Annotated in this window: 57 protein-coding genes (2 of these 57 cut by a window edge); 30 read left to right on the top strand and 27 right to left on the bottom strand. The window is 69.4% G+C overall.

Translation table 11 applies throughout. From position 1 onward, the window contains the following. On the top strand, nucleotides 1-1,427 hold the 3' portion of the coding sequence (gene katG / locus ACSQ14_RS22755; RefSeq protein WP_436016804.1) for a catalase/peroxidase HPI. The gene continues 763 nt to the left of window position 1, outside the view; the window shows 1,427 of its 2,190 coding nt (coding positions 764-2,190); its start codon lies beyond the left edge, outside the window; the stop codon is at nucleotides 1,425-1,427. 73 nt (nucleotides 1,428-1,500) lie between these two features. Here katG and ACSQ14_RS22750 read toward each other — a convergent pair whose 3' ends face one another. Beyond that, complete coding sequence (locus ACSQ14_RS22750; protein WP_436016802.1) at nucleotides 1,501-1,980, bottom strand: nuclear transport factor 2 family protein; 480 nt, start codon at nucleotides 1,978-1,980, stop codon at nucleotides 1,501-1,503. Nucleotides 1,981-2,003: 23 nt separating this feature from the next. Next, nucleotides 2,004-3,059, bottom strand: a complete 1,056-nt coding sequence (locus ACSQ14_RS22745) for a TIGR03619 family F420-dependent LLM class oxidoreductase (RefSeq protein WP_436016800.1) — start codon at nucleotides 3,057-3,059, stop codon at nucleotides 2,004-2,006. 117 nt (nucleotides 3,060-3,176) lie between these two features. On the opposite strand from ACSQ14_RS22745, the gene ACSQ14_RS22740 reads away from it, so the two are divergent. The 9 genes from ACSQ14_RS22740 (at nucleotide 3,177) to ACSQ14_RS22700 (ending at nucleotide 11,055) form a co-directional block, all read left to right on the top strand. Continuing rightward, nucleotides 3,177-3,791 (top strand): TetR/AcrR family transcriptional regulator, encoded by a 615-nt coding sequence (locus ACSQ14_RS22740; RefSeq protein WP_436016798.1) that lies wholly within the window; start codon nucleotides 3,177-3,179, stop codon nucleotides 3,789-3,791. Nucleotides 3,792-4,030: 239 nt separating this feature from the next. Further along, entirely contained in the window at nucleotides 4,031-4,420 is a 390-nt protein-coding gene (locus ACSQ14_RS22735) for a nuclear transport factor 2 family protein (protein WP_436016796.1), read from the top strand. Between the two features lie 173 nt (nucleotides 4,421-4,593). After that, nucleotides 4,594-5,982 carry an aromatic ring-hydroxylating oxygenase subunit alpha gene (locus ACSQ14_RS22730; RefSeq protein WP_436016794.1) on the top strand — a complete coding sequence of 463 codons (1,389 nt, stop codon included), beginning with the start codon at nucleotides 4,594-4,596 and terminating at the stop codon, nucleotides 5,980-5,982. Between the two features lie 98 nt (nucleotides 5,983-6,080). Beyond that, nucleotides 6,081-7,745 (top strand): FAD-binding protein, encoded by a 1,665-nt coding sequence (locus ACSQ14_RS22725; RefSeq protein WP_436017602.1) that lies wholly within the window; start codon nucleotides 6,081-6,083, stop codon nucleotides 7,743-7,745. A 112-nt stretch (nucleotides 7,746-7,857) separates the two neighbouring features. Next, entirely contained in the window at nucleotides 7,858-8,361 is a 504-nt protein-coding gene (locus ACSQ14_RS22720) for a sigma-70 family RNA polymerase sigma factor (protein ID WP_436016792.1), read from the top strand. A gap of 42 nt (nucleotides 8,362-8,403) precedes the next feature. After that, on the top strand, nucleotides 8,404-9,093 hold the full coding sequence (locus tag ACSQ14_RS22715) for a FecR family protein (RefSeq protein ID WP_436016791.1): 690 nt from the start codon (nucleotides 8,404-8,406) through the stop codon (nucleotides 9,091-9,093). Further along, complete coding sequence (locus ACSQ14_RS22710) at nucleotides 9,090-9,377, top strand: STN domain-containing protein (protein ID WP_436016789.1); 288 nt, start codon at nucleotides 9,090-9,092, stop codon at nucleotides 9,375-9,377. The genes ACSQ14_RS22715 and ACSQ14_RS22710 overlap by 4 nt, the downstream gene beginning before the upstream one ends. Further along, nucleotides 9,329-9,652: a TonB-dependent receptor domain-containing protein gene (locus ACSQ14_RS22705; protein ID WP_436016787.1), complete on the top strand. Its 324-nt coding sequence runs from the start codon at nucleotides 9,329-9,331 to the stop codon at nucleotides 9,650-9,652. Before ACSQ14_RS22710 ends, ACSQ14_RS22705 begins: the two co-directional genes overlap by 49 nt. A gap of 272 nt (nucleotides 9,653-9,924) precedes the next feature. Beyond that, nucleotides 9,925-11,055 carry a calcium-binding protein gene (locus ACSQ14_RS22700; RefSeq protein ID WP_436016785.1) on the top strand — a complete coding sequence of 377 codons (1,131 nt, stop codon included), beginning with the start codon at nucleotides 9,925-9,927 and terminating at the stop codon, nucleotides 11,053-11,055. 171 nt (nucleotides 11,056-11,226) lie between these two features. On the opposite strand, the gene ACSQ14_RS22695 is transcribed toward ACSQ14_RS22700, so the two are convergent. Further along, nucleotides 11,227-11,772, bottom strand: a complete 546-nt coding sequence (locus ACSQ14_RS22695; protein ID WP_436016783.1) for a carboxymuconolactone decarboxylase family protein — start codon at nucleotides 11,770-11,772, stop codon at nucleotides 11,227-11,229. A gap of 187 nt (nucleotides 11,773-11,959) precedes the next feature. Between ACSQ14_RS22695 and ACSQ14_RS22690 the strand changes: the two genes are divergently transcribed. Beyond that, nucleotides 11,960-12,130: a hypothetical protein gene (locus tag ACSQ14_RS22690; protein ID WP_436016782.1), complete on the top strand. Its 171-nt coding sequence runs from the start codon at nucleotides 11,960-11,962 to the stop codon at nucleotides 12,128-12,130. A gap of 105 nt (nucleotides 12,131-12,235) precedes the next feature. Further along, nucleotides 12,236-13,081, top strand: a complete 846-nt coding sequence (locus ACSQ14_RS22685; protein ID WP_436016781.1) for an SDR family NAD(P)-dependent oxidoreductase — start codon at nucleotides 12,236-12,238, stop codon at nucleotides 13,079-13,081. A gap of 18 nt (nucleotides 13,082-13,099) precedes the next feature. Here ACSQ14_RS22685 and ACSQ14_RS22680 read toward each other — a convergent pair whose 3' ends face one another. From ACSQ14_RS22680 to ACSQ14_RS22640, 9 genes are all read right to left on the bottom strand, one after another. After that, a complete protein-coding gene (locus ACSQ14_RS22680) occupies nucleotides 13,100-13,861 on the bottom strand; it encodes an SDR family NAD(P)-dependent oxidoreductase (protein ID WP_436016779.1) in 762 nt (253 codons plus the stop codon). Nucleotides 13,862-13,911: 50 nt separating this feature from the next. Continuing rightward, complete coding sequence (locus ACSQ14_RS22675; protein ID WP_436016777.1) at nucleotides 13,912-15,144, bottom strand: aromatic ring-hydroxylating oxygenase subunit alpha; 1,233 nt, start codon at nucleotides 15,142-15,144, stop codon at nucleotides 13,912-13,914. 23 nt (nucleotides 15,145-15,167) lie between these two features. Next, nucleotides 15,168-15,527 (bottom strand): hypothetical protein, encoded by a 360-nt coding sequence (locus tag ACSQ14_RS22670; protein ID WP_436016775.1) that lies wholly within the window; start codon nucleotides 15,525-15,527, stop codon nucleotides 15,168-15,170. A 17-nt stretch (nucleotides 15,528-15,544) separates the two neighbouring features. Beyond that, complete coding sequence (locus tag ACSQ14_RS22665) at nucleotides 15,545-16,096, bottom strand: nuclear transport factor 2 family protein (RefSeq protein ID WP_436016773.1); 552 nt, start codon at nucleotides 16,094-16,096, stop codon at nucleotides 15,545-15,547. 24 nt (nucleotides 16,097-16,120) lie between these two features. Then, on the bottom strand, nucleotides 16,121-17,086 hold the full coding sequence (locus ACSQ14_RS22660) for an enoyl-CoA hydratase/isomerase family protein (protein WP_436016771.1): 966 nt from the start codon (nucleotides 17,084-17,086) through the stop codon (nucleotides 16,121-16,123). Between the two features lie 16 nt (nucleotides 17,087-17,102). Next, nucleotides 17,103-18,740 carry a class I adenylate-forming enzyme family protein gene (locus ACSQ14_RS22655; protein WP_436016769.1) on the bottom strand — a complete coding sequence of 546 codons (1,638 nt, stop codon included), beginning with the start codon at nucleotides 18,738-18,740 and terminating at the stop codon, nucleotides 17,103-17,105. 78 nt (nucleotides 18,741-18,818) lie between these two features. Next, nucleotides 18,819-20,045 (bottom strand): hypothetical protein, encoded by a 1,227-nt coding sequence (locus tag ACSQ14_RS22650; RefSeq protein ID WP_436016767.1) that lies wholly within the window; start codon nucleotides 20,043-20,045, stop codon nucleotides 18,819-18,821. Nucleotides 20,046-20,135: 90 nt separating this feature from the next. Beyond that, nucleotides 20,136-20,888 carry an SDR family oxidoreductase gene (locus ACSQ14_RS22645; protein ID WP_436016765.1) on the bottom strand — a complete coding sequence of 251 codons (753 nt, stop codon included), beginning with the start codon at nucleotides 20,886-20,888 and terminating at the stop codon, nucleotides 20,136-20,138. Between the two features lie 35 nt (nucleotides 20,889-20,923). Further along, on the bottom strand, nucleotides 20,924-21,889 hold the full coding sequence (locus ACSQ14_RS22640) for an SDR family NAD(P)-dependent oxidoreductase (protein ID WP_436016763.1): 966 nt from the start codon (nucleotides 21,887-21,889) through the stop codon (nucleotides 20,924-20,926). A 137-nt stretch (nucleotides 21,890-22,026) separates the two neighbouring features. On the opposite strand from ACSQ14_RS22640, the gene ACSQ14_RS22635 reads away from it, so the two are divergent. Then, entirely contained in the window at nucleotides 22,027-22,956 is a 930-nt protein-coding gene (locus ACSQ14_RS22635) for a tetratricopeptide repeat protein (RefSeq protein ID WP_436016761.1), read from the top strand. Between the two features lie 19 nt (nucleotides 22,957-22,975). Here ACSQ14_RS22635 and ACSQ14_RS22630 read toward each other — a convergent pair whose 3' ends face one another. The 3 genes from ACSQ14_RS22630 to ACSQ14_RS22620 form a co-directional block, all read right to left on the bottom strand. After that, nucleotides 22,976-23,509, bottom strand: a complete 534-nt coding sequence (locus tag ACSQ14_RS22630; protein ID WP_436016759.1) for a TlpA family protein disulfide reductase — start codon at nucleotides 23,507-23,509, stop codon at nucleotides 22,976-22,978. Between the two features lie 29 nt (nucleotides 23,510-23,538). After that, on the bottom strand, nucleotides 23,539-24,627 hold the full coding sequence (locus ACSQ14_RS22625; RefSeq protein WP_436016757.1) for an AraC family transcriptional regulator ligand-binding domain-containing protein: 1,089 nt from the start codon (nucleotides 24,625-24,627) through the stop codon (nucleotides 23,539-23,541). 144 nt (nucleotides 24,628-24,771) lie between these two features. Next, nucleotides 24,772-25,347 carry a TetR/AcrR family transcriptional regulator gene (locus ACSQ14_RS22620; protein WP_436016755.1) on the bottom strand — a complete coding sequence of 192 codons (576 nt, stop codon included), beginning with the start codon at nucleotides 25,345-25,347 and terminating at the stop codon, nucleotides 24,772-24,774. 76 nt (nucleotides 25,348-25,423) lie between these two features. Between ACSQ14_RS22620 and ACSQ14_RS22615 the strand changes: the two genes are divergently transcribed. From ACSQ14_RS22615 to ACSQ14_RS22580, 8 genes are all read left to right on the top strand, one after another. After that, nucleotides 25,424-26,800, top strand: a complete 1,377-nt coding sequence (locus tag ACSQ14_RS22615; protein ID WP_436016753.1) for a carotenoid oxygenase family protein — start codon at nucleotides 25,424-25,426, stop codon at nucleotides 26,798-26,800. A gap of 144 nt (nucleotides 26,801-26,944) precedes the next feature. After that, on the top strand, nucleotides 26,945-28,276 hold the full coding sequence (locus ACSQ14_RS22610; protein WP_436016751.1) for a cytochrome P450: 1,332 nt from the start codon (nucleotides 26,945-26,947) through the stop codon (nucleotides 28,274-28,276). A gap of 145 nt (nucleotides 28,277-28,421) precedes the next feature. Next, nucleotides 28,422-29,192 (top strand): SDR family NAD(P)-dependent oxidoreductase, encoded by a 771-nt coding sequence (locus tag ACSQ14_RS22605; RefSeq protein WP_436016749.1) that lies wholly within the window; start codon nucleotides 28,422-28,424, stop codon nucleotides 29,190-29,192. Between the two features lie 64 nt (nucleotides 29,193-29,256). Next, entirely contained in the window at nucleotides 29,257-30,201 is a 945-nt protein-coding gene (locus tag ACSQ14_RS22600; protein ID WP_436016747.1) for an alcohol dehydrogenase catalytic domain-containing protein, read from the top strand. 12 nt (nucleotides 30,202-30,213) lie between these two features. Continuing rightward, complete coding sequence (locus ACSQ14_RS22595; RefSeq protein ID WP_436016745.1) at nucleotides 30,214-31,158, top strand: alcohol dehydrogenase catalytic domain-containing protein; 945 nt, start codon at nucleotides 30,214-30,216, stop codon at nucleotides 31,156-31,158. 209 nt (nucleotides 31,159-31,367) lie between these two features. Continuing rightward, entirely contained in the window at nucleotides 31,368-31,745 is a 378-nt protein-coding gene (locus ACSQ14_RS22590; protein ID WP_436016743.1) for a PRC-barrel domain-containing protein, read from the top strand. A 451-nt stretch (nucleotides 31,746-32,196) separates the two neighbouring features. Further along, nucleotides 32,197-32,895 carry a Crp/Fnr family transcriptional regulator gene (locus ACSQ14_RS22585; protein WP_436016741.1) on the top strand — a complete coding sequence of 233 codons (699 nt, stop codon included), beginning with the start codon at nucleotides 32,197-32,199 and terminating at the stop codon, nucleotides 32,893-32,895. A gap of 140 nt (nucleotides 32,896-33,035) precedes the next feature. After that, the gene (locus ACSQ14_RS22580; RefSeq protein ID WP_436016739.1) at nucleotides 33,036-33,392 is read left to right on the top strand and encodes a hypothetical protein; all 357 of its coding nucleotides are present in this window, start codon (nucleotides 33,036-33,038) and stop codon (nucleotides 33,390-33,392) included. Between the two features lie 39 nt (nucleotides 33,393-33,431). On the opposite strand, the gene ACSQ14_RS22575 is transcribed toward ACSQ14_RS22580, so the two are convergent. The 6 genes from ACSQ14_RS22575 to ACSQ14_RS22550 form a co-directional block, all read right to left on the bottom strand. Further along, nucleotides 33,432-33,968, bottom strand: a complete 537-nt coding sequence (locus tag ACSQ14_RS22575) for a VOC family protein (protein WP_436016737.1) — start codon at nucleotides 33,966-33,968, stop codon at nucleotides 33,432-33,434. Nucleotides 33,969-33,971: 3 nt separating this feature from the next. After that, the gene (locus ACSQ14_RS22570) at nucleotides 33,972-34,784 is read right to left on the bottom strand and encodes a phytanoyl-CoA dioxygenase family protein (protein WP_436016735.1); all 813 of its coding nucleotides are present in this window, start codon (nucleotides 34,782-34,784) and stop codon (nucleotides 33,972-33,974) included. A gap of 148 nt (nucleotides 34,785-34,932) precedes the next feature. Further along, the gene (locus ACSQ14_RS22565; RefSeq protein ID WP_436016733.1) at nucleotides 34,933-35,214 is read right to left on the bottom strand and encodes a DUF3325 domain-containing protein; all 282 of its coding nucleotides are present in this window, start codon (nucleotides 35,212-35,214) and stop codon (nucleotides 34,933-34,935) included. Further along, nucleotides 35,211-36,791: a PepSY-associated TM helix domain-containing protein gene (locus tag ACSQ14_RS22560; protein ID WP_436016731.1), complete on the bottom strand. Its 1,581-nt coding sequence runs from the start codon at nucleotides 36,789-36,791 to the stop codon at nucleotides 35,211-35,213. Before ACSQ14_RS22560 ends, ACSQ14_RS22565 begins: the two co-directional genes overlap by 4 nt. Next, nucleotides 36,788-37,090, bottom strand: coding sequence for a hypothetical protein (locus ACSQ14_RS22555; RefSeq protein ID WP_436016729.1), 303 nt, complete (start codon nucleotides 37,088-37,090; stop codon nucleotides 36,788-36,790). The genes ACSQ14_RS22560 and ACSQ14_RS22555 overlap by 4 nt, the downstream gene beginning before the upstream one ends. 165 nt (nucleotides 37,091-37,255) lie before the next feature. Then, nucleotides 37,256-37,954, bottom strand: coding sequence for a pirin family protein (locus ACSQ14_RS22550; RefSeq protein WP_436016727.1), 699 nt, complete (start codon nucleotides 37,952-37,954; stop codon nucleotides 37,256-37,258). A 119-nt stretch (nucleotides 37,955-38,073) separates the two neighbouring features. Here ACSQ14_RS22550 and ACSQ14_RS22545 point away from each other — a divergent pair, with 119 nt between their 5' ends. Both ACSQ14_RS22545 and ACSQ14_RS22540 read left to right on the top strand, forming a co-directional pair. Next, complete coding sequence (locus tag ACSQ14_RS22545; protein ID WP_436016725.1) at nucleotides 38,074-39,003, top strand: LysR family transcriptional regulator; 930 nt, start codon at nucleotides 38,074-38,076, stop codon at nucleotides 39,001-39,003. Nucleotides 39,004-39,324: 321 nt separating this feature from the next. Then, nucleotides 39,325-39,663 carry a hypothetical protein gene (locus ACSQ14_RS22540; protein WP_436016723.1) on the top strand — a complete coding sequence of 113 codons (339 nt, stop codon included), beginning with the start codon at nucleotides 39,325-39,327 and terminating at the stop codon, nucleotides 39,661-39,663. 128 nt (nucleotides 39,664-39,791) lie between these two features. Here the strand turns inward: ACSQ14_RS22540 and ACSQ14_RS22535 are convergent, their stop codons facing one another. The 5 genes from ACSQ14_RS22535 to ACSQ14_RS22515 form a co-directional block, all read right to left on the bottom strand. Continuing rightward, nucleotides 39,792-40,418 carry a TonB-dependent receptor domain-containing protein gene (locus ACSQ14_RS22535; protein WP_436017600.1) on the bottom strand — a complete coding sequence of 209 codons (627 nt, stop codon included), beginning with the start codon at nucleotides 40,416-40,418 and terminating at the stop codon, nucleotides 39,792-39,794. Between the two features lie 67 nt (nucleotides 40,419-40,485). Further along, complete coding sequence (locus tag ACSQ14_RS22530) at nucleotides 40,486-40,881, bottom strand: DUF1801 domain-containing protein (protein WP_436016721.1); 396 nt, start codon at nucleotides 40,879-40,881, stop codon at nucleotides 40,486-40,488. Between the two features lie 175 nt (nucleotides 40,882-41,056). Beyond that, nucleotides 41,057-41,854, bottom strand: a complete 798-nt coding sequence (locus ACSQ14_RS22525; RefSeq protein WP_436016719.1) for a sterol desaturase family protein — start codon at nucleotides 41,852-41,854, stop codon at nucleotides 41,057-41,059. 119 nt (nucleotides 41,855-41,973) lie between these two features. Further along, entirely contained in the window at nucleotides 41,974-42,885 is a 912-nt protein-coding gene (locus ACSQ14_RS22520) for a DMT family transporter (protein WP_436016717.1), read from the bottom strand. 51 nt (nucleotides 42,886-42,936) lie between these two features. Beyond that, complete coding sequence (locus ACSQ14_RS22515) at nucleotides 42,937-43,158, bottom strand: hypothetical protein (RefSeq protein WP_436016715.1); 222 nt, start codon at nucleotides 43,156-43,158, stop codon at nucleotides 42,937-42,939. A 240-nt stretch (nucleotides 43,159-43,398) separates the two neighbouring features. Between ACSQ14_RS22515 and ACSQ14_RS22510 the strand changes: the two genes are divergently transcribed. The 7 genes from ACSQ14_RS22510 (at nucleotide 43,399) to ACSQ14_RS22480 (ending at nucleotide 53,769) form a co-directional block, all read left to right on the top strand. After that, entirely contained in the window at nucleotides 43,399-45,930 is a 2,532-nt protein-coding gene (locus ACSQ14_RS22510; RefSeq protein ID WP_436016713.1) for a TonB-dependent receptor, read from the top strand. Nucleotides 45,931-46,170: 240 nt separating this feature from the next. Next, nucleotides 46,171-47,523 (top strand): hypothetical protein, encoded by a 1,353-nt coding sequence (locus ACSQ14_RS22505; protein WP_436016711.1) that lies wholly within the window; start codon nucleotides 46,171-46,173, stop codon nucleotides 47,521-47,523. Continuing rightward, nucleotides 47,520-48,941, top strand: coding sequence for an acyl-CoA reductase (locus ACSQ14_RS22500; RefSeq protein ID WP_436016709.1), 1,422 nt, complete (start codon nucleotides 47,520-47,522; stop codon nucleotides 48,939-48,941). The genes ACSQ14_RS22505 and ACSQ14_RS22500 overlap by 4 nt, the downstream gene beginning before the upstream one ends. A 258-nt stretch (nucleotides 48,942-49,199) precedes the next feature. Next, on the top strand, nucleotides 49,200-50,183 hold the full coding sequence (locus tag ACSQ14_RS22495) for an NAD-dependent epimerase/dehydratase family protein (protein ID WP_436016707.1): 984 nt from the start codon (nucleotides 49,200-49,202) through the stop codon (nucleotides 50,181-50,183). 23 nt (nucleotides 50,184-50,206) lie between these two features. Next, nucleotides 50,207-51,349: a 2-methylaconitate cis-trans isomerase PrpF family protein gene (locus ACSQ14_RS22490; protein WP_436016705.1), complete on the top strand. Its 1,143-nt coding sequence runs from the start codon at nucleotides 50,207-50,209 to the stop codon at nucleotides 51,347-51,349. Nucleotides 51,350-51,425: 76 nt separating this feature from the next. Next, nucleotides 51,426-52,919, top strand: a complete 1,494-nt coding sequence (gene tcuA / locus ACSQ14_RS22485; RefSeq protein ID WP_436016703.1) for an FAD-dependent tricarballylate dehydrogenase TcuA — start codon at nucleotides 51,426-51,428, stop codon at nucleotides 52,917-52,919. Between the two features lie 94 nt (nucleotides 52,920-53,013). Continuing rightward, nucleotides 53,014-53,769, top strand: coding sequence for a GntR family transcriptional regulator (locus ACSQ14_RS22480; protein ID WP_436016701.1), 756 nt, complete (start codon nucleotides 53,014-53,016; stop codon nucleotides 53,767-53,769). Here the strand turns inward: ACSQ14_RS22480 and ACSQ14_RS22475 are convergent. Continuing rightward, nucleotides 53,766-55,301: the 3' portion of a Na+/H+ antiporter gene (locus tag ACSQ14_RS22475; RefSeq protein ID WP_436016699.1), read on the bottom strand. 90 nt of this gene lie beyond the right edge of the window; the window shows 1,536 of its 1,626 coding nt (coding positions 91-1,626); its start codon lies off the right edge, out of view; it ends in the stop codon at nucleotides 53,766-53,768. The genes ACSQ14_RS22480 and ACSQ14_RS22475 overlap by 4 nt on opposite strands.

Raw genomic sequence — 55,301 nt, 5'->3', positions numbered from 1 at the left:
ACACCTTCGGCAAGACCCATGGCGCGGGCGATCCGTCCTTTGTCGGCCCCGAGCCGGAAGGCGCGGTGATCGAGGATCAGGGCCTGGGCTGGCGCTCGAAGCACGGCACGGGCGTGGGCTGCGACGCCATCACCGGCGGCCCGGAAGTCGTCTGGAGCCAGACGCCGACCAAGTGGAGCAACAATTTCTTCGACAACCTGTTCAACTTCGAGTGGGAGCTGACCAAGAGTCCGGCCGGCGCCCAGCAGTGGCAGGCGAAGGACGCGCCGGCGACGGTGCCGGACCCGTTCGATCCGTCGAAGAAGCGCGTGCCGACCATGCTGACGACGGACCTGTCGCTGCGCTTCGACCCCGCGTACGAACAGATTTCGCGGCGTTTCCACCAGCATCCGGAGGAGTTCGCCGACGCCTTCGCCCGCGCTTGGTACAAGCTCACCCACCGCGACATGGGCCCGATCCAGCGCTACCTGGGCCCGCTGGTGCCGCAGGAGATCCTGATCTGGCAGGACCCGATCCCCCCGGTGGACCACCCCTTGGTCGACGAGGCGGACGTCGAAGCCCTCAAGGCCAAGATCCTGGCGTCAGGCCTGACGGTCCCGCAGCTGGTCTCCGCGGCTTGGTCGTCGGCCTCGACCTTCCGCGGCTCGGACAAGCGCGGCGGCGCCAACGGCGCCCGCATCCGCCTGGCTCCGCAGAAGGACTGGGAGGTGAACGACCCGGCCGACCTCGCCAAGGTGCTGCAGACGCTGGAGGCGATCCAGAACGACTTCAACAGCGCCGCGGCCGGCGGCAAGAAGGTGTCCCTGGCCGACCTGATCGTGCTTGGCGGCTCTGCAGCCGTCGAGAAGGCCGCCAAGGACGCCGGCACGCCGGTCAAGGTCCCCTTCGCGCCTGGGCGGATGGACGCCACGCAGGAGCAGACCGACACAGCTTCGTTCGCGCCGCTCGAGCCGCTCTCCGACGGCTTCCGGAACTACCGCAAGAGCGGCCTGCAGTTCATGGCGCCGGAAGAAGCCCTGGTCGACCGCGCCGAATTGCTGCGGCTCACCGGCCCGGAGATGACGGTCCTGGTCGGCGGCCTGCGGGTCCTCGGCGCCAACGCCAAGGGCGCCAAGGAAGGCGTGTTCACCCAGCGACCGGGCCAGCTGACCAACGACTTCTTCGTCAACCTGCTCGACATGCGCACGATCTGGCATCCGACCGCCGACGAAAACCTGTTCAACGGGGTTGATAGCAAGACCCTGCAGCCGCGATGGACCGCCACCCGGGTCGACCTGATCTTCGGCTCGCACGCCGAACTGCGCGCCTTCGCCGAGGTCTACGCCTCCGCGGACGCGCAGGAGAAGTTCGTGAAGGACTTCGTGGCGGCCTGGAGCCGGGTGATGAACGCCGATCGCTATGATCTGAAGCCGGGGTACGCGGCTTAGACGGCGCAAGTTCGGGCGGCGGGAAGCAACCGCCGCCCGACGGCGCCGTCCGCTTCCGGGACCGGGCGCCGGCTCACGGCTTCGTCCCGTTCGTAGCGAGCCGCTGGGCGCCCATCATCGCGCCGGCCGAAGTCCGCACATGGGTCCGCTTCAGCTGACGGCTGGTGAACACCCAGACGCCGTCACGCTTCTCGTAGGTCTCGTGATAGAAGCCGAAGCCCTGCAGCCAGTGCTCTTCGCCGTCCTGCCGCCAGAAGATGTTGTCTTCCATGCCCCAGATCCCGACCGCCCGGCTCGGGGAGTCGAAGGTGATGTCGGGCGTGTGCGAGTGGTGGACGGAGATGTTGTCCGCCATCAGCCGGCGAACGTTGACGATCATCTCGTCGCGGTTGTTCCACCGGTCGAAGCCGTCGTTGTGCGAGACGTGATCGGGCGCGTGCAGCGCGTAATAGGTCTCGAAGTCCTTGGTGTCGACGGCGCGGTCGCGCCTGGCCTTCAGCAGCTTGATGTCCTCGATGGCCAGGAGCCGTTCGAGATCCGACATTCCATCCATGGATGTTCCTCCCTCTTGTGACGTTATGGAGTGCGCTCGGCGCCTCCGACTCCTATGACGCGCGGCTGCGCGGCAGACCCAGCCGCCGTTCGGCGACCATGCTGCGAAGCACCTCGCTGGTGCCCCCGTAGACCGTCGTGGCCGCGGAATGCCGGTAGCCCATCTCCACCAGGCCCAGACCCGATGATTTCCTCGCCGAACCATTGGACGTTCTCGAGGTAGGCCGCGCGGCTCTCGTGGCCGAGTTCGGCGCCCACCCAGGTCACGCCGGCCTGCGCCAGCGCGTCGACCGCCTCCAGGTACTGCTCCGCCTCGGCGCGGGTCCGGTCCTTGATCCGCACCTGCGGTCCGATCGAGACGTCAAACGGCCCCGTGCGCCCCTGGGCCGCGCGCAGGTCCTGCAACTGGGCGATCTTGCCGGCGAGCTGGGCGACCGTCTGGATGCCGCTGTCCTGGTTGAGCTTGCTCATGGTCGGCGCGGCGAAGAACGGACACCAGCCGTCGCCCCAGCGTGCGGCCCGCTCGACGGCCTTGTCGCTGCCGCCGCCGATCCACACCCGCGGCTGCGGGTCGGGCGCCGGGCGCGGTTCGTTGCCGGCGGCGGCGAAGTTTCGGCCTTCCTTCACCACCACGCCGCCGGACCAGGCCAGGCGCAGCACTTCGAGCGCCTCATCGAACAGGGCGCCGCGCTGGTGGAAGTCGACGCCAAGCGCCTCGAACTCGCCCTTCTGGTAGCCGCCGCCGACGCCGAGGATCAGTCGCCCGCCCGACAGCACCTGCAAGGTCGCGGCGGCCTTCGCCGTGACGAACGGGTTGCGGTACGGCAGCACGACGATGTTGGTGTGCAGCAGCAGCCGCCGGCTCGCCGCCGCCACGAAGGCCAGGGCGGTGAACGGATCCAGCGCGTCGTGGCCGTTGGCGTGCAGCCAGTCCGCCGACGGCGCCGGGTGGTCGGTGACGTAGCAGGCGCCGACGCCGGCCAGCTCCAGCGCCTGCGCCATCTGGCCGATCGCCTCGATCGACTGGAACTCGCCGCGCGGCGCAATCTCGCCCAATGGAATGGCCAACGTGAATTTCATATGAGGTCAGGCCCTTCGGTAGGTGGTTGCCGCGCTCGCCGCATGAACTTACGGGCGTTAGGTTTGCGATGTAAAGTGGCCGCGCGCTATAGTGGCGGCGTGGGCGACGGTGAATCGGTGCAACAGCGACAAAGAAACCAGCGCGGCGCGGGTTCGCACCTGAGGACCGAGCTGATCCAGGCGGCGATGCGGATCCTCGACCGCGCCCCCGCGGCCGAGCTGAGCCTGCGCATGGTCGCCCGGGAGGCCGGGGTCGCCGCGCCCTCGGTCTATTCCCAGTTCGCCGACGCCAAGACCCTGCTGGCGGAGATCGTCCGCGAGTGCTGGAGCCAGCTCGGCGACGCGATGGCCGAGACCGCGCAGGCGGCGCCGGCCGACGACGCCTATGCTCAGCTCCGCAGCGCGATGGCCGCCTACGTCCGCTACGCCATGGAGCGCCCGTCGCGCTACCAGCTGCTCTACGCGCTGCAGCCGGTCGAGACCGGACAGTTCCCGGACCTCCCGGGCCTGCTGCAACCCGCCTATCGCAACGTCCTGGCCAAGCTTCAGCAGTTGTCGGCCGAGGGCGTGGCGCTGCCGGCGCGGGATGCGGAATCGGCGACCCTGCTGATCATCTCGCTGACCCACGGCCGGATCGCCCTGGCCCACCTGGCGCCCCACCGCGCGGGGAACTCGGCGGCCGGCGTGGAGGCGTTCGTCCTCGACGCCCTGGGGCGGCTGTTCGCGCGGTAGGTCGCTCGGGCGGAGTCCTCAGGCTTGATGTCGATGCAACGGGTCGGACGAGACTCGGCGCGATCCCATGCCGGTCGCTAGCTGTACGCATGTTAGCTAACACCCGTTATCTCGGCGGCGAGTTCCGCGCAATCGGGCACTTGCCGGCCCGCGGATCTCCGAACCATCACCGGCCAGTCCGTCACCTGCGACGCCGGCGGCGTCATGGTCGGCTGAGCCCTCTTCCCTGGAGACATGACATGAGCACCACGGTCGAAACGCGCCTGCAGGCGGTCGAAGACCGTCTGGCCATCTATCAGCTGATCTGCGGCTACGGGTACGCCGTGGACGGTTGCAACGCCGACGCGGTCGGCTCCGTCTACGCCGAGGACGGCGTCTACGCGGTCGGCGACATCGGCGCCTTCGAGGGCCGCGAGCGGATCGCCGCGATCACCCGGGACGAAGGCCACCTCGGCCTGGTCAAGGCGGGCTGCGGCCACCTGTCGAGCCTGCCCTATGTGGTCGTCGACGGCGACCGGGCGACCGCCACCTGCCACACCATGGTGGTGATGAACCGCGAGAACGGCTTCGTCGTCGGCCGGCTGAGCGCCTCGCGGCTGCAGCTGTCGCGCAAGCCCGACGGCGGCTGACGGATCGACCATCGCCAGAACCAGATGCTGAACGGCGATCCGGCCGGCCCCGCCCTGCTGGCGCGGCTGCAGGAAGGCCCTTCGCCGGCTTGATTTGCATTGCCCAATGGGCATTGTATCAACAGCGTGGGCCACGTCGGATGTGGCGCGACGACTCGGACAGGACGATCTCGATGACGGCCAGCGACACCCTGAAGCTCGACGCCGTGCCCCACCGGGTCACGCATCCGCAGCGCATCCCGGCCCAGCGCTACTACGACGCGGAATTCTTCGAGCTCGAGCGCGAGAAGCTCTGGCCGCACATCTGGCAGATGGCCTGCCGGCTGGAGGAGATCCCGGAGGTCGGCGACTGGGTCGAGTACAAGATCCTCGACAAGTCGGTGATCGTCGTGCGCACGCCCAGCGGGGTGAAGGCCTTCCACAACGCCTGCCGCCACCGCGGCGTGAAGCTGGCCAGCGGCCGCGGCAATTGCGAGGTGCAGGGCTTCACCTGCCCGTTCCACGGCTGGCGCTGGAACACCGAAGGCAAGAACACCTTCGTCTTCGCCCGGCAGGTGTTCGACGAGGCGAACCTCGACGCCGCCGAGCTGAACCTGGTCCCTTGCCGGATCGAGCTGTGGGGCGGCTGCGCCTTCATCAACTTCGACAACGACGCGCCGGGCTTCCGCGAGAGCATGGGGCCGGTGCTCGACAAGCTCGACGCGCGCAAGGTCGACCAGCTGAAGATGGAGTGGTGGTACGCCACCGAGCTGCCGACCAACTGGAAGCTGGCGATGGAGGCCTTCATGGAGGGCTACCATGTGATGCGCACCCATCCGCAGCTCTACGCGCACATGATGGTCGAGATGAGCCCCTACGGGCTCGACGCCGGCGCCCGCGCGCCGGAGCGGCGGACCACGCCGCGGGAGTTCGTCGACAAGACGCTGAAGTTCTTCGCCACCAACGGCGAGGGGATGGCTGGGATGATCACCAAGGACGAGGTGGCGATCGCCGAGAGCCTGCGGGACATGGCGCTGCCGGACGACCTCGGCCAGGCGGCCGGCGCCTTCTATGCCCGGGTCAAAGACGAGATCTACCAGGCCGGCCTGGCCCGCGGCCTGCCGGTGTTCGACATGAACAAGGCCGACGCCGAGAACGGCTTCACCTACGTCGAGTTCATGTTCCCGCACTTCTTCCTGCTGCCGTTCTTCAGCGCCATGTCGTCCTACCGGATCCGGCCGCTGACGCCGGAGACCTGCCTGTTCGAGATCTGGTCGCTGGTCCCGATGGCCGAAGACGATCCGCGGCCGCGGGTGACGCAACCGGTGGTCCTGCCGCACGACAGCCCCGACTTCCCGGAGATCCCCCGCCAGGACTATTCCAACCTGCCGATCCAGCAGGAGGGGCTGCACGCCCAGGGCTTCGACTACATGCGGCTGTCCAGCCAGAAGGAAGGGATGATCAGCAACTACCAGCGGCTGATCGACGGCTACCTGGCGGGACTGGAGGCGCAGAAGCTCGCCAAGGCCTCGCGCACGGTGAACAGCGGCTTCGAAGCGCCGGTGCTCGACATCGGCTTCTGAGGCCCTGCGCGGCCGCGGACGGAAGACAACAAAAAGCTGAGATGCGGAAACGCCTCCCCCTGAGGGGTGCGCCGCCAGGGAGGAAGACCGTGCAGGACATGAACGAGGTGTTCGACTTCGTGGTCGTCGGCAGCGGCGGCGGTTCGATGTGCGCGGCGCTGGTCCTGCGCAAGGCCGGCAAGAGCGTGCTGATCCTCGAGAAGACCGACCTCGTCGGCGGCTCGACGGCCAAGGCCGGCGGGGTGATGTGGGTTCCCAACAACCGCTTCATGCAGGCGCAGGGCGTCGAGGACAGCCACGAGAAGGCCACCGCCTACCTCGACGCGGTCGTCGGCGACCACGCTGACGCGCCCGGGGCGACGCGCGAGCGCCGCCAGACCTACCTGCGCGAGGCCCCCGAGATGGTCGACTTCCTGGTCGGCGAAGGCATCAAGCTGCGGCGCTCGCCCTACTGGCCCGACTACTACGACGATCGGGCGGGCGGCTCGGCCCCGGGCCGCACCGTCGTCGCCGAGCTGTTCGACGTCAACGAGCTGGGGCCGTGGAAGTCGAAGCTGCGGCCGAACGCCTTTCCGCTGCCGGCGCCGATCTTCGAGGCGGTGAGCCTGCCGCTGTTCAAGGTCTCCTGGCGCGGCAAGTGGGTCATGCTCAAGACCGGCCTCAGGGGCTTCATCGCCAAGCTGACCGGCAAGCATTGGGTGACGGCGGGCGCGGCGCTGCAGGGGCGCATGCTGAAGGCCGCGCTGAAGGCCGGCGTCGAGATCCGCACCGAGGCGCCGGTGACAGAGCTCATCCTGAATGGCGGCGGCGCGGTGGCGGGCGTCGTGACGGAGAAGGACGGCCGCGAGTGGCGGGTCGGCGCCCGCTCCGGGGTGCTGCTGAACGCCGGCGGATTCGCCCACAATCAGCAGATGCTCGACAAATACATCCCGAACGTCCGCGCCGAGTGGACCCACGCGGCCCCCGGCGACACCGGCGACATGCACCGCGAGCTGATGCGCATCGGCGCGCAGATGGCGCAGATGGAGGAGATGGTCGGCAACCAGATGACCCTGCCGCCGGGCCTCGGCCCGCAGGGCGTGCAGATGCAGCTGGCCAAGCCGCACGCCTTCCTGGTCGACCAGTCGGGCGAGCGCTACATGAACGAGGGCGGCTCCTACATGGAGTTCTGCCAGCGCATGCTGGCGCGCCACGAAAAGGTCCCGGCCGTGCCGAGCTGGTGGATCATGGATAGCCAGTACATCGAGCGGCACATGCTGGCGAACACCATGCCGGGGGCCAAGAAGCCGGCCGCCTGGTTCCTCGAGGGCTATCTGCGCAAGGCCGACACCCTCGACGGCCTGGCCACGGCCTGCGGCATCGATCCGCGAACGCTGAAGGCCACCACGGAGCGGTTCAACGGGTTCGCCCGCCAGGGCCGCGACGACGACTTCCACCGCGGCGCGCGCGCCTACGACCGCTGGCTGGGCGATCCGACGCAGAAGCCGAACGCCGCGCTCGGCACGGTCGAGAAGGGACCGTTCTACGCCGTCACCGTCGTGCCCGGGAACGTCGGCACCTTCGGCGGCGTGGTGACCGACGCCTACGCCAGGGTGCTGCGCGAGGACGGCAGCGTCATCGGCGGCCTCTATGCGACCGGGACCACCACGGCGGCGGTGATGGGCCGCACCTATCCCGGCGCCGGCTGCAGCATCGGCCCGGCGTTCACGTTTGGCTATGTCGCGGCTAAGCACGCGGCGAACCTGGGGAACCGGCCGGCGTAGCTGGCGAAGCGGCCGGCCTCGCTCGAGAGGCCCTTGCATCCTTGCTAGCGGGGGCGGGTATTCGCCGACGCGGCTCCAACGATCGCCGGGTTGCGATCGAGGAGGCGCCAGCGTGTCGGCCGCGACGATCCAGATCGCCTCGCTCTACGAGGACTACAGCGTCTGGCTGCGCCAATGGCTGCGCCGTCACACCGGCTGTTCGCACCGCGCGGCGGACCTCGCCCAGGAGACCTTCTGCCGGCTGCTGGAACGCCCCCTGCCCAGCCTTCCGGACTCGCCGAAGAACTATCTGGCGACCGTCGCGCGCCGCCTGCTGATCGACGACATCCGCCACCGGGAAATCGAACGCGCCTACCTGGCGATCCATGCCGCGCGGACCGACCAGTGGGATGAGCTGACGCCGGAGCGCATCCTCGTCGCCGTCCAGCTGCTCGACGCCGTCGTGCGGATGCTCGAAGGCGCTTCGGAGAAGGCGCGCACGGCCTTCGTGCTGATCCGTTTCGAGCGGCGGAGCTATGCCCAAGCGGCGGTTCTGCTGGGCGTGTCGGACCGGATGGTGAAGCGGTATGTCGCGCAGGTCTATGCGCACTGTTACGCGCTCGCCTATCCGGCCTGAGTGAGCGTCCCCCTCCCCTCCGAGCCCGACCGCGCGACGATCTTGGCGGCCGCCCGCTGGGCGGCGGTGCTGGCGACCGACGAGGCGAGCGTGGCCGAGCGCGCGGCCTGCGAGGCCTGGTGTCGCGCGCATCCGCTGCTTCGGCTGGCGTTCGACCGGATGCGCGCCTTCGACCTCACGATCGACAGGACCGACGCCATCGGCCGCGAGACCGTCCGCTCGGTGCTGGCCGCGCGCACCCGCCGCCGCCGGCAGGTGGACGGCGTCGCCATGGCGCTGCTGCTGAGCGCCGGCGCAGGCTGGCTGTTGGCGCCGTCGTTCGCCGTTCGCGGGCTGCTGGCCGACTACAAGACCGCGCCGGGCGAGCAGCGGACGGTGGTCATGGCGGACGGCAGCCGGCTGACGATCGACACCAACGCCGCGCTGGACACCCATCTGGATCGCCAGCGACGGACCGTGACGCTGTTCCGGGGACAGGTGATGGCCGGCGTCGGTCATGATGCGCGGCCGTTCGTCGTCGAAACGCCAGAGGGGACGGCGACCGCGATGGGAACGGTCTTCACCGTTCGCCGGGAGGCCGCAGCCACGACCATAACGGTGCTCGAGTCGCGTGTGCGCGTGCGCAGCGGACACCGGCGATTGCCTGGAGATCACCGCCGGCGAGCCAGCTCGACATTCCGGCGGGACCGCTCGGCGCGGCGATCGCCCAGCTGGGCCGCGACGCCGGCGTGACGATCGCGTTCGACCCCACCCTGGTGCGCAATCGGCGCACGTCCGGCCTGCGCGGCCGCTACACCGCCGCCGCTGGGCTCGATCAGCTGCTGCGCGGCGCCGGGCTGCGGGCGGTCTCGGACGGCGCGGGAGGGTTCACGCTCGCGACCCTTCCGAGCGCCAGCGCCCGGCCGGTCCGCCGCGCCGAGCCGCAGCCGGCCAGACCCGCGGCTGCGCCTCAGGACGCCGCCTCGGCGTGCAGTTCGGCGAGGTTCCCAAGCACACCGCCTCGGCCTGGGCCATGAAGGCGTTCGACATCGACGAGGGCAGCCGACTGCGGTTCGGGGCCGGGGTCCGCTATGTCGGCTCGGTGCTTTCGACCACCGAGGGCTGGCAGCAGCGCACGCCCGGCTACACGCTCGTCGACGCCTTGGCCGAATGGGAGCGCGACAACTGGGTCCTGTCGCTGCGGGCGAGCAACCTCTTCGACAAGCGCTATTTCGCCGCCTGCCGCGTCTATGGCGACTGCTTCACGGGCAACGGTCGCAACGTCGTCGGATCGCTCGGCTACCGCTTCTGACGGTCATCGCTTGATCCGGTTACCGGTGAGCGCGCGGGCCACGCCGTGCGCTCACCGCGGAGTAACTTGCCCATCATCGGTTAATCCGGATGTCCGGATGCCGGAACGGCGGCTGAAGAAGACGCGTTCAGCCTGAGCCGCGTTTCGTCGAGGGGAGTCGCTTAACATCTAGAATATGAGCCGCGCACAACGGGCTGTTGCTGCGCCCCGTCGCCTGCGAAACGCGCGAACGGGCTCAATGAGCCTCTGTAACAGTACAGGGAGGGTCTGCGATGGCTGAGATCTATGGGGATACCAACGGCAGTCTGAGCGGAATTTCAGTCGGCGGCGACCAGACGCTGGTCGGCGTGAACAACGAAGCCAACTTCATCCATGGCGACGCCTGGGAGCAGTACAACACCTCCAGGGGCGGCAACGACCGGATCTTCGGCGGCTTCGGCGCGAGCAACGCGCTCTACGGCGACTCCCGCTACCTGTTCGACACCTCGATCGGCGGGAACGACACGATCGTCGGCGGGGCCGGCAGCCAGAACCGCATCTTCGGCGACGCCGACCTGATGATCGCCGGCGTCGGCGGCGCCGACCTGCTGGTCGGCGGCGCGGGCGCGGTCTCCAACTTCATCGTCGGCGACGCCGGGATCAGCAGCGCCGGCCAAGGCGGCCGCGACACCCTCTACGGCGGGCTCAACTCCGCCGACAACTTCCTGATCGGCGACGCCTACGAGCTGAACGGCCCGTCGCGCGGCGGCGGGGACCTGGTCGTCGGCGGAACCGGCGGGTCGAACGCCCTGTTCGGCGACGCCGTGTGGATGACCAGCGAGGCGGTCGGCGGCAACGACACCGTGATGGGCGGCTCCAGCGCCACGGAAGCCCTCAGAGGCGACGCCGCGGAGATGTTCGACAGCGCCCGCGGCGGCGACGACCGGCTGGTCGGCGGCTTCACCACCACCAAGAGCGAGCTGATCGGCGACGCGGTGTTCATGTACGCCGACGCGGTCGGCGGCAACGACACCCTGGTCGGCGGCTCCGGCTCGGGCAGCTACCTCTACGGCGACGCCTGGGACATGACCGGCGCGGCGGCCGGCGGCGACGACCGGCTGGTCAGCGGCCGTGGCGACGATCACATGTGGGGCGACGCGGCGACCATGACCGCGACCAACACCGGCGGCCGCGACGTCTTCGCCTTCGGCCGCAACAACGGCGCCGACGTGATCGAAGACTTCCAGCAGGGGACCGACCGGATCGACCTGGGCGTCCAGGCGACCCGCTTCAACCGCCTGGACATCACCGTGTCCGACGTCGACAGCGACGGCAGTCTGGACAGCGTCATCCACCTGTCCGGCAACAACTCGATCACCGTGCTCGGGGTCTCGTCCCTGGCCCGGAACGACTTCATCTTCTAGTGTGCTGGATCTGAAGTTCGCCTGCACATCGGTCAAGCGCCGAAGCGAACTTCAGATCCGTAAAGCACACTAGAAACATATACTTGCTAGTGTCCCGATCGATTCCGAAGTTCGCCAGAGCCGCCACAATGCGCAAGCGAACTTCGGAATCGGGACACCAGCGGGCGGCCGCTACGCGTTCGGGACGGAGCCGGCGTGGAGGCCGGCTTCGACCGGCATGCCGAAGCTGTTGGTGACCATCGCCAGCATCACGTATTCGCCGACCAGGAACACCAGCTCCATCATCTGCACCTGGGTGTAGCGCTCGGCGAGCTGGGCCCAGGTCGCCTCGCTCAGGCAGTGGTCGAGGACCAGCTCCTCGGCCGCCTTCGCCAGCGTCTGCTCGAACGGGGCCAGCGCCGCGCCGCCGCTCTGCGCCGCGGCGATCTCGGCCTCGGTCATGCCGATGTTGCGGGCGATCAGCACGTGGTGCGTCGCCTCGTAGGTCTCGCGGCACAGCGCGACGGCGCGCAGCACCAGGATCTCCCGATCCTTGGCCGGCAGCTCCGAGCCGCGCATCAGCTTCTCGCCGAACGGCATGTAGGTCCGGTAGAGCCCCGGATGCTGGACCATCATCTGGGTGAAGTTGAGCTCGCCCCAGCCGCCGGCGATCGCCGCCTGCTCCGGCGTGAAGTCCTTCGGCGCGATCATCGGGATGCGAGGGGTCGTCGGGCGCATGTCGCGAAAGCTAGCACCGAAGGCGTCCGCCCGCTCGACCGCGCGCGCCTCTCCATCTGCCCCCGCCGCCCCGCGCTAATTTTGATCGTCTCGCGAGGAAAACACGGATCGCGAGCGCACCGCTTGCGTTGAACAAATAGGCGGTGTCCCGAAGACTAGATGCTCGGGAGGCGCGGCGATGATGAGGTTGAGCGAGCTGAACAGGTTTCGTCGATCGCACTGGGCCGGTACGTCGCGCCGCGTTCCGACGGGCGGCGGCGACCTGCTGGCAGCCGTCGGCCTGATGGCGCTGCTGCTGCTACTCACCAGGATCGTGGCGCTGGCCACCGACGCTTTCGTCCGACTGATCGGCGGCTGACGATTTCCGCCAACCACGCCTGATGCGCCGGATCGGGCGCGAACTGTCGAGACGGCGACGGGCCGGCGTGGCTCACTGCCAATAAGGTGAGGCGGGAGCAGCGGTTTGACCCAGGAACTGGCGGGCAAGGTGGCGGTCATCACCGGCGGCGCGAAGGGGCTGGGCCGCGGCGCGGTCGAGCTGTTCGTGGCGGAGGGCGCCCAGGTGGTCGTCGCCGACGTCGACGTCGCCGCCGGCGCGGCCCTGGCCGAAACCCTGGGCTCGGCCGTCCGCTTCCGCCGCGCCGACGTCTCGCGCCGCGAGGAGGTCGAGGCGCTGGTCGCCTTCGCCGTGGCCGAGTTCGGCGGCCTGCAGGTGATGTTCAACAACGCCGGCGTCACCGACGAGGCGACCGGCCGGCTGCTCGACGACGACTTCGGCGCCTTCGAGCGGGTGATGGCGGTCAATGTGCTGGGGGTGATGCTGGGGACCCAGGCCGCCGCGCGGCACATGGCCCGGCATGGCGGCGGCTCGATCATCAACACCGCCTCGATCGGCGGGCTGGCCTCCGGCTACGGCTTTCCGGTTTACCGCGCCGCCAAGGCCGGGGTCGTCAGCTTCACCAAGTCCGCGGCGATCGAACTCGGCGAGCACCTGATCCGGGTGAACTGCATCTGCCCGGGCAACATCCCGACCGACCTGGGGACCTTCCAGGCCCCCGCTCCGGGCATGACGGCGGAGGCCGCGGCGCGGCTGCAGGCGGCGATCGGCGAAATCCGCATGGCTCGCCAGCCGCTGAAGCGCCAGGGCCGGCCGCTCGACGTCGCCCAGGCCGCGCTGTTCCTGGCCAGCGACCGCGCCGAGCAGATCACCGCCCAGGTGCTGTCGGTCGATGGCGGCGCCACCGCCGGCGACGTGCGCAGCCTGATCCAGGAGATCAGCGAGGCGCGGGCGGCGCTCGCCCAGGGCTAACCGACGACCGGGGCCGGGTCATGTCCCCGCCGCCATCCCGCCGGTGACCCGCATAGTCTCGCCGGTGATGAACTTGGCTTGCGGCGACGTCAGGAAGAGCATGGCGTCGACAATGTCGCCTTCGCTCCCGTCGTCCTGCAGCATCTGCATCGCCTTGACCCGCGCCTTGGTCTCCGGCGGCAGTTCGGCGGCGATGGTGTCGGTCAGGATCAGGCCAGGCGCGATGGCGTTGACCCGGATCCGATCGGCGGCGAGCTCTCGGGCAAGGGTGACCGTCAGCGCCGAGACCGTGAGCTTGCTGTTCCCGTAAGCCGTGCCGCCCATGTAGGCGGCGGACGACGAGATGTTGACGATGCTCGCGCCCGCGCGGCCCTTCATGTGCGGCGCGGCCGCCAAGGTGCAGGCGATCACGCCCATCACATTGACCTCGAACAGCCGCTTCACCTTGGCGAGCCCCATCGCCAGGATCGGCTGGCTGTATTCGTGGCTGTGCAGTCCGGCGTTGTTAATAAGGATATCGACGCCGCCGCGGACCTCCGCGGCCTGGGCCATGATCTCCCGCATCTTCGCTTCGTCAGTGACGTCGCCAGCCAGGCCGATCGCCCCGCCGCCCTGGGCGCGGATCTCCGTGGCGGCGGCTTCGGCCGCCGGCCCGTCGAGATCGACCAGCACGACGTGAGCGCCTCGTGCGGCCAGGGCGACGCCGAACGCCTTGCCGAAACCCCGCCCGCCGCCGGTGATCACCGCGGTGCGCCCGCTCATCTCTGCGTTCATCGTCATCGACCTCTTGGGACAAGCTGCTAGGAATACGGCCTATGCGGGCCGGCCGCCTAGCCCGCCTGCTCCCGCTCCCACGCCGCCACCACGTCCTTCACGACCTTGGCCTGGTGGCGCAACGCCAGTTCGTGGTCGTGGAAATGGAAGTGCTGGATCTGGCCGGTGTCGACCGCCCGCTGGATGCGCTCGAGCGTGCTCAGGTCCTCCATCACCACGTCGCGGAACTCGACCATGGTGTTCTCCTGGCCGAACCGCTCGGCGGCGTTCCGCGCCTTCCGCATGAAGACCCGCTGCTGGTAGAGGCTGCGGTTCGGCCCCAGCGGCCAGACCTGATGGGCCGTGTACATCCCCGCCGAGACCGTGAAGGCCAGGCCGGGAAAGAACATCACCAGGTCCACCGACCAGTGCGGCGAGCGCGTCGGGTTCAGCCCCTTGGGCATCTCGTAATCGAGGCTGTCGCGAACGACATTCTGGGCCGCCGCCGCGTTCTTGTAGGCCAGCGACTGCACCGGCTGCGGCTCGCCGGAAACGCTGTAGTGCGAATTGGTGCGGTGCGGCCCCTTGAGCTCGACGTCCAGCAGCCGGCCGAAGGGATTGCCCGAGGCCATCATGGTCGGCGCCGCCGAGGTCGGGTGCAGGATCGGGATGTGGTAGACCTCGGCCGGGGAGTCGACGACCAGCTTCCAGTTGGCTGCGATCTCGGTCTCCCACATGTAATGCTGGCTGCAGGCGCTCCAGGGGTAGCCGACCAGATCGCGCCCCTGCTCGCCCAGGTACTCGGCCAATGTCTGGGTCGGCTGCGCCTGCGGCGACACGAAGATGAAGCCTTCCCAGACTTCGGTCGCCACCGGCTTCAAGCCGAGCTGGCCCTTGTCCAGGTCGAAGAACCCCTCCTCGTCGCGCACGGCGGCGAGCGCGCCGTTCAGGTCGTAGCTCCAGCCGTGGAAGCGGCACATGAACAGCCGCGTCTTGCCGCAGTCGCGGTGCTCGACGACGTTGCCGCGGTGGCTGCAGACGTTGTGGAAGCCGTTCACCCGCCCGTCCCGGTCGCGGCAGATCAGCAGCGACTGGCGGAAGGTCGGCAGCTCGGCGACGAAAAAGTCGCCGGGGTTCGCGATCTGCTCGACCCGGCCGATCATGTACCAGCTGCGCTGGAAGATCGCCGCGAGCTCCTTCTCATAGAAGACCGGGTCGCAGTAGATCTCCGTCGCGACCGGGCCTGTGCCGACGTCGGGATACTTCTGCGTCAGGCCGATGGGCGGAACGCTGATCGTCGGTTGATCCATAGCCCTGCTCCGTCGCGGCTCGATCAGGTTTGCGGGGCGGCGTCGGGGATCTGCCGCCGGTAGCGGATGCGTTCGATCGGGAAGCCGTCATTGACCCTCGGGTCGCCGTACCACTCGACCGCCGGGGCGACCTCGGCCAGGGACAGCATCAGCTTCAACAGCCGCTCGCTCGCCGCCGGAACCTCCCCAAGTTCGAACTGGCGCAGGTGCTCGAGCGCCCGCTCGCCGAGCGGCAACATCGCTTCGTAGAACCGGCGGATATCCTCCATGCGGCTCGCCTGGCGCTTGGACATGCGCGCAACCGCGTCGGCCAGGACCCAATCCGCCACGAAAGGCTCCAGAGCTTCGAAGCCTTTCGGAAGAAGCCGGTCGGTGGTGTCCATGGCGCCTGTTCTCCCGTTCAACGCCAGCGAAGCCCCTCGGCCGAGCGCGCCCCGCCGTGCTCCAGCCCCAGCGCGGCGAAGGACGGGTCGTCGTTCGAGCGTGCGCCCTCCCGCAAGCCGGCCTCGGCGGTCCAGTCCTGCTCGACCGGCATGCTGATCGACCAGTCGCGCATCACGGTGCGGTGGGCCACGCGCCAGCGCCCGTCCTCGCGCCGCAGCTGATCGACGAAGCGGCCGCCGAGCTGGTTGCACATCGCCGCCCCGTCCTCGCCGGTGGTGCGCGACACCGCCAGGAAATAGGTCTCCGCGCCGGCCGCATCGCCGTCGACCCGGACCTGTGACTGGCCGAGCAGGTGATACAGGCTGTTGGTGGTGGCCAGCACCTCGGCGGTCATCAGCCGGGCGTAGTCGGGGCCAGGCGCGCGGCGGTGGCCGTGGTCGTCCCAGCTGTCCTGCGCATAGATGCTCGCCATCCGCGGCTCGTCGCAGCGGTCACAGCCATGGCAATACTCGCTGAGGGTCTTCCGGATCTCATAGTGATCGAGCATCTCCTGAAGGCGCGGATCCATCGGCGAACTCCCTTTGCGTCTCGGCTAGTCCTTGGCCTTGCGGGCGCCGTAGCTCAGGCGCCACTCCGGCGGGAACAGCCGGTCGTTGTCCTTCACCGCATTGTTCAGACCCTTGCCGAAGGTCTCGTCGCCGAGCTCCAGCTCGCCGTCGGAGCGGACCATCGGCAGCATGGATTCCAGCCAGCCGGTCAGCACGCTGCCCATGTATTCGCCCTGGTGCTGCTTCATCACCTCGAAGAAGGTCTTCTGCATCATCACCACGTCGGTCGGGCGGGTGCGCGAGCAGGCCAGGGCGTACTTCTGGGTCTCGGCCTCGAGCTGGTCGCGCGGCACGACGCGATTGGCGAATCCGCAGTCGTACATCTCCTGGGCGGTGAACGGCCGGCCGGTGAACACCATCTCCTGGAACTTGCGGATGCCCATCATCGTCGCCCAGGTCCACATCCGCGCCGCCCAGCCGGCGTAGCGCCAGGCCGAATGGCCGAACAGCGTCTCCTCCGAACAGATCACCAGATCGGCGTCCGTGGCCTGGTAGAAGTGCCAGCCGTAGCAATAGCCCTTGGCCTCGACGATGCTGATCTTCTTGAAGTCCTGCAGGCTGCGCAGGCCGAAGTTCGAGTTGGCGTAGAGGTGGGTCAGCGAGGCCAGGTAGCGGTAGGAGTCCTTCGGCGGATACTTCACGCCCTCGTCGTCGCCGATCCGGAACTCCTTCAGCAGCGAGACGTCGGCCTTGTCGGAGAACATGTCCGCCTGCTCCGGCAGGTCCGCGCCGCTGCCGAAGTGCGCGCCGACGCCGCGGACGATCAGCACCTTCACGTCGTCGTCGACGTTGGCGCGATGCACCAGGTCGGCGAACCGTTGCCGGGCGGCGATGGTCGGCGCATTGAGCTGGTCGGGCCGGTTCAGGGTGATCGTCGCGATCTTGGCCTTCGGATCCTTCTCGTAGAGGACGATCTCCTCCGCCGAGGGCTGCTTCGCCGCGTCCGCCATCGTCCCCGCCCTTCCCTCAGCCCGCCGTGCGCCGCGCGGCGATGCGCGCAGCGATCATGTCGGCCAGCTCGAACAGCCTCAGCTTGCCGGTCGCCGTGCGCGGCACGTCCTCGTGGCCGATGAAGACGATTTCGCGCGGGACCTTGAAGCTCGACAGCACTTCGCGCAGCGCCGCCTTCAGCGCGTCTTCGTTGAGCGTCGCGCCGGTGGCCGGCACCACGGCGGCGACCACCCGCTGGCCGAGCTCGGGGTCCGGTAGGCCGACGACGATCGGCAGCTCGACGCCGGGCAGTGGCCGCAGCGCCGCCTCGACCTCCAGCCGCGAGACGTTGGCGGCCTTGGTCTTGATCATGTCGCCGCGCCTGGCGACGAAATAGAGGTGCCCGTCGGCGTCGAGCCGGACCAGGTCGCTGGTCGGATAGAAGCCGTCGGGCGTGAACACCTGGCGCGAGTCGACCTTGTAAAGGCCGGACATCAGCGCCCCGCCGCGCAGCTGCAGCTCGCCGACCTGTCCCGGGGGCGTCGGCGCGCCGGTCTCCGGATCCACCACCCGCCGTTCGAAGCCGCCCACGGTCCGCCCCGACGAGCCGGCCTTGTCGTCGGGCAGGCGATGGTCGAGCGGCTCGGCGCTGTGCGCGGCGAAGGTCTCGCTCATGCCCAGCATGTTGACCTGCAGCGGCGGCGGGATCAGCTCGCCGGCCGCGTCGCGGAACGGGCCCAGGCCGACGATCCGGTCGATGTCGACGCCGCGCGCGGCCGCCGCCTGGCGCAGCCGGACCAGCGGGTCGCCCCAGCTGTTGACCCGGTTGACGCCCAGCTGCCGGATCGTGTCGACCACCACTTCGATCTCCGGCGAGGCCGGATAGACCAGGGTCGCGCCGACGCTCAGCGTCTGCAGCGCCATCACCATGCCGCCGAGCCAGAAGGCCGGCAGCTGCGGCAGCATCCGATCGCCGGGCTTCAGCAGGAAGTAGCGCGACAGCTCGCGCGGGTGCCGCGTCACGTTTCCCTGGGTGTGCACCACGGCCTTCGGCGCCGAGGTGCTGCCGGAGGTGTAGACGATCACCGCGTCATCGCTGGGCGCGACCTCCGCCTCGACCGCCGCCAGCAGTTCGGCGTCCGGTGCGGCCGGCGCATCGGCCCGGGCCAGCAGCGCGTCGATCGAGCGCGCCCAGCCGAGCCCGTCGGCGTCATCCAGCCAGACCGAGCGCAGATAGGGCGCGGCCGGGATCCGCAGCCCCTCGGCCGGCTGGGTCTCGAGCCCCGGCAGGGCGGCGGTGAGCGTGCGGACGTAGTCGTGGCGCAGGAAGCCGCGGACGCCGATGAAGATCTGCGCATCGCTGTGGCGCAGGATGTGGGCCAGCTCCGGCGGGGTGCAGAGGGTGCTGACCACCGAGACCAGGGCGCCGATCCGCAAGGACGCCAGGAAGGTGGTGATCCACAGCACGCCGTCGGGCGCCATCAGCGCGATCCGCGCGCCCTTGCCGGCGCCCAGCGCCAGCAGCGCGCAGGCCATCCGCGCCGTCCGCCGGTCGAGCTCGTCATAACTCAGGGTCTCGGCCGCCATCGCCACCGCGTCATGCGGGCCGCGCGCGGCGACGACGCTGCGCAGCAGCGCCGGCAGGGTGGACGGCGGTTCGGTCCCTTGCATCATCGCCTCGAGCCTAGGCGGCCGGCCTGCCCGCGGCTCGACCGCTCGCGCCGGATTATCTGCAGGCGCCGCCGGACCCGGCTACACGGCTGTCCCGTCGCGCGACGGTTCGAGGGGGCGCCGATTTGCGTAGTCGAACAGGTGTCCCGCCAGGCCCCCCATCCCGGCCGCCAGCGCCACCAGCCAGATCAGTCCGCCGACGAGCGGGACCACAAACGCGACCATCAGCAGCAGCGCGGCCAGCACGGTCCAGCCGACCCGCGCCGGCCAGCGCGGCGGCCCGGCGGCGTGGGCTTTCGCCGCGCGGGCGCGGATCACCTGGCCGAGCCAGTAGGACACGGCGACGAACGCCAGCGGGATGGCCAGCAGATAGGCCAACGCCAGCACCAGCCCCAGCGGCGCGCCCAGCACGGTGGCCAGCAGCGCCACGATCACCAGCGGCGCCAGCAGCACGATCGCGAGGCCGATGGCGAGCGTCACCCAGCCCCCTGATTGCAGACGCCGCTCGGCGCCTTGCAGCAGCCGCGGCGCGGCGGCGGCGATCGCCCCGATCATGATCAGCACGCCCAGGGCGAACAGCAGTCCCATCACGATGAACGGGGCGGCCGAGGGTTTCTCGCGCTCGACGACCTCGCGCACGGTGCGCCCCTGCACGACGGCGCCGGGCGAGATCTCGATGCGCGCACCGCGGACATGCAGGTCGCCGGCGATCCGCGCCTGCGGGCCGATGACGATCTCGTCGCCCCGCAGCCGGACGTCGCCCCCGACGGCGCCGTTCAGCTCAATCTCCCCGCCCGCCGCCATCAGCTCACGGCCGATCGGCGCGTCGATGCGCAGCCGCCCGCCGGTCAGCACGCTCGAGCCTTCGATGCGGGCGTTCCGGTCGAGGGTGATCTCGCCGCCCGCCGCCACCACGTCGTCGCTGACGACGCCCGACCGCAGCAGGATGCGACCGCCGGCGGCGATGAGGTCGTGGACGGTGGCCGGCGCCAGGTCGATCTCGCCGCCGGCGACAAACAGGTGGTCGGCGCTGGCGCCGTCGACCCGCAGCTCGCGGCCCGCAGCGAAGATGTCGTCGGCGACCTGCGCGGTGACCCGCACCCGTCGTCCGGCTACGAAGGCCATCTCGGCGCTCTGGCCGCTCAGCTCGGAAAGGTCGCCGTGGCGGGTGACGATCCGCGCGCTTTCGGCAGCTGCCGGCGGAACCGCGGCGGCGGTTTGCGAACCCTGCGCCTGCGCCAACGCCGCCGCGCCCAGCGGCGTCGCCACGATCAGGACCGCCAGGAGGCCAAGCTTCACTGCGCGCATGTCGCCCTCCGCTGCACGGGTGTCAGCCGAACGATGTTAGCTGGATCGCAGGCGGCCGTCAGCCTCGACCCAAAGCGGGCCGGCGGCCGGCTAGCGCGCGGTCCAGGCGCCGTCGACGGCGATCGCTTGGCCGGTGAGGAAGCCGGGCGCCTCGTCGCACAGCCAGACGACCGCGCGGGCCACCTCCTCGGGCTCGCCCAGCCGGCCGATCGCGCTCTCAGCGATCAGGGCCTCGGCGAGCTCGGGCGTCATCCCGGCCCGCGACATCGGCGTGTCGATCATCCCCGGGCAGACAGCGTTCACCCGGATGCCCTGGCGCGCGTACTCCAGCGCGGCGGTCTTGGTCAGGCCGACCACCCCGTGCTTGGCGGCGACATAGGCCGAGAAGAAGGGCGCGCCGACCAGGCCGGCGACCGAGGCGCAGTTGACGATCGAGCCGCCGCCGCTCTTCAGCATCTGCGGGATCTGATAGCGCATGCAGGACCAGACCCCGGTGAGGTCGATGGCGATCACCCGGCTCCAGTTCTCCATGCTGCCGTCGGCCGTGGCCTTGCCGTGCTCGCCGTCGATGCCGGCGGCGTTGAACGCCGCGTCGAGCCGGCCATAGCGCTCCACCGTCGTCGCCACCGCCCGGCGCACGCTCTCGTCGTCGGTGACGTCGCAGGGAATGAAGATGCAGTCGCCGGAACCGCGAAGCTCGGCTTCGAGCCGCAGGCCGGCGGCCTCGTCCCGGTCGACCAGCGCCGTCGCATAGCCGCGGGCGATGAAGGCCTCGGCCGCGGCCCGGCCGATCCCCGAGCTCGCGCCGGTCACGAACGCCACCTTGCGCTCTGCGTCTGCCATGTCGCCTCCCCTGTGCTGTCTGGTTTCCGGCCGCGTCAGCGGTCCGACGCCGGTCGATACGGCTTGAAATCCCATTGGCTGGTGTCGAGGTCGGCGCAGCCGATCACCGCGCCCGCCGCGCCCGCCATCGCCTCGTCCCAGCGCGCCGCCACGGTCTCGAGCGAAAGGTCGCGGTCGGCGAAGCCCGGCGTCTGGGCGAGGTAGACCCGGCGAACCTCGCCGGCGACCGCCTCGACGCACTCGCCGGAGACCGGGCAGGCCTCGTGCGCCAGATAGGCCACCACCGGCGAGACCAGGTCCGCCGGCAGGTTCTGCTTGGCGTACTGGTACATCGACGAGGTCTCCGGCTGCTGCGCCGCGACCATCCGCGTGAAGGCCCCCGGGTTGACCGCGTTGGCCTTGATCCCCAGCGCCGCGCCTTCCGCGGCCAGGGCCCGGGTCAGCGACAGCAGGCCGCCCTTGCTGGCCCCGTAGGCCACGAGGTTGGCGTAGCCGGCCATCGCCCCGGAGGTGGTGTTGACGATCCGGCCGTAGCCCTTGGCGCGCATGTGCGGCCAGGCCGCGCGGCAGGTCCACACCGCGCCCATCAGGTTGACCTCGATGTGCCGCAGGAAGTCGCGGGAGGTCATCTCGTCGAACCCCGCGGCGATCGACAGGCCGGCGTTGTTGACCAGGATGTCGACGCCGCCGAAGGCGTCGAGCGCGGTCTGGACGATGGCGGCGGCGCCCGCCTCGCTGGCCACCGAATGGACGTCGGCGACGGCCTGGCCGCCGTTCGCGCGGATCTCGGCGGCGACCGCCTCGGCCGAGGCCGCGCCGTCGTAGCCCGGGGTCTCCGGATCACGACCGATGTCGTTGACGACGACCTTGGCCCCGCGCGCGGCCAGCAATAGGGCGTGCGCCCGGCCGAGGCTCGGGTCGCCGCCGGCGCCGGTGACGATGGCGACGCGCCCGTCGAACCGCAGCTCGGCCATCACCCCGCCAGTCCGTAGAGCGCGCATGCGGTGTCGCCGAGGATGAGCATCCGGAACCATAGGTTCGGCGCGGTCGGCCGATCCCGACATCTTGCGCCATGGCGTGAGCAGTTCGCGCCGGGCGCCGATTGACGCCCCGGCGAGGCCTGCGCATCAAGCGCTTCATGGATCCCCAGACCGCCAACGACGCCGCCGTCGAGCTCCACAACGCCGGGGACCTGAGCGGCGCCGAGCGGCTGTTGCGGCAGGTGCTGGCGACCTATCCCGAAAATCGCACCGCCGCGCAGTATCTCGGCATGACGCTGATGGCCCAGGGCCGGCTGCAGGAAGGCGGGCGGCTCTACGAGGCCCGGCTCGCGGACGGCCGCTGCCCGCCGCTGGACTATCCGCGCTGGGCCGGCGGGTCGCTTTCGGGACAGCGGGTGCTGGTCTGGCCCGAGCAGGGCCTCGGCGACCAGATCATGACCGCGCGCTACGCCGCGATGCTCAAGAACCAGAACTGCGACGTCACTCTGGTGTGCGCGCCTACGCTGCATCGGCTGTTCGAGCGGTGCCTGCCGGTCCGGGTGCTCCCGGCGAAGGGCGTCATCGACTTCCCCGACCCGGATGTCTGGCTGATGGCGATGTCGCTGGTCGCGGCGATCGGCGACCCGGCCGGGGCGGCGGCGCCCTACCTGCACGCCGAGCCGCGGCCTGCGCCCTTCCGCATCGGCGTGGCGGCGCGCGGAAACCCGACGCATGCGAACGACGCGCATCGCTCGCTGCCGCCGGCGCTGGCCGCAGAACTGCTCGCCGTTCCGGGCGCCGGCAGCCTGCTGCCGGAAGACACCGGCGCGGCCGACATGCTCGATACCGCCGAGCTGATCGCCGGCCTGGACCTGGTGATCACGGTCGACACCTCGATCTGCCACCTCGCCGGCGCGCTCGGCAAACCGGTCTGGGTGCTGCTGCCGGCCCATGGGGTCGACTGGCGCTGGGGGCGCGAGCGGGAGGACAGCGCCTGGTACCCCTCGGCCCGGCTGTTCCGCCAGCCGTCGCCTGGCGACTGGCGCAGCGTGCTGACCCGCGTCATGGCCGCGTTGCCCCTGCGCTGAGCGGGCGGAACGCCCGAAGTCAGCCGCCGGCCGCAGGCAGCGCAGCCTGCTCGGTTACCGCCGGCGGAGCCGGCTCCTTCAGCAGCGGCAGGACGGCTGCGTCCAATTGGTCGAGATCGAAAGCGCCCAGGCGCTTGGCGCGCACGACGCCGCGACGGTCGATCAGATAGCTGGTCGGCAGCGCCTTGGGCTTGGGATAGCCGCTCAATTGCAGCGCGATCGGCATCGTCAGCTTCGTCGTCGCCGCCTTCAGCTTGGTCCGGGGCGAGGAATCGTTCGCCAGGGCGGCGACGACGACGAAGCCGTGCTCCCGCGCCGCCTGGTAGTAGCTCTCCAGCACCGGCAGCTCGTTGCGGCACGGGCCGCACCAGGTCGCCCAAAAGTTCACGACTACGACCTTGCCACGCAGGTCGGCCGACGAGAGCTGCGTCCCGTCCAGCAAGGTGGCGCTAAACTCCGGCGCCGGCTGGCCGACCTTGAGCGACCCCGCCGCCGCGGGCTCGGCCATCAACAGCAACGCCGCCACCGCGGCGCATAGCTTCAAACGCGACATGATCTTCCCCCGCCCGCGCAGCCTGGTCTTCAGTTCGCCCTGCCCGGTTCCGCCGCCAGCATCCTGCCGCTCTCGGCCGAGCGGAAGCCTTGCGGGGTCATGCCGGTCGCCCGCTTGAAGGCGCGGCCGAAGCTGGTCTGCTCGGAGTAGCCGAGCTGGAAGGCGATGTCGTCGAGCGAGCTGTCGCTCCACAGCAGCGCCTGTTTGGCCAGCTTGATGCGCTCGTTCTGGACGATGTCGAGGAACTTCACGCCGTGGCGGGTCAGCCGCTTCTGCAGGGTTCGCGAGGAGGTGCCGAGCTTCTCGGCGCAGGCGTCGACCGAGCAGGTCCCGTCCGACAGGGCGCGGCGCACATAGGCCTCGACCTGGTCGACGAAGCCCGCCCGGGTGGTCGTCCTAAGCTGCCCCAGGCAGCCGCCGAGTAGGCCGAACAGCAGCCGGTTCGAGGTGGCGACCGGCTGGTCGAGCAGGTCGACCGGAAAGGCGACCGCGTTGGCCTCGGCCCGCGCATTGACCTTGCAGCCCACCCGGTCCTGCAGCGGCTGCCTGTCGCCGCGGCCGACGCCGAAGGTCAGGTTGGCGTAGCGCGGACGGAACTGCGGGCCGCCCAGCATCTCCAGCGTCTTCATGAACAGCAGCAGGCCCTGGTAGTTGACCTGCTCGCCGGCGCAGAGGTCGGTGCGCCAGCGCAGCTCGGCGACGTCGCGCCCGGCGACCAACTCGATCTCGCATTCCGGCGAGGCCGAAATCGGCACATAGTCGATCAGGCTCTGCAGGCCTTCGCGCACGGTCGGCGCCGCGCGGGCCAGCGCCATCACGCAGCCGAACACGTCGGGGGCCTGGTGTTCCGCCAGGTGCAGGCCGAACAGCGGATCCTGCAGATGCCGGCTGCAGTACTCGACCAGGTTCACCGCCGAGGTGCATTCGATGTGATGGTCGGGGTTGTCGAACGCCAACGGGTCGATGTCGTGACGCTCCAGGATCTGGCGCGGATCGCCGCCGAGATCGCGGACGAGGCCCTTCAGGCCACGCAGGTAGCCGGCCTGGATCTGGCCCTGGGCCGGGAACGCCCCGGACGAGGCGTCGACGCTCAGGACAAAGGTGTTCCCGAACTGCACATTTTCCTCCCGCGTCGCCGGCTCGGAGCAGGATTCCCTGCGCGTGAACGGCGGACACGACCCTCGGCTTTCCGCCGATAATCTAATTATTTCCAGACTCTACTATAGATCGAACTCCACGCAAGCGGCCGTCCCGAGCCCCCGCTAGATCGCCGTGACGGCCAACAGGTCCTCAGCTGGCGCGTCGAGGAACCCATCCGCCTTCAGCATGACCAGGCCGTGCAGTTGCGCCCACCTGACGTTGGCGGCGGTGTTCGAGCGCTGCGGCTCGGCGGCGGCGACCCGTTCGAGCAGCGGCTGGAAGCTGGCCCACGCCGCCGCCTGAAGCGGGCTGTCGGGGCCTGAGCCCGGCACCAGTCTGGAGGCGAACATCAGGCGATAGAGTTCGACATTCTCCTCGCCGAACCGCAGATAGGCGGCCGCCATCCGCTTGAGCGCGCCGGCCTCGTCGCCCGCTTCCGCCGCCTGCAGGATCGCTCGGGTGAACGCCTCGAACCCCTCGGTCGCCACGGCGGCCAGCAGCTCCTCACGGTCGGCGAAATGCCGATAGGGCGCCGACTGGGCCACGCCCGCCTGACGCGCCAGCGACGACAGCGAGAGGCTTTGCGCGCCGTGCGCCGCGATCTCCGCGTGCGCGGCGTCGAGCAGCACCCGGCGCAGGTCTCCGTGGTGATAGCTCTCGCGCCGCTCCGCCGGCTTCGGCGCCGCTTTCCGCTTCATGTGATAGGCAATTACATTTTCGTTGACTCTCGGTCAATCCGACTTCATGTGATGACCAATCACATAGGAGGCGACCATGAACATGATGGCCACGACGCCCACCTCGAGCAGCACGGGCGCGCCCTACCTCGCCGGCAACTTCGCCCCGGCGACCGCAGAGGCCACGGTCTTCGATCTGCCGGTGACCGGCCGCATTCCGCCGGGGCTGAACGGCCGCCTGCTGCGGATCGGCCCCAACCCCGCCAGCGCCCCTGAGCCGGCGCGCTATCACTGGTTCACCGCCGGCGGGATGGCGCACGGCCTGCGCCTGCGCGACGGCAAGGCCGAGTGGTACCGCAGCCGCTTCATCAAGGACGCGGCGACCGCAGCGGCTGTGGGCCGCACGCCCATCGGCGGGCCTGGGCGCGGCTCCCGCGACGGCCCGGTGAACACCAACATCATGAGCGTCGGCGGGAGGCTCTGCGCGGTCGTCGAGGCGGGCGGCCTGCCCGTCGAGTTGGACGACGAACTGGAGAGCGTCGCCCGCACCGACTTCGACGGCACGCTGGAAGCCGGTTTCACCGGCCATCCGAAGTTCGATCCGCTCACCGGCGAGCAGCATGCGCTGACCTACGAGCCGGGCCAGCCGGTCCGATACATCTCGGTCGGCCGCGACGGCCGGGCGACCACCAAGGCCCGTATCGATCTGCCGCACACGCCGCTGATCCACGACACCGCGTTCACGCCATCCTTCATCGTCGTCCCGGACCTGCCGGTGACGTTTCAGCCGGAGCGCGCGCGCACGCCCCTCCCCTGGCTTTGGGACGAGCGACGGGACTCGCGGATCGGCCTCTTGCCACGCGACGGCGACGGCTCGCGGGTCCAGTGGTTCGACGCGCCGCGCTGCTTCGTCTTCCATTTCGTCAACGCCTATGACGACGGCGACCTGACGATCGTCGACGTCGCCCGCCATCCGCGCATGTTCGACCGCGATCACAATGGTCCCAACGAGGGCGCGCCAGTGCTGGTCCGTTGGACCCTCGACCGGCGCTCAGGCCGGCTGAGCGAGACGGCGATCGACGACCACGGCGCCGAGTTCCCACGGATCAACGGCCGGTTCGGCGGCCAGCCCTATCGCTACGCCTACACCGCGCACTGGGGCGCGGGCGTCACCTTCGGCCCGGCGATGAAGCACGACCTGGTCCGGGGCGTCACCGAGGTGCACGATTTCGGGCCCGGCCGGATGACCCTGGAGCCGGTCTTCGTCCGCAAGCCCGGCTCCGCGACCGAGGACGAGGGCTGGATACTGTCCTACGTCTACGACGCCGACAGCGGACTGACCGACGTCGTGATTCTGGATGCGCAAGCCTTCACCGACGAGCCGGTCGCCGTGATCCATCTGCCGGTACGCGTGCCGTTCGGCTTCCACGGCGGCTGGGCGCCCGACATCGACGCCGCGGCGGTCGTCGCCTGACCGCGAGCCCCTGCCGCGAACGGCCAGACCGTGGTCGTTCGCGGCTCCGGCGCAAAGTCCTCAGACCCAGGCGCAAACTGTCGAGACGTTCACCGCCGCCGCCGGTCACCTGACGTCATACGGATCGAACAGGCGGACAGGCGGATGCACGGCGACTCCGATCGGCATGACGCGGCCCAACAGCCGGGAGCAGTCGAGGCCATGTGCCTGCACGGCGGCGAATCCCGGCTCGACCCGCTGATCCGCAACAACCCCTTCCCCTTCTATCGGGCGCTGCGCGACAAGGACCCAGTCTACTACGACGCGCAGCTCGATACCTGGCTGGTCACCCGCTACGAGGACGCGCAGACGGTGCTGCGCGACCCGATCACCTACTCGCTCGAGCACGGCTACCAGGACCGCTACGCCAACGGCTTCGTCGATGAACTGGCCGAGATCATGAACCGCGACGGGGGCGGCTTCATTCGCGACATCATCGCCTGCGACCCGCCGGCGCACACCCGCCTGCGCCGGCTGACCGAGAAGGCCTTCACCGCCCACCGGGTGAAGGACCTCGAGCCGCGGATGCGCCAGATCGTCATCGACCTGATCGAGCCGCTGGCCGAACGCGGCCATGGCGACGGGCTGAAGGACATCGGCGTCCCGCTGACCGCGCGGATCATCTGCGAACAGCTGGGCTTCGACTTCGACGAGGTCGGCGTCGAGCGGATCTCGCGCTGGACGACCGCGCTGCTGGCGCAGATCGGCCGGATGCAGACCCGCGAGGAGATGGTCGAAAACGCCGCGCAGATCTGCGAGCTGCAGAACTACATCATGCCGATCATCCGCGCCCGCGAGGCCGACCCGCAGCAGGACATGATCTCCGACCTGGTGCACGCGCGGCTCGAGGACGAGCAGAACCCGGCGCTGTCGTTCGCCGAGCAAGTCTCCTGCGTCCGCGCCTTCCTGATCGCCGGCAACGACACCACCGCCGCGGCGCTGGCCAACCTGATGCTGGTGCTGGCGACCCAGCCGGAGCTGGCCCGGCTGCTGCAGCAGTCGGCGGACGACGACCGGCTGCTGTCGCGCTTCGTCGAGGAGGTGCTGCGGCTGGAGCCGCCGGTGCATGGCCTGTTCCGCACGACCACCAAGGCGGTCGAGCTGGGCGGCAAGCAGCTGCCGGCCTACGCCCAGATCTGCGTGCTGTTCGCCTCGGCCAACGATGACGACGCCGAGTTCGCCTGCCCGCGCACCCTCGACCTGCAGCGCAAGAACCTCGCCAGCCACCTGACCTTCGGCGCCGGCATCCATCGCTGCATCGGCGCGGCCCTGGCGCGGATGGAGATCAAGGTCGCCGCCCAGGAGATCATCAAGCGGCTCGACAACATCCAGCTGGCGATCCCGCTGGAGGAGATCGACTACCTGCCGACCTTGGCGACCCAGACCGTGCAGCGGCTGCCGCTGACCTTCACGCGACGGGCGGCGGCGGGCGCCTGAGCCGCCGCCTCGTCGCGCCTTGCGCATCTCCAGCTAAGCTCTCGACCTGACCGACGCTCAGCCAGGACGAATATCGCGAGATGTCGTTGCACAACGCGTGTTGCCTCGGTTCGATGGCCCAAAAGCAAGCCGGAAGGAAACGCGAGTGACAGGGATCCTGAAGGGCAAGACGGCGCTCGTCACGGGCGGGTCGCGAGGCCTCGGCCGCGCCATGTCGGAGCGGCTCGCCGCGTCGGGCGCCCTGGTGGCGGTCAACTACGCCGGCAACGCGGCGGCGGCCGAGGAGACCGTCGCCACCATCGCCGCCGCCGGGGGCCAGGCGTTCGCGGTCCGCGCCAGGCTCGGCGAGGCGGACGCCAACGAAACCCTGGTGGAGGCGATGACCGCTGAATTCCGGCGTCGCACCGGCCAGACGGGCCTGGATATCCTGGTGAACAATATCGGCGGCGGCGACTACGGCTCGATCGCCACCGTCACCGCCGAACAATACGACCAGACCTTCGCCAACAACGTCCGCTCGCCCTTCTTCCTGACCCAGGCGCTGCTGCCGCATCTGCGGGACGGCGGCCGGGTGATCAACATCTCCTCCTCCGCGTCGCGGCTCGCCGGCGTCGACTTCATCGTCTACAGCATGAGCAAGGCCGCGCTGGACATGTTCACCCGGGTGCTGGCCAAGGACCTCGGGGCCAGCAAGCGCATCACCGTCAACTCGGTCCTGCCAGGCTTCAACGAGACCGAGACCAACGAACACCTGGCGAACGACCCGCAGGCGCGGCGGCAGATCGAAGAGATGACCGCGCTCGGCCGGTTCGGCCGGCCGATGGACATCGCCGAGGTGGTGCATTTCCTGGCCTCGCCCGCGGGCGGCTGGGTGACCGGACAGATCATCGAGGCCAGCGGCGGCTTCCGGCTGTGACACCGGCGGCGCGCACCCCCGCCAAGGCCACGTCCGCACCGACAAGAACACCATGGAGGAACGCATGAAGGCCTGGCTCTTCACCGGCGCGCACCAGCCGCTGCAGTTGATCGAACGTGAGACCCCGCGCCCGGGGCCGGGTCAGGCGGTGATCGAGGTGCGCGGCGCCGGCCTGTGCCACAGCGACGTCGGCGTGCTGGACGGCACGATCACCGACATGCTGCCGATGAAGCCGCCGCTCATCCTCGGTCACGAGGTGGCGGGCGTGGTCGTCGAGGTCGGGCCTGAGGTCAGCGCGTTTCGGGTCGGCGACCGGGTCGTCGCCTCGGGCGACGAGGCCTTCTGCCCGGGGTGGTCGGCCGACGGCGGCTACGCGACGCACTGCCTGCTGTCGACGACCTGCATGGTCCGGCTGCCGGACGCCGTCGACTTCGTGCAGGGCGCGGCGGCGACCGACGCCGGCCAGACGTCCTACGGCGCCGTGATGGGTACCGGCGGGCTTCGCGCCGGACAACGGGTCGGCATCGTCGGCCTCGGCGGGCTGGGCATGACCGGGGCTCGGATCGCCGTGGTGAACGGCGCCCAGGTCTACGCCGCCGAGCCGCGCCGCGAGGCCTGGGACACGGCCAGGGCGCAGGGCGTGCTGGAAGTGGTCGATGACGTGCTCGGGCTCGCGCCGTACGAACTGGACCTGATCGTCGACTTCGCAGGGTTCGGGGTGACGACGGCCGGCGCGATCAGCGCGGTGCGGTCCGGCGGCCTGGTCGTCCAGGTCGGTCTGGGACGCGGCGAGGCGACCATCTCCACCGCCGAACTGGTCGCCAAATCGGTGACGCTGCGCGGCTCGAAGGGCGGCCGCCCGGGCGATACCGAGGCCGTGCTGGCGCACATGCAGAAGGGCGAGTTGGCGATCCAGGCGACCACGATCGACTTCGAAGAGATCCCCGCGGGGCTCGACCGGCTGGAGCGCGGCGGCGTGATCGGCCGGCTCGTCGCCCAGCCGACCTGAGGCGGCGAGCCCATGAAAGCGTGGCTGTTCACCGGCGCCCGCCAGCCGCTCCAGCTGATCGAACGCGAGACGCCGCGGCCAGGTCCGGACGAAGTCTTGCTGGAGGTGCGCGCGGCGGGACTCTGCCACAGCGACGTCGGGCGGATGGACGGCACCCTGACGCCGTATCTGCCGAAGAAGCCGCCGATCATCCTCGGCCACGAGATCGCCGCCGTCGTGGCCGCGGTCGGAGCGGGCGTCAGCGACTATCAGCTCGGCGATCGGGTGGTCGCTTCCGGCACCACGGAGTACTGCCCCGGCTGGTCGGCCGACGGCGGCTACGCCAGCCACTGCGTGGTTCCGGCGCGCGTCCTGGTTCCGCTGCCCGATGCGGTGAGCTTCGTGCAGGGCGCGGCCGCGACCGACGCCGGGCAGACCTCGCACCGCGCCGTGATGGTCGCCGGGGGCCTGCGGGCCGGACAGCGCGTCGGCGTCGTCGGGCTGGGCGGGCTGGGAATGACCGGCGCCCGCATCGCCGTGCTGCGCGGCGCCCAGGTCTTCGGCGCCGAACCGCGCCGGGAAGCCTGGGCCGCGGCCAGGGCGCAGGGGGTGACCGAGGTGGTCGAGGACGTCCTGCAACTGGCGTCCTACGACCTCGATCTCATCGTTGATTTCGCCGGGTTCGGGGTGACGACCGCCGGGGCGATCCGCGCCGTCCGTCCGGGCGGCCTGGTCGTCCAGGTCGGTCTCGGCCGCACCGAAGCGACGATCTCCACGGCCGAGCTCGTCGCCCGGTCGGTGACCTTGCGCGGCTCCGGCGGCGGCCGGCCGAGCGACACCTCCGCGGTGCTGGCGCTGATGGCGACCGGCGAGCTGATCATCCCGGCCAGCACGATCGGCTTCGAGGACATCCCTGCCGGCCTGGAGCGCCTCGAGCGCGGCGGAGTCGTCGGGCGGATCGTCGCCGAGGTGAGCTGAAGTCAGCCCCGTCAAGCGGCTCGACGACATCCCGCGGGGCGATCCCGCTGGATGAGATCGACCACCTGCCGACGCTGGCGACCCAGACCGTGCAGCGGCTGCCGCTGACCTTGACGCGGCGATCCTGAGATCGCGCAAGAGTGTTTATTTTCAAGGCGCTCTGGAAGTCGCCGAGTGCGTTCAGCGGGTCCGACTGAGGAGACCCGCATATGACTGAACGCAAGATGCCGCTCTCGACGGATGAGACCTACGACCTCATCGCGTCTGACAAGGTCGAGGGCACGGCTGTTTACAATGAGGATGGCGAGAAGCTCGGCACCATCCACAACTTCATGGTCGAAAAGCGATCCGGTCAGGTCGAGTACGCCGTGCTGCAGTTCGGCGGCATGCTCGGCCTGGGCAGCGACTACTATCCCCTGCCTTGGGAAGCGCTCACCTACGACGTCGACCAACGCGGCTATGTCGTTGCGCTCGACAAGGAGATCATCAAGAACGCGCCCCACTACGCCGATGATGAACCGCAGTTCGACCGCGACTACGGCCAGCGCGTCTACGGCGCCTACGGAATGACCTATCCGATCGCCTAAGCGTGGCTTGGCAGCGCTCCGGCCGCGGCCGAAAGGGCTGCGGCCGGAGGCGCCTCAATGAGAAGGTTTCCAACTCAACTGCGGGCTCCTGAAGCCTCGGCTTCTGCTATGTTCCGAGGGGGAACCGGGGCCGCGCCCCAGCGCCACTCGTCGGCATCGAGCCGCTCATCCTCGACGGCGAGCTCGCCATCCACGTCGATAACGTCGCGTAGCTGCGCAAGCGTCTGCAACGTGGCTGTTCACAGCCACGGCGCGCCTTGAGCGGAGCGTCGATGGCAAGGGGGCGGCTGAGCTGTATAGCCGCTCAAAATTCCAAGCTCCGCCTTGAATAAATCCAATCAAGACATTTGATGTCATCAGAGGGCTTTATATGTCTTGGACCCAAATTTGGGTGTATAAGGTTGAAATATAGAGAGCGCAGATCGGCTCAGCGCCGAGCCCGAGATCAAATGTGCAACTGCTCAACTTTTTCTTGTCTGCATTGACGCCGAAAGATCACGCGGCATTGATTCAGAATATGTCCGAAATCACCTTGGGGTCTACCCAGGTGATCTTCGACACAGGGGATTCCGTCGACACAATTTACTTTCCGGGAAGCGCCTGCGTCTCGCTCGTGACGGTGTTGCGCGACGGCAAGGCGGTGGAGACCTCGACAGTCGGACGCGAGAGCGTCGTCGCCTTGATCGACGCCATCACCAATCGCCCCTCGCGCTCCCGGGTGTTTGCGCAGATCGGCGGCAGCGCCATGCGCGTGCCGGCTGCGGCGTTCCGCACCCAGCTCTCCGCCAGCGCGGAACTCCTGTCGCTGGTGCTGCTGCATGCCCGCGCTTGCTCGCTGCAGGCCGAACAGGGGGTGGCGTGCAACGCCACGCATGGCGTGCACGGCCGTCTCGCGCGGTGGCTCCTGATGACCCAGGATCGGGTCGGCACGAGCGCGTTTCCGCTCACCCAGGAATACATGGCGGTGATGACCGGGGTTCAGCGCAGCACGGTCAGCACGATGGCCGCCACCCTGAAGCGCGCTGGCGTCATCGACTATTCCCGCGGGCGGCTAACCATCCTCGATCGGCCGGCGCTGCTGCGCCACGCCTGCGAATGCTACGCCGTGGTCGGGCGGCAGTTCGAAGATCTGCGGACCGAGGCGGCCTAGAGGCGCCACGGCCGCGTCGGCTAGCCGACCAAACCGCGGGCGCGAACACGATAAAACCCCGTGTTGAGCGCGGCCTAATTCTGGAATGTGACAGACGGCCGCCGCTGTTCGCGCTCTGCTGGGGGCGTGGAGAATGACAGATGAGCGCATTCCGCTACGGCATTTTCAAACTCGGTCAGATCTGGACGGTCACCGATAACGACGGCGCCCGGCTGGGTTTCCCCTCCCGCGAAGTCGCCATGGCCGCGATCTGCGCCATTGTCTCCATTCATCGCGCCTGTCGAGAAACCGTGCTGGTGACGGTCCAGGACGAGCACGGGGGTCTTCGGACCGTGCTCGATCCCATCGACGACTATGTCCTGGAGGGGGCGGCGAATGACGAAAGGTGGGACGCCCTTCTCGGCGCCCCGCCCCCTGCCGCCACGCTCGGCCAGCCCCACGCCGCCGAGCCGTGGCGGTGGTTCACGGATGTGCAGGACCGGTCGAACGAGCTTTGAGAGCCGCGTCGCAGATGGCGACGCTTTGTCCGGCCGCCCTCACCCCAGGACGCGCACCGGATCCTTGCCGTCCCAGCCGTCCGCGGCGGCGCGGAACTGGGCGAACACCAAGTCGGCGACGGGGTTCGCCTCGATGAGCTCGACCATGAAACCGAGCGTCGGCGTGGTGTCGACCCAGCAGGTCCGGCTGCCCATCATCATGCAGCTGAACGCCAGTTCGGCGCCGGCCGCGGTGTAGGCCGCGAGGCTCGCGTCATAGTCGTCGCAGTAGAGCGCGGCGTGGTGAAAGCCGGCCTGGCCCGCCGGGAACATGTCGCGAAACACCGACGGCCGGTCGTCGTGCTGGCAGACCAGCTCGATCTGCACGTCGCCGGCCTGGGCCATGGCGGCGGTGATGTTCACCTCCTGGGCCGGCCGGCCGCGATGGACCGGGGCCTCGAACGGCACGCTCTCAAAGAAGAAGAACGGGCCGACGCCGGCGGAGGCGGTCCAGGCGGCCATCGCCGCCTGCAGGTCGGGGACCACCCAGCACAGCTGCATGAAACGGGTGTCGGGGAAAGGGCGGAACGGCAACATGAGTCAGGCCAGCTGCGGGAAGCGCGCGTCGTCGAGGCGCTGGTTGAGCTTCATGCCGGTGGTGTCGAAGGCCTCGGCCGGCGCCCCGTTCCAGCAGACGTCGGCCGGCTGGGTCAGCACCAGGTAGGCCCAGCGCGGCCGATCCATCAGGTTCGCCCCGGCCCCGTGCGCCGTCAGGTGGGAATGCACGGTGACGTCGCCCGCGCGGTAGCGCATCGGCTCGGAGGTCCCCAGCGCCCGGACTTCCGGGAAGACGTCGAGCAGATCGCCCGCGCCATAGGTGTGGTAGCTGCCCATCACCCCCATCCGGTGCGAGCCGCTGACGAAGGACATGGTGCCGAACTCCGGACCGTAGTCCTCGAGCGCGATCCAGAAGGTCATCCCGCCGGTGCGGTCGACCGCGAAGGTGATGAAGTCCTGGTGGAAGGCGGTGGGGCCGTTGCCGGCGTTCTTGGTCTTTTTCGACGCCGGCAGCTTCGGCGCGAAGAAGTCGGTGAAATAGCGGACGCCGACGCCCGATTTGCGGTCCATCAACAGCTTGGCGCTCGCGCCGATCTCTTCGATCAGCCCGCGGATCGGCGGGATGGTCAGGCCGGCGCCGTACTCGGCGTTGAAGTAGGGCTGGTTGAGGCCGTAGGCCTCGTTGCTGTCGCCGTCGTCGCCCATCCGCCCGCGGGCGATCTCCAGCAGCTTGGCGACGATCTCCGGCGAGACGAAGCCGTCGAGCTTGGCCCAGCCGTGCCGAGCGTAGTGCGCGACCTCGTCCTTGGTGACGGTTCGACAGGGCTTGGTGGCGGCGTCGAGAGCGTCGGGCATGTCGAAAATCCATGAGAACGCGAGCCGGTCTCGGCGCGGGCCGAGCGCTCTTAGGTTCCGGTCATTTCGACGCTAACAACGCGCCGGGGGCGGCTCTCGACACGCCGCGCCGGTTTGTCAGCAGACTCCGCCCCTGCCTCGCGGCGGATCAGCGGCGGATCGGCCGCGGGCGGCCGTAGGTGCGGAACAGCACCAGGCCGGCGGCGGCCAGCGTCAGCCCGCCGCACCAGCCGATCAAGCCGCGGGCCGGTCCCCAGGCCCCGACCGCCAGGCCGAAGCTGAGCGCCAGCAAGCTCCAGCCCGACGCCTGCAACAGCCGCCGCTCCTGCGCCGAGGCCGCACGGCCCCGCGCCCAGCCGTAGTGTTGCGGCTGCGACAGGCCGAGCGCGCCGAGCCCGGCGAGGGCGAACAGGATGGACAGCAGGATCATTCCGCAGGGGCCGGCTGAACGTCGGCCGCGCGCCGCTGGCGCGCCGGCTTGGCTGCGGGACGCCGCCAGGCCTGGCGGGCCAGCAGCACGAAGACCGCGGCGATCACCAGGAAGCTCGTCTCCATCGCCGCCATGGCGAAGTCGCCGCACGCCAGGCTGGCGACCAGGCCGGTGTCGGTGATCACCAGGTCGGCGGCGGCCAGCAGCACCAGCGAGGCGGCGGTCGCGGCGAACAGGCCGCTCCAGGCCAACCGCGGCTTCAGCAGCAGGGCGACGATCAAGGCCGCGCCCCAGGTGACGAACATGCAGGAGATCTCGTCCTCCGCCCGCCCCTTGATCCCGATCGGCAGCAGCCGGTTGCCCCACAAAAAGCCGGTCATCGCCAGCGGCATGCCGGCGACGAAGCCGATGTTCAGCCGCTCGACCAGAAGGAAGCCGAAATGCGGCCGGGCCGGATTGCGCAGGCGCTCGCGCCGCTTGGAGGTCCACAGCGCCAGGCCGGAGCCGACCATCACCGTGCCGGCCAGCCCGGAGAGGAAATAGAGCCAGCGCATCGGCAGGTCGGCGAAGCGCGCGGCATGCAGGCCGATCATCGCCCCGCGGGCGACCACGCCCGCGCCCTCCTGCGGCGGAGCCGAGATCAGCGCGCCGCTGACGCCGTCGAAGCGGACCGGCTGGTCCTCGTTGACGATCCGATCGCCGAGGCTGCGGGTGATCTCGATGCGCGCGGCCGCGTCGCCAGGCTCGCTGATGCGGATGGTCGCCGCCCGGCCCTCGCCCCACAGCGCTTCCGCCCGGGCGACCACCGGCGCGAGCGGCGTCAGCGCGGCCGGCTCGCCCAGCCGCCGCACGGCCTCGCTGCGCGGGAACAGGTCCTCGCGCAGCGCCGCCTGGTCGGGATAGTTCGCCAGCGCCCCCCACGGCATGTAGAGCGTCATCAGGGTGACCAGGCCGGTGTAGGTAATCATCAGGTGGAACGGCAGCGCCAGCACGGCGGTGGCGTTGTGGCCGTCCAGCCAGCTGCGCTGGCCCTTCCCCGGCCGGAAGGTGAAGAAGTCCTTGAAGATCTTCTTGTGGGTGATGATCCCGCTGACGATCGCCACCAGCATCATGATGGCGCAGAAGCCGACCACCCAGCGGGCCCAGATCACCGGCACATAGTGCAGGTCGAAGTGCAGCCGGTAGAAGAACTCGCCGCCGCGGCTCTCGCGGACCTCGACCGGCTGGCCCTGGCCGTCGAGCCACTGGCTGTTGCCGAAGCCGCGCCGCCGCATCGGCTTTTCGCCCTTCTTCGGCTGCGGCTGCCAGCGAACCAGCACGCCGGCGTCGCGATCGCCGGACAGTTCGATCGACCAGTTCTTGGCGCCGGGGGCCTTGTCTTCCAGGAAGGCCAGCGCGCCGGCGAGCGCCGCCTCGCGATGAATCCCAGGGGCGAGCTCGGGCCGCGCCCAGCGGCTCAGATCATCGCGCCAGAAGCTGACCGTGCCGGCCAGGAAGATGCCGAACAGGATCCAGCCGACCAGCAGGCCTGACCAGGTGTGCAGCACCGACTGCGATTGACGCAGGCCGCCGCTCACAGCCCGGCCTCGAAACCGCCGGACAGCCAGGCGGCGAACAGCAGCCCGCCGGCTATGCCGACCACGCCCAGCACCGCGCGGCTAAGCTCCTTCGCGGCGAAGCTCCAGACCGCGACCGCGGCGTAGACGCTGAACGACAGGATGGTGGCGATCACCGAGGCGTCGGCCGGGGCCAGCGGCAAGGTCCTGGCCAGCACGATGCAGGCGAGCGCCGCCGCCCCATAGCCGCCGACGATCGCCAGCGGCCCGCGCGCGCCCAACTGCCGGTGCAGCACCTTCGCTCGACTCGTCTCCGCCACCTGAGCGCCCCGCTGTTGATGCTCACCCGATAGCGGCCGCACGCGTTAGGTGCAAATGCTTCGCAATATGGCCTAGCGGCGATCCGGCGCGAGGCCTGGGGCGCTCAAGCCTTGGACCGCCGCCGTCGGAGGCGGCGACGGTCCCCCCTGGCCAAGCCGGCGCCGTTAAGCAGCGTCGACCAGCACCACCTCGCTGTCCTCGAGCGCGGTGATGACGACGGTGTCGGCCTCGGCGATGGCGACGCCGTCGCGGGCGTGGGCGACCACCTCGCCGACCTGCACCTTGCCGACCGCCGGCACCAGGTAGCCCTTGCGCGCCGCGCCCAGCGGGTACTCCACGCGCTCGCCGGCCTTCAGCGTCGCGCCGAGCACCCGGGCGTTGGTGCGGATCGGCAGGGCGTCCTCGTCACCGGCGACGCCGGAGGCCAGGGTCACGAACCGGCCGCTGCGGTCGCCCTTCGGGAAGGGCTTGGCGCCCCAGCTGGGCGCGCCGCCGGTGGTCTCCGGGATGATCCAGATCTGGAAGATCCGGGTGGTGACGTCTTCGCGATTGTACTCCGAGTGGGCGACGCCCGAGCCGGCAGACATCACCTGGACGTCGCCGGCCTCGGTGCGGCCGTGGTTGCCGAGGTTGTCCTCGTGGGTGATCGCGCCCTCGCGGACGTAGGTGATGATCTCCATGTCGCGGTGCGGGTGCGGCGGAAAGCCGGTGTGCGGGGCGATGGTGTCGTCGTTCCAGACCCGCAGCGCCCCCCAGTTCATCCGCCCGGCGTCGCGGTAGTTGGCGAACGAGAAGTGGTGCTTGGCGTCCAGCCAGCCGTGGTTCTCGCCGCCCAGGGTTTCGAAGGCTCGCAGCTCGATCATCGTCACTCTCCAGGAGTTTCCGGGGCGCCTCAGCGGCGCTGTTGGGAGAGGTTTTAGGCCTTGCCGGCGTTCGATAAGAGCCAGATAAGTTTGCTCAAAACGTTCTAGAAAGTTGAACATTGGCCAACCCGGGCACGCCGACCTTCGACCAGCTTCGCACCTTCCTGGCGGTGGTCGACACCGGCAGTTTCGCCGCCGCCGGCAAGCGGCTGAACCGGGCGGTCTCGGTGATCAGCTACGGCGTCGCCAATCTGGAGGCGCAGCTCGGGGTGACGCTGTTCGACCGCGAGGGCTCGCGCAAGCCGCAGCTGACGGTGGCCGGCCGCGCCCTGCTGGCCGAGGCGCGGGCGGTGGCGCAGGGTGTCGACAGCCTGCGCGCCAAGGTGAAAGGATTGCTCGAAGGCCTGGAAGCCGAGGTGGACCTGGCGGTCGACGTCATGCTGCCGGCCGAGCGCCTGGGGAAGGTGTTGCGCGCCTTCGCCGAGCAGTTTCCGACGGTGACGCTGCGGCTGCACGTCGAGGCGCTCGGCGCGATCGTCTCGCTGGTGCTCGACCGCGAGGCGGTGGTCGGCGTCTCCGGTCCGCTGGCCGCCGGCGTCGACGGGGTCGAGCTGATCGCCGCCGGCTCGACGCCGATGGTCCCGGTGGCCGCGCCCGACCATCCGCTCGGCCGGATGACCGAGATCCCGCCCGGCGCCGGACGCCAATACACCCAGCTGGTGCTGACCGACCGCTCGCGCTTCACCGAAGGCCGCGACTTCTCGGTGCTGAGCTCGCGGACCTGGCGGCTGGCCGACCTCGGCGCCAAGCACGCCCTGCTGCGCGAGGGCGTCGGCTGGGGGAACATGCCGCTGCCGATGATCCAGCCCGACCTGGTCGCCGGCACGCTGGTGCGGCTGGCGATGCCCGACCATCCCGGCGGCACCTATCGCTTCAACGGCATCTGGCGGCGCGACGCCCCGCCCGGTCCGGCCGCCTCCTGGCTGCTCGACCAGTTCGTCGCGCTCGGCGCCCACGATGCGGAAGAAGCCGGCATGGGCGACATCTGAGCCTCTCGGCGGCGGGGTGCGGCGCGCCATCGCGTCCGCGACGGAGCCAATCCACGCAGTAGTTCTGTCGTTGAACCTGCAGTGCTTGCAGGTGTTGGCGGCGCGGCCATTCCGGCTGAATGGGCATCGCTACAGGCGGTTCGCCGAAGGTCACCGGGAAGCGCCGCGAGATGTTGGAGCTTCCGGGTATTGAGCGGCGAACATCCAAATTGTCTTTAGACAAGTCAGCCTCTCGCTTCTTCCCGTAAGTCGGTCATGCAGCTGATTTCCTGGCTCACCAAGAAACCAGCTCCTATTTCTGCGCGACCAGGAGATTTGAGCATGGAGAAAGAAGAACAGCGAACGCAGGCCGAGGTGGAGCGCCGCGCCTTTCTGGGCACAGCAGGCAAATTCGCACTCGTGACTCCGCCCGCCATGACAATGCTCTTGTCGACCAGCCTGTCCTCTCCCGCGATCGCCGCCTCCGGCGTCGGCAGCTATACGGGCGGCGGCGGATCCCCGAGCAACGGCTCGGGCGCATCGAGCGGTTCGGACGAACACAGCAATCCCGGCGGCCCCTCGGGTTCCGGCGGCGGCGGCGGCAACGGCAAGCACTGGGGCCGCTGGTGGAGCAATTGGTCCGGCAGGTGGTGGGGTGGCTGGAACAACCGCCTCAAGTAGGCGCCTTCTCCGCAGGTCTTGAACAGGCTCCGCCAACCCAGCGGGTGGCCAGCGTCAGGCGCTGCTCAGCGGCCTGCGCCTCTGATAGCCAGCGAGGGCGGCCGTCGTCGGCCGCCCCTCACCCGACCTTACCACCTGTAGCGCAGCGTCCCTTGTATGGTGCGCGGCGCGCCGAACCAGCACCAGTTGCTCGACAGGCAGCTGGTGACGTGGCGGGTGTTCAGCAGGTTGCTGGCGTTCAGCGCGACGCTGAGGCCCTGGAGCTGCAGGTTGGCGGCGCCCAGGTCATAGCCGAGCAGCGCGTCGACCAGCACATAACCGTCGGTGCGGAACCGCCCGGCGGTCGTCACCGTGCCGGACGTCAGCGTGTAGGTGCCGTCGGAGCCGCCGACGTAGCGCACGCCGCCGCCGACGGTCAGGCCGCTCACCGGGCCGGCGATGCGGTCGTTCTTGGCCAACTCGTAGGACAGGAAGCCTGAGGCGGTCCACTTCGGCACGCCGAGCGGCGTGGTGCCGGTAACGCCCGACAGCACCTGGCCGTTGACGATGGTCGTCGACGGCAGGTTTCCGCGGGTGAACTCGATGTCCATGTAGGTGGCGGCGGCGCTGAACTCGAGGCCCGGCAGGATCGAGCCGCGCCCCTCCAGCTCGACGCCCTTGGACTTCGTCTCGCCGACCTGGACGCTGAAGCCCGGGTTGAGCGGATCGGCGACCGGCACGCTCTGGCGCGCGAGGTCGTAGACCGACAGCGTCAGGATCGTCTGGCTGCCCGGCGGCTGGTACCGGGGTCAGATCGGCGTCAGGCGGAGCAACTGCGTGCGATCAGCGGCGCTTGGCGCGGTTCAGCGCCACGGCGGCGCCGATCAGCGCCTTGAAGGCCTCGGCGTCCAGTTCAACGCCTTCATGGATGTCGATGGCGCGCCGGGTGTTGCCTTCCAGACTGGCGTTGAACAGGCCCGCCGGATCCTCAAGCGCGGCGCCCTTGGCGAAGGTCAGCTTCACGGCGCTCTTGTAGGTCTCGCCGGTGCAGATCATGCCGTCGCGCGACCACACCGGCACGCCGCGCCACTTCCACTCCTCGACCACGTCGGGGACCGCCTGGCGGATCAGCGCGCGGACCTGGGCGAGCGTCGCGCCCCGCCAGTCGGCCAACTCCTTGATCCTTGCGTCGATCAGGTCGGTCGCGGATTCGCCGCTCGGCGCTGCGGTCTTCGGCATGGGGTTTTCAGCTCCTCACGGCAGGCTGGACCGATCAGGCGCGCACCATGCGGATTACACCTGCGGTTGACCATAGGCGATCGCGACCTGACGGCCTGGGTCATCGGCCGCCGGGCCGCCGAAACGGCAGGTCGCTAGTGCAACGCCACAGAGGTCCAGGCCGCGAGCCCGGCGCTCAGGCCTGCGCCTTGGCTTTCGCCTGCGCCCGGGCGAGCGCCTTGTGGCCCTGGCCATGATCCAGGGTGCCGAACAGCCAGTCGTAGAACAGGGTGATGGTGGCGTAGTTGCCGCCGGTGAACTTGGCGTGGTGGTTGTGGTGCATCTTCGCCGCGTAGTTCAGGTAGCGGAACGGGAAGCGGTCCGCCTGCCAGAGGTCGTGGTTGTGCAGGTTGATCTCGGTGAAGGCGAGCCAGGTGACGACGATGGTCGCCATGTGGAAATTGCCCATGAACCGCGACAGCACGAAGATGCTCGCGACGTAGAGGCCGAGCCCGATCGCCACTTCCAGCGGGTGGATGTAGCTGGAGTCCATCCGGCAGGGGTTGTGCTGCTGATGGTGCACCGCGTGCATCCAGACCAGCGGCCCGCCGGTGACGCCGTTGTGGTGAAACACGAAGCGGTGCGTCAGGTAGTAGAAGAAATCGTAGAACAACAGGATCACGACGATGTCCCGCAGCACCCGCCACCAGGGCTGCGGATCGAGCGTCAGGCAGAACGGCATCACCACGCCGAAGATCACCAGCAGGTAGAGCGAGGCCCACTTGCGGTTCCACTTCTGGTTCGCCGCATAGACCGGCTTCGCCATCTTGGCGCGATAGGCGTCCTGGTTGAGCCGGCGAGCCCCCTTGAACGTCGGGATCAGCCTCAGAACCTGATTGAAGACGAAGGTCGCCGCGAAGATCGCCGCGCCGGTCAGCAGCGACAGCTGCCAGTGATAGTGCTCCAGGAGCCAGGCAAGGATCGGACTGTTCATCAGCGTGCTCGGGAATCCTGGCCTGCAGCGGGTCTGGGCCCGGCGCGCAACGCCAAGCTGAGCAGGTGCTTAGTCCGCCCCACGAGGCCGGTCAAATCGAGAATCCCGACGGGTCGCCCTCAGCCGCCCGGCGCGGCCCGGAAGCGGCGCAGTTCGCGGTGCAGGATGTAGACCCCGCTGGCGGCGACGATCAGCGAGCCGACGACGGTCGCCGGATGCGGCAGCTCGCCCCAGATCAGCAAGCCCAGCAGCGCCGCCCAGACCAGCTGGGTGTAGTCGAACGGCGCGACGACCCCGACCGGCGCGGCGCGCAGCGCTTCGGTCAGCAGCAGCTGGCCGATCCCGCCGACGACGCCGGCGCAGATCAGCAGCACCAGCGTCCCGCGATCCGGAACGCTCCAGCCGAACAGCAGCGAGCCGACCAGGCCGAGCACCGTGCCGGCGAGGGTGAAGTAGAAGACGATGGTCGGGCCGCGCTCGGTGTCGGCGATCTGGCGGATGGCGACCATGGCCCCGGCGACGCCGACGGCGCTGAGCAGGCCGTAGGTGACGCCGACCACGTTCATCTGCCCGGGGATCGGCCGGGCCATGATCATCACCCCGACGAAGCCGACGATCACCGCCGCCCAGCGGTGTCGGCCGACCGGCTCGCTGAGCAGCACCGCCGACATCGCCGTCATGAACAGCGGCGAGGCGAACTGCAGGGCCGTGGCCTCGGTCAGCGGCAGGTGCTGCACCGCCGAGAAGCCGCACAGCATGCCGGTCAGGCCGACCACCGAGCGCATCAGGTGGCCGAGCGGACGCCGCGTCCTAAGCACCTCGAAGCCGGTGGTGCGCCAGATGTAGAGCCCGAGCGGAAGGAAGGCGAAGGCGTTGCGGAAGAAGATGATCTCGAACACCGGCACGCCGCGGTCGCCGCACAGCTTCACCAGGGCGTACATCGCCGCCATGCAGGCCATCGACGCGACGCGGAGCACGATGCCCAGCACGGGCCGCGACACCGGGGCGTGAATGGGGACGGAAGCGGACACGGCGCAGCTCTGGGCGGATGCGCCCGAGCGGTCAATCGTTCCCGTCGGCGTTTAAGCCGACGGCGCGGCCGCCGCCCAGGAGGCGATCAGCCCGGCGGAGCCGAGAAACACCGCGACGTCGAAGGCGACCACCAGCCAGTAGAGGCTGGGCGCCGAAGCCCGGTCGCATAGCCGGCGGCCGCAGCGCGCCTCGCCGGTCAGCACCGAGCGGATCATCCGCGCGGCCGACAGGCCGATCGCGATGAACAGAAGCGTCCAGGCCCACAAGCCCACGCCGCAGCTCCGTTTTTTGTTTCCTACCCCGGCGGCGAGGTTAACCGCGCGCCGAGGCGGCTGGCAACTCTGCAACACTGAAATATTGATGACTGCCAACTGTCGACAGATTGGCGGAGCGTCGCTATACGATCGGGCCAATGCACCGCTTCAGGCGCCATTAAGGCGCCGATCCGGCGGGGCCGCAAGATCCGCACAAGCGAGCGATCAACGCTCCGAAACAAGACTGGGAGAAACGCCATGAACACCAAGGCGATGTTGCTTGTCACCTCGGCGCTGGGGCTCGGCATGGCCGCGCCGGCGCTCGCGCAGGAGGCCGTGCAGTTCACGCCACAGGGCGCGGCGGTCGTCGAGGACGTGATCGTCACCGCTCGGCGGGTCGAGGAGCGGCTGCAGGACGTGCCGATCTCGATGACCGTCTACAGCCAGGAGCAGCTGACCAACCGCAACGTGGTCACCGGCCGCGACCTGGCGACCTACACGCCGTCGCTGTCGGCGAACTCGCGGTTCGGCACCGAAAACACCTCCTTCTCGATCCGCGGCTTCAACCAGGAGCTCCGCACGACCGCCTCGGTGGCGGTCTATTTCGCCGATGTCGTCGCCCCGCGCAGCGGCGGCCTGGGCACCGTGGCCGGCGACGGCGCCGGCCCGGGCAGCTTCTTCGACCTGCAGAACGTCCAGGTGCTGAAGGGGCCGCAAGGCACGCTGTTCGGCCGCAACACCACGGGCGGGGCGATCCTGCTGGTGCCGCAGAAGCCGACCGACCGCTTCGAGGGCTACGCCGAGGTCTCGCTCGGCAACTACGACATGCGCCGGTTCCAGGCGGTGGTGAACGCGCCGCTGGGCGACATCGCGCGCCTGCGCGTCGGCCTCGACCAGCAGAAGCGCGACGGCTACGTGAAGAACCTCTCGGGCGTCGGCCCGTCGCGGTTCAGCGACATCGACTACACCGCCGCGCGCGCCAGCCTGGTGGTCGACGTGACGCCGGACATCGAGAACTACTCGATCGCCTCCTACCAGGTGTCCGACAACAACGGCCCGCTGCCGAAGATGACCGCCTGCAACCCGACGCCCTTCCCGTTCGGGCCGCTGAGCTGCGGCACCTTCGGCCGGCTGCAGGGCGACGGCTTCTACGTCGGCGAGAACACGCTGGAGAATCCGCAGTCGCGGATGGCGCAGTGGCAGCTGATCAACACCACCACCTGGCGGGTCAGCGACGCGCTGACCGTCAAGAACATCATCTCCTACGCCCAGCTGAAGAACACCAACCGCAACGACCTGTTCGGCGCCCGCTTCGTCGTGCCGAGCGTGCTCAGCAACAGCACGGGCACGACCAACATCCCCACCGGGGCCTTCGCCGGCCGCGACTTCCCGTTCGTCGTGGTGCAGCACGCGCCGGACCGCGACAACAATCACCAAGACACCTTCACCGAGGAACTGCAGTTCCAGGGGGACAACCTGGACAACCGGCTGATCTGGCAGGCCGGCGGCTACTTCGAGAAGAGCACGCCGCTGGACGACCTGTACGGCAACCAGAGCCCCTCGAACCTCGACTGCACCGACGTCGGCGGCCTGCAGTGCACCGACATCCTAGGCACCTTGCTGCGCTCGCCGATCGGCTCGGTCAGCCGCCAGCTGAACCGGACCAGCTATCGCAATATCGGCCTCTATGCGCAGGGCACCTACGACCTCACCGAGCAGGTCAAGCTGACCGCCGGCCTGCGCTACACCTGGGACAAGACCAGCGGCCTCGGCCAGAACCAGGTGATCCGCTTCCCGGCGGCGAACGATCCGCGGCTCTACTGCCTCGACCCGCGGTTCGGGCCGGTCGGGCCGACGCGGACCGCCGCCGGCGCGCTCGACTTCTCGAACGCGATCCCGATCAGCCAGCTCGAGAGCTCCTGCCGCGAGGCGCTGAAGCAGACGTCGGACAAGCCGACCTGGCTGCTCGGCCTGGACTACAAGCCGACCGAGGACGTGCTGCTCTACGGCAAGTACAGCCGCGGCTACCGCCAGGGCAGCATCAACCCCTACGGCGCCGACGGCTACCGCACCTTCGGGCCGGAAAAGGTCGACACCTACGAGGTCGGCGCCAAGACCAGCTGGCGTGGCGCGATGCCGGGCCTGCTGAACATCGCGGCCTACTACAACGACTTCCGCGACCAGCAGATCTCCACCGGCTTCCGCAACGTCAACAACATCGTCTCGCCGAACTCGGCGATCGTGAACGCCGGCCGCTCGCGGATCTGGGGGGTCGAGGTCGAAAGCTCGTTCTCGCCGTTCCGCGATTTCCGGATCGACGCCAGCTATGCCTATCTGAACGCCACCCTGACCGAGTTCACCCAGTTCCCGGTCCCGGCCTCGTTCATCCCCGGCAGCCTCTACGACACCGCCTCGCAAGGTCCGGTGGAGGGCGGCCGGCTGCCGTTCTCGCCGAAGAACAAGGCGACGATCACCGCCAGCTACACCCTGCCCGTGCCGGAGACGGTCGGCGAGGTCACGCTCAGCGGCACCTACAGCTACACCAGCGACGTAGTGGTGATCCCCGACCGGGCGACCGGCGTCCTGCCGTCGGTCGAACTGGTGAACCTGAACCTCAACTGGAACGAGATCGCCGGGAAGCCGGTGGACGCCTCCTTCTTCGTCACCAACCTGACGAAGGAGAAGTACTACACCCACATCAACGACCAGCTCGCGACCGGCTTCATGTCGAAATACCTCGGCGAGCCGCGGATGTACGGCGTGCGGCTGCGCGCGCGGTTCGGCGGCTAGGCGGAGCCTTCCAAACCCGTCATCCCGGACGGCCTGCAAGGCCGATCCGGGACCCAGGGGCCGTGCGCACCGCCCCTGGGTCCCGGCGCTTCGGCCGGGATGACGCGGTTGAATAGTCTCGCGGAAATCGCCGCAGCGGAGCCGCAGAAACCACTTGCCTTTCGCGCCGAGAGGGCGCGCAATGACACGTATAAGGCGCCATTAAACGACGCCCCCAAGAAACCAAAAACGGAGGAACGTATGGGAGCGGCGGTCGAGCGCCTTACCCGGCTCGTGTCGGACGAAAGCCGGTTTGACATCCCGCATTCGGAGCTGCGCGCGGCGCAGGTCGAGGCGCTGAACGAACGCTTCCAGGAGCGCAAGGACAACATCAAGCTGCTGGCGCACCGCGCCAAGGAAGCCGGTGCGAGCGAGATCCGCTCGATCCAGGATGCGGTGCCGCTGCTGTTCCCGCACACCGCCTACAAGAGCTATCCGGAAGGCTGGCTGATGGAGGAGAAGTGGGACCGGCTGACCAAGTGGCTGGGCACCGTCTCCTCGCATCCGATCAAGCCGATCGACCTCAACGGCGTCGCCGACGTCGACGACTGGATCGGCCGGCTGCAGGCGGCCGGGCACTTCATCTCCTGCTCCAGCGGCACGACCGGCAAGTCGGCGATGCTGATCGCCTCGCAGGCGGACATGGACTGGTCGAAGATCGACACGGTCAACGTCTTCGCCTGGGGCTCCGGCGTGCAGCCGGCCAAGGACCGCATGCGGTTCGGCACCGGGCCGGTCGCCAGCGTGCCGAAGAACATCACCATCGGCCAGGCCCAGGAGGCCGCCTTCTGCAATCCGGATTGGCCGGGCTGGAACTATCCGGTGCCGCCGATCACCGTCGGGTCGCTGACCAAGATGGTGGTGCTGCGCAAGAAGATCGCCGACGGGACCGCCCTGCCCGGCGAACTCGCCGACTTCGAGGAGACCTCGAAAGAGCGCCAGGCGGCGGTCGACGCGGCCGTCGGCCTGACCGCCGACGCGCTGATCGCCAACCGCGACAAGAAGCTGATGGTCTCGGGCCTGTGGAACGGCCTCTACCAGGTCGCCAAGGCGGTGCGTGAGCGCGGCTACAGCGCCAAGGACTTCAACCCGGACAACTGCATCTACGTCGGCGGCGGGCTGAAGCGCGCCCAGCTGCCGCCGGACTACCAGCAGTTCGTCCACGAGACCTTCAACATCCCGGAAGGCCGCCACTTCCAGAACTACTCGATGCAGGAGCTCAACTCCGGCATGCCGAAGTGTCCCGAGGGCGGCCGCTATCACGTGCCGGCCTGGATCGTGCCGATGATCCTCAACAAGGACGGCGACGCGCTGGCGCCCGGCTACGGCGAAGGCGAGATCGAGGGCCGCGCCGCCTTCTTCGACCTGTCGCTCGACGGCCGCTGGGGCGGCGTCATCACCGGTGATAAAATATCGCTGTCGTTCGACCCCTGCGGCTGCGGCCGCAAGGGCCCGTCGATCCGCGACAACATCGTCCGCTACGCCGACCTCGAAGGCGACGACAAGATCGGCTGCGCGGGCACCGTCGATGCCTATGTGAGAGGTGTGGCATGAACGCGACCGACACCAAAAGCGCCGCCGAGGCGGTCGTCTCCGCGCCCTTCTTCCTGCGCGGCGAACTGGTCGAGAGCCAGGACGTCACCCACCGCTCGCGCGACCTCGGGGTGACCTTCGCGACGCCGAAGATCGACCTCAACAAGGCGGTCCATCCGCGCACCGAGGTCCCGCCGCTGCTCAACGTGCCGCTGGCGGAGATCATCGACTTCCTGGTCGAGACCGGCCAGCGGATGCTAGCGCCCGACAATCCCTACATGCAGGAATGCTTCGACCGAATGGCGTCGACGCACATCCTGCCGCGCAGCGTCGTCGAGACCACGGCGAAGCACGCCGTCGCCTACCTCGACAAGCGCATCCTCATGGCCGAGGTCGAGCAGAACTTCCCCGACCCTGCGGCGCTCGACGGCTGGGTGCCGAAGCAGGACTTCACCGGCCGCAAGAGCTTCGTGCGCGCCTTCGCGCCGCGGCTGATCCACGTGCTGCCGGGCAACTCGCCGGGCGTCGCGGTGAAGTCGGTCGCCCAGGGCTCGATGGTCAAGGCCGTAAACCTGTTCAAGATGTCCTCGGCCGACCCCTTCACCATGGTCGCGATCCTGCGGACGATGGCGGCGATCGACCCGAACCATCCGATCGTGAAGTCGATGTCGGCGGTCTACTGGCGCGGCGGCGACGACGCGACCGAGCGGGTGCTCTACCGCCCGCAGTACTTCGACAAGATCGTCGCCTGGGGCGGCGGCGACGCGATCAACAACGTCATCAAGTACCTGGGCCCCGGCTTCCAGCTGGTCTCGTTCGACCCGAAGACCTCGATCTCGATGGTCGGCAAGGAGGCCTTCGCCTCCGACGAGACGCTGACGCTGGCCGCCGACCTGGCGTCCGCCGACGTCATGACGCTCAACCAGGAAGCCTGCGTCGCCAGCCGCTTCCTCTATGTCGAGGGCGGCCAGGCCGACGTCGACCGCTTCTGCGAGAAGCTGCACAAGCGGATCGCCGAACGCGCGGCGGCCTCGGGCGACGTCCGTCCGCTCGACATGGACCTGCGCGAGCAGATCGAGACCCTGACGATGATGGACGACGACTACGGCGTCTGGGGCCGGCCCGACGGCAAGGGGGTCGTGATCCGCTCGGACGAGCCGGTGGATTTCCACCCGATCAACAAGACCGCCAACGTGGTGCGGGTCGACAGCCTCGACGACGCGGTGAAGTGGGTCAACGTCGCGACCCAGACCGTCGGCTTCTATCCGTTCGACCGGATGCCGGCCTACCGCGACCGGCTGGCCAGCGGCGGCGCGCAGCGCATCGTCCACCTCGGCGAGGCCGGGCCTTCGACCATCGGCAACCCGCACGACGCCATGTATCCGCTGCACCGCTTCGTGCACTGGATGGCGCACGAGGACGGCGTCGCGCCGAAGTAAGACCAGACGACTTCCCTTCTCCCCTTGCGGGAGAAGGTGTCAGCGAAGCTGACGGATGAGGGGTCGCGCGGCGCTTGTCGCTCGATGCTCAGAGAGCTTGGCCGGCAGGTCGGCTCGACCCCTCATCCGACCTTCCTCGCGAGGCCACCTTCTCCCGCAAAGGGGAGAAGGGCTTTGGATTCCCTCATGCGCGAACTGTTGACAGTTGGCAGTTCTGGCGCACAGATTGCGCCGCATAACAACACAGGAGCGCGCGCCATGAACATCACCGGCGGACGGTTCGTCATCACCGGCGGCGCCAGCCTGATCGGCACCCATGTGGCCGACGCGCTACTCGCCCAGGGCGCGCGCGAGGTGGTGCTGCTCGACAACTTCGCGCTCGGCACGCCGGAGACCGCCCGCCACCTGATCGGCGACGACCGGGTGAAGCTGGTGCGCGGCGACATCCTGCGGATCAACGAGCTCTACGACGCCTTCACCGGCGCCGACGGGGTGTTCGCCATCGCCGGCTTCCTGACCCTGCCGCTGACCCAGAACCCGCCGCTGGGCCTGGCGGTCAACGTCGAGGGCCAGGTCAATGTGTTCGAGGCCTGCCGCTACGCACGCGTGAAGAAGGTGGTCTTCTCGTCGTCGATCGCCGCCTATGGCGAGCCAAGCCCCGGACTGATCGACGAGGACTCGCCGTCCAACCTCGCGCCGTTCCAGCCGGGCGCGATGCTCTATTCCTGCAGCAAGCTGATCGGCGAGGCGCTCTGCAAGCTCTACGCCGCCAAGCACGGCGTCGACGCCGTGGCGCTGCGCTATTCGACCGTCTACGGCGAGCGCCAGCATTACCGCGGGGTCAACGCCCTCTACATCGTCGAGAACTACGACAAGATCATGCGCGGCGAGCGGCCGACCCTGCCCGGCGACGGCAGCGAGGTGCACGACTACATCCACGTCGCCGACGTGGCCCGCGCCAACGTCATGGCGATGGCCTCGGACGTGTCGGGCGAGACCTTCAACGTCGTCACCGGCGAGCAGACCACGGTGAAGCGGATCGTCGAGATCCTGCTCGAGATCACCGGCCGCGACCTGCAGCCCGAGTACGTCGCCGCCGGCGGCGCCGTGAAGTCGACCAGCGGCTCCGAACTCAACCTCAGCCGGGCCAAGATCGAGCGCATGCTCGGCTGGCGGCCGGAGGTGCCGATCGAGCAGGGCCTGCGGCGGCTGATCGACTGGCGGCTCACACAATCGGTTTAGGCGGCAGGCCAGGAGACACGACGATGCGCCACCTTCGCCTGCCTGCGGTGTTCATGCGCGGCGGCACCTCCAAGGCCGTGATGTTCCGCCAGGCCGACCTGCCGGCCGACCGCGCCGATTGGGCCTCGATCCTGCTGGCGGCGATGGGCTCGCCGGATCCGAGCGGCCGGCAGCTCGACGGCATGGGCGGCGGCGTCTCCTCAGTCTCCAAGGTCTGCGTGGTCGGACCGCCGAGCCGGCCGGACGCCGACGTCGACTACACCTTCGCCCAGGTCGCGGTGCGCGAGGCGCAGGTCGACTACGGCGGCAACTGCGGGAACATGTCCTCGGCGATCGGCCCGTTCGCGGTCGAAGAAGGCCTGGTCCCCCGCCCCGCCGACGGCGAGGCGGTGGTCCGCATCCACAACACCAACACCGGCAAGATCATCGTCGCGCGCTTCCCGGTCGTGGACGGCGCGCTGGCCGCCGACGGCGACTTGCAGATCGACGGCGTCGCCGGCGAGGCCGCGCCGATCCGGCTGGAGTTCCTCGATCCCGGCGGCGCCAAGACCGGCCGGCTGCTGCCGACCGGCGAGGCCGTCGACACGCTGGAGGTCGCGGGCTTCGGGCCGATCGCCGCCTCCTGCATCGACGCGGCCAACCCCTGCGTCTTCGTCGCCGCCGAGGATCTCGGCAAGACCGGCGTCGAGTTGCCGGACGAGTTGGAGAAGGACCCGGCCTTCCTCGCGCGGATGGAGGCGATCCGCCGCGCAGCCTCGGTGCGGATGGGGATCACCCCCGACCTCGAGGCCGCGGCCAAGGTCTCCAGCGTGCCGATCGTGGCGATGGTCAGCGCGCCGCAACCCGCCCACACCCTGTCGAGCCGGACCCTGGCCGCCGACGAGACCGACATCATCGTCCGCATGCTGTCGATGCGTCAGCCGCACCGGGCGACGCCGATCACCGGCGCCATCTGTCTGGCGATCGCCGCGCGCGTCCCGGGCTCGCTCCCGGCCCGCCTGCGCCGCGCCGCCGACGGCCCGACCCGCATCGGCCACCCTTCCGGCGTCACCCTTGTCGACGCCGCGGTCGAGGCCGACGGGGCCGAACTGCGGGCCCGGCACGGCGCCGTCTACCGCACCGCGCGCCGGCTGTTCGAAGGCTGCGTCGTCTACCGCGGCACCTGAGCTTTATCGTCAACTGTTGACAGTTTGCGCCGCCGCGCGTACGGCTCGCGGGCGCGATAGGGAAGGAAAAGTGCAAATGGCCGAGACCGAAGCTTGGGACGTCGTGATTGTGGGCGCCGGCAATGCGGCGACGTGCGCGGCGCTGTCGGCCAGCGAGCAGGGCGCGCGGGTGCTGATGCTCGAGAAAGCCCCCTACGACGAGCGCGGCGGCAACTCGCTGTTCACCGCCGGCGGCTTCCGCTTCGTCCATGACGGCCTCGACGACCTGCGCACCGACATCCTCGACGACCTGACCCAGGGCGAGGTCGAGCAGATCGGCAACCTGCCGCCGCACTCCAAGCAAAAGTACGTCGACGACGTCATGCGCGTCACCGAGAACAACGCGGACGAGGAGCTCGTCGAGATCCTCGCCGGCCAGTCGCGCGACACCATGCGCTGGATGCGCAAGCACAAGATTCGCTTCATCCCGATGTTCGGCCGCCAGTCGTTCAAGATCGACGGCAAGCACCACTTCTACGGCGGGGTGAACATCGAGGCGATCGGCGGCGGCTGGGGTCTGGTCGACCAGCTGATGCAGGCGGCCGAGCGCGCGAAGATCGAGATCCGCTACGAGACCGCCCTGGTCAGCCTGATCCAGGACCAGAAGGGCAAGGTCGTCGGCGTGCGCGCCAAGGGGCCGGACGGCTTCGAGGACATTCCGGCCAAGGCCGTGGTGCTGGCCTGCGGCGGCTTCCAGGCCAACCCGGAGATGCGCGTGCGCTACCTCGGCCCCGGCTGGGAGCTCTGCAAGGTGCGCGGCACCCGCTACAACACCGGCGACGGCATCAACGCGGCGCTGGCCATCGGCGCCCAGCCGTTCGGCGGCTGGTCGAGCTGCCACGCGGTGCAGTGGGACATCTCCGCCCCGCCGTTCGGCGACCGGGTGGTGCTCGACAACTACCAGAAGCACTCCTACCCGATCGGCATCGTCGTCAACATGAACGGTGAGCGCTTCCTCGACGAAGGCGCCGACATGCGGAACTACACCTACGCCAAGTACGGCAAAGAGGTGCTGAAGCAGCCGATGCGCGCGGCGGTGCAGATCTTCGACGCCAAGACCATCGACAACGTGCGCGACGAGTACCGCATCAAACAGGTCACCAAGGCGACCGCCAACACCCTCGAGGAGTTGGCCGAGCAGCTGGAGATCGACGTCGAGGGCCTGAAGAAGACCGTCGCCGAGTTCAACGCCGCCTGCCAGCCGGGGGAGTACAACCCCTCGATCCTCGACGGCGTCACGACCAAGGGCATCAACCCGCCGAAGTCGAACTGGGCTCTGCCGATCGACACCGCGCCCTACTCTGGCTTCGTCGTCACCTGCGGCATCACCTTCACGTTCGGCGGCCTGAAGATCAACAATCAGGGCAATGTGCTGGATCTGGTCGACAAGCCGATCCCGGGCCTGTTCGCCGCCGGCGAGCTGGTCGGCGGGCTGTTCTACCAGAACTACCCGGGCGGCACGGGCCTGATGAACGGTGCGGTGTTCGGCCGCCTGTCGGGCAAGAGCGCCGGGCAGTACGCCAACGCCTGACGCCCCTGCTGGTCAGAGCGCTGGGCGTCATTCTACATAGGCCCTGGCGCTGCGTCGGGGCCTCCGGCGCAGCAATGGGGAAGAACAGGGCGCGATGAGCGGTTTGCTGGACAAGAAGGTGCAGGCGCAGTCGCTCGTCGACGTCGTCGCCGAGCGCATCGAGGCGGCGATCATCAGCGGCGCCCTGGAGCCCGGCAGCCGGCTCAGCGAGCAGGCGCTGGCCGCCTCGCTGGGCGTTAGCCGCGGCCCCCTGCGCGAAGCCATCCGCCGGCTCGAGGGCCGCAAGCTGCTGCAGCGCACGCCGAACATCGGCGTGCGCGTCGCCGCCCTGTCGCTGAAGGACCTGAACGAGCTGCTGCAGGTGCGCGAGGCGCTCGAGGGCATGGCCGCGGGCCTGGCGGCGAAGAACATGACCGACGCCGAGATCGCCGCGCTGCAGGGCCTGCTGGAGAAGCACGGCCAGCAGAAGAGCGTGCAGGAAGGCAAGGGCTACTACCAGGAGTCCAAGGACTTCGACTTCCACTTCCGCATCGTCACCGGCAGCCGCAACGAGCGGCTGGGCGAGATGCTGATGGGCGACCTCTACCACCTGCTCAGGATCTATCGGTACAAGTCGAGCACCAAGCCCGGCCGCGCCCAGCAGGCGCTGCAGGAGCACGAGGAGATCGTCGCCGCGATCGCCCGGCGCGACTCGACCGCCGCCGAAGCGAAGATGCGCGAGCACCTACGCAACGCCCGCCTGTACGTCGAAGAGCAGCTGGCCGCCCCGCCCGCGACCCCGGCGCCGGCCGCCGCCAAGACCGCGCCGGCCGGTCGCGTTCGCTCGTTGAGCGGCGCGCCCAAGCGCTAACCTGCGAAGCGGGCTTCCAGCAGGTCGATCTCCCGCACCAGCTTGCGGGCGTGCTCCTCCGGCAGCTCGCGCGACCGCGCGCGACGGAAGATCTCGGCGCGCTCGGCCTTCAGCCCGGCGAGCCGCAGCTGCCGCTCGATCTGATCGAACTTGCGGCTCTGCTCAGTGGCCTCCGGCGACTGCTGGCGGGCGAGGATCCGGCTGCGATAGGATTCCATGAGCCGCGCCGAGGCCTCGGCGTAGAGGTCGGCGTCGGCGCGGCCCTCGGCCAGCCGATGCTGGGTCGCCTCGATCGCCAGGATCGCCGCCTCGGCGGCGGCGATCCTGGCCGCATCCAGCTCACGCAGTAGCGACGGTTCCGGCGGCAGATCGAGCCCCTGCAGCATCCGCGGCAGCCCGACGCTGGCCACCAGCAGCGAGACGACAATGACCCCGGCGGCGAGGAAGATCGCCAGGTCGCGGGCCGGGAAGGCCGAGCCGTCCGCCAGGGTCAGCGGCAGGGTGAGCACCCCGGCCAGGGTGATCGCGCCGCGCACCCCGGCCAGCGACATCGCCGCCACCAGCCGCAGGCTGACCCGCGGCCGGACTTCGCCGCGCCGGATGGCGTGGAAGATGGTGAAGCGCAGCGAGGTCCAGACCCAGACGAACCGCATCGCGCCGAGCGCCAGGCTGATCGCCAGCACATAGATCGCCAACCACCACCATTCCTGGTGGCCGGACGTGCGCACTGTCTCGTTCGCCCGCATCAGCAGGCCCGGCATCTGTTCGCCGAGCAGCACGAAGATCACGCCGTTGGCGACGAACTGCACGGTGTCCCAGACGCCCGCCCGGCGCACCCGGGTGACGGCCAGGGTCCGCTGCTCGTTGAAGCTCATGGCGACGCCCGCGGCGACCGCGGCCAGGATGCCGGAGCAGTGCAGGTGCTCGGCCAGGGCGTAGGCGCCGAACGGGATCAGCAGACTGACGACGATCTGAGAACTGGTGTCCTCGCCGAACCGCCCCGTCACCCAGCGCTGGGCGCGGGCGATGCCCAGGGTGACGGCGACGCCGATCGCCACGCCGCCGATCGCCAGCCATAGGAAGGTCAGCATCGCCTCCTGCAGCGAGAAGGCGCCGGTCAGCATGGCGGCGACGGCGAAGCGCATGCAAACCAGCCCCGAGGCGTCGTTGAGTAGCGACTCGCCTTCGAGGATGTGCATCAGCCGCTTGGGGATCGGGGCGCGCGAGGCGATCGCCGAGACCGCGATCGGGTCGGTCGGCGAGACGACCGCCGCCAGGGCGAAGGCCACCGGCAGCGGCATCGCCGGGATCATCCAATGGATCAAAAAGCCCAGGCCGACGACCGTCAGCACCACCAGGCCGATCGCCAGCTCCAGCACCGTGGCGCGGTCGCGTAAGAGATCGTCCTTGGGGATCCGCCAGCCGTCGAGGAACAGCAGCGGCGGCAGGAACAGCAGGAAGAACAGCTCGGGCTGAAGCTCGACCGTGGGGATCGCCGAGATGGCGATGACCGCGCCGAGCGCGACCTGCAC

The sequence above is a fragment of the Phenylobacterium sp. LjRoot219 genome, from assembly GCF_964252995.1.
Lineage (GTDB): Bacteria > Pseudomonadota > Alphaproteobacteria > Caulobacterales > Caulobacteraceae > Phenylobacterium.
The sequence above is the reverse complement of the archived record's forward strand: the minus strand, read 5'-3'. Positions and strand labels throughout refer to the sequence as shown.

Coding starts and splice junctions, on each gene's coding strand:
- ACSQ14_RS22750 (WP_436016802.1), bottom strand. CDS start 1,980: ATGGATGGAATGTCGGATCTCGAACGGCTCCTGGCCATCGAGGACATC.
- ACSQ14_RS22745 (WP_436016800.1), bottom strand. CDS start 3,059: ATGAAATTCACGTTGGCCATTCCATTGGGCGAGATTGCGCCGCGCGGC.
- ACSQ14_RS22735 (WP_436016796.1), top strand. CDS start 4,031: ATGAGCACCACGGTCGAAACGCGCCTGCAGGCGGTCGAAGACCGTCTG.
- ACSQ14_RS22730 (WP_436016794.1), top strand. CDS start 4,594: ATGACGGCCAGCGACACCCTGAAGCTCGACGCCGTGCCCCACCGGGTC.
- ACSQ14_RS22725 (WP_436017602.1), top strand. CDS start 6,081: ATGAACGAGGTGTTCGACTTCGTGGTCGTCGGCAGCGGCGGCGGTTCG.
- ACSQ14_RS22700 (WP_436016785.1), top strand. CDS start 9,925: ATGGCTGAGATCTATGGGGATACCAACGGCAGTCTGAGCGGAATTTCA.
- ACSQ14_RS22695 (WP_436016783.1), bottom strand. CDS start 11,772: ATGCGCCCGACGACCCCTCGCATCCCGATGATCGCGCCGAAGGACTTC.
- ACSQ14_RS22680 (WP_436016779.1), bottom strand. CDS start 13,861: ATGACGATGAACGCAGAGATGAGCGGGCGCACCGCGGTGATCACCGGC.
- ACSQ14_RS22675 (WP_436016777.1), bottom strand. CDS start 15,144: ATGGATCAACCGACGATCAGCGTTCCGCCCATCGGCCTGACGCAGAAG.
- ACSQ14_RS22670 (WP_436016775.1), bottom strand. CDS start 15,527: ATGGACACCACCGACCGGCTTCTTCCGAAAGGCTTCGAAGCTCTGGAG.
- ACSQ14_RS22665 (WP_436016773.1), bottom strand. CDS start 16,096: ATGGATCCGCGCCTTCAGGAGATGCTCGATCACTATGAGATCCGGAAG.
- ACSQ14_RS22660 (WP_436016771.1), bottom strand. CDS start 17,086: ATGGCGGACGCGGCGAAGCAGCCCTCGGCGGAGGAGATCGTCCTCTAC.
- ACSQ14_RS22655 (WP_436016769.1), bottom strand. CDS start 18,740: ATGATGCAAGGGACCGAACCGCCGTCCACCCTGCCGGCGCTGCTGCGC.
- ACSQ14_RS22650 (WP_436016767.1), bottom strand. CDS start 20,045: ATGCGCGCAGTGAAGCTTGGCCTCCTGGCGGTCCTGATCGTGGCGACG.
- ACSQ14_RS22645 (WP_436016765.1), bottom strand. CDS start 20,888: ATGGCAGACGCAGAGCGCAAGGTGGCGTTCGTGACCGGCGCGAGCTCG.
- ACSQ14_RS22640 (WP_436016763.1), bottom strand. CDS start 21,889: ATGCGCGCTCTACGGACTGGCGGGGTGATGGCCGAGCTGCGGTTCGAC.
- ACSQ14_RS22635 (WP_436016761.1), top strand. CDS start 22,027: ATGGATCCCCAGACCGCCAACGACGCCGCCGTCGAGCTCCACAACGCC.
- ACSQ14_RS22630 (WP_436016759.1), bottom strand. CDS start 23,509: ATGTCGCGTTTGAAGCTATGCGCCGCGGTGGCGGCGTTGCTGTTGATG.
- ACSQ14_RS22620 (WP_436016755.1), bottom strand. CDS start 25,347: ATGAAGCGGAAAGCGGCGCCGAAGCCGGCGGAGCGGCGCGAGAGCTAT.
- ACSQ14_RS22615 (WP_436016753.1), top strand. CDS start 25,424: ATGAACATGATGGCCACGACGCCCACCTCGAGCAGCACGGGCGCGCCC.
- ACSQ14_RS22610 (WP_436016751.1), top strand. CDS start 26,945: ATGCACGGCGACTCCGATCGGCATGACGCGGCCCAACAGCCGGGAGCA.
- ACSQ14_RS22600 (WP_436016747.1), top strand. CDS start 29,257: ATGAAGGCCTGGCTCTTCACCGGCGCGCACCAGCCGCTGCAGTTGATC.
- ACSQ14_RS22595 (WP_436016745.1), top strand. CDS start 30,214: ATGAAAGCGTGGCTGTTCACCGGCGCCCGCCAGCCGCTCCAGCTGATC.
- ACSQ14_RS22590 (WP_436016743.1), top strand. CDS start 31,368: ATGACTGAACGCAAGATGCCGCTCTCGACGGATGAGACCTACGACCTC.
- ACSQ14_RS22580 (WP_436016739.1), top strand. CDS start 33,036: ATGAGCGCATTCCGCTACGGCATTTTCAAACTCGGTCAGATCTGGACG.
- ACSQ14_RS22575 (WP_436016737.1), bottom strand. CDS start 33,968: ATGTTGCCGTTCCGCCCTTTCCCCGACACCCGTTTCATGCAGCTGTGC.
- ACSQ14_RS22570 (WP_436016735.1), bottom strand. CDS start 34,784: ATGCCCGACGCTCTCGACGCCGCCACCAAGCCCTGTCGAACCGTCACC.
- ACSQ14_RS22565 (WP_436016733.1), bottom strand. CDS start 35,214: ATGATCCTGCTGTCCATCCTGTTCGCCCTCGCCGGGCTCGGCGCGCTC.
- ACSQ14_RS22550 (WP_436016727.1), bottom strand. CDS start 37,954: ATGATCGAGCTGCGAGCCTTCGAAACCCTGGGCGGCGAGAACCACGGC.
- ACSQ14_RS22540 (WP_436016723.1), top strand. CDS start 39,325: ATGGAGAAAGAAGAACAGCGAACGCAGGCCGAGGTGGAGCGCCGCGCC.
- ACSQ14_RS22530 (WP_436016721.1), bottom strand. CDS start 40,881: ATGCCGAAGACCGCAGCGCCGAGCGGCGAATCCGCGACCGACCTGATC.
- ACSQ14_RS22525 (WP_436016719.1), bottom strand. CDS start 41,854: ATGAACAGTCCGATCCTTGCCTGGCTCCTGGAGCACTATCACTGGCAG.
- ACSQ14_RS22510 (WP_436016713.1), top strand. CDS start 43,399: ATGAACACCAAGGCGATGTTGCTTGTCACCTCGGCGCTGGGGCTCGGC.
- ACSQ14_RS22505 (WP_436016711.1), top strand. CDS start 46,171: ATGGGAGCGGCGGTCGAGCGCCTTACCCGGCTCGTGTCGGACGAAAGC.
- ACSQ14_RS22500 (WP_436016709.1), top strand. CDS start 47,520: ATGAACGCGACCGACACCAAAAGCGCCGCCGAGGCGGTCGTCTCCGCG.
- ACSQ14_RS22495 (WP_436016707.1), top strand. CDS start 49,200: ATGAACATCACCGGCGGACGGTTCGTCATCACCGGCGGCGCCAGCCTG.
- ACSQ14_RS22490 (WP_436016705.1), top strand. CDS start 50,207: ATGCGCCACCTTCGCCTGCCTGCGGTGTTCATGCGCGGCGGCACCTCC.
- tcuA (WP_436016703.1), top strand. CDS start 51,426: ATGGCCGAGACCGAAGCTTGGGACGTCGTGATTGTGGGCGCCGGCAAT.
- ACSQ14_RS22480 (WP_436016701.1), top strand. CDS start 53,014: ATGAGCGGTTTGCTGGACAAGAAGGTGCAGGCGCAGTCGCTCGTCGAC.